At 48.7% G+C, this 48,589-nt stretch carries 30 protein-coding genes (1 of these 30 only partly in view); 20 read left to right on the forward strand and 10 right to left on the reverse strand.

The features are described 5' to 3' along the window. From BC792_RS07955 to uvrA, 3 genes are all read right to left on the reverse strand, one after another. Positions 1-524 carry the 5' portion of a rhomboid family intramembrane serine protease gene (locus BC792_RS07955; RefSeq protein WP_148908460.1) on the reverse strand. The gene continues 187 nt to the left of window position 1, outside the view, so 524 of the gene's 711 nt are visible here — the first part of the coding sequence; its start codon is at positions 522-524; the stop codon falls past the left edge of the window. Positions 525-544: 20 nt separating this feature from the next. Further along, complete coding sequence (mutL, locus tag BC792_RS07960) at positions 545-2,422, reverse strand: DNA mismatch repair endonuclease MutL (RefSeq protein WP_148908461.1); 1,878 nt, start codon at positions 2,420-2,422, stop codon at positions 545-547. Between the two features lie 403 nt (positions 2,423-2,825). Beyond that, entirely contained in the window at positions 2,826-5,675 is a 2,850-nt protein-coding gene (gene uvrA / locus BC792_RS07965) for an excinuclease ABC subunit UvrA (RefSeq protein ID WP_148908462.1), read from the reverse strand. Positions 5,676-6,269: 594 nt separating this feature from the next. Between uvrA and tpx the strand changes: the two genes are divergently transcribed. Next, complete coding sequence (gene tpx, locus BC792_RS07970) at positions 6,270-6,767, forward strand: thiol peroxidase (RefSeq protein WP_148908463.1); 498 nt, start codon at positions 6,270-6,272, stop codon at positions 6,765-6,767. Positions 6,768-6,839: 72 nt separating this feature from the next. On the opposite strand, the gene BC792_RS07975 is transcribed toward tpx, so the two are convergent. Then, positions 6,840-8,012 (reverse strand): trans-sulfuration enzyme family protein, encoded by a 1,173-nt coding sequence (locus tag BC792_RS07975; RefSeq protein ID WP_148908464.1) that lies wholly within the window; start codon positions 8,010-8,012, stop codon positions 6,840-6,842. A gap of 376 nt (positions 8,013-8,388) precedes the next feature. Here BC792_RS07975 and BC792_RS07980 point away from each other — a divergent pair, with 376 nt between their 5' ends. The 3 genes from BC792_RS07980 (at position 8,389) to BC792_RS07990 (ending at position 11,593) form a co-directional block, all read left to right on the forward strand. Continuing rightward, positions 8,389-9,609, forward strand: coding sequence for an OmpP1/FadL family transporter (locus BC792_RS07980; protein ID WP_148908465.1), 1,221 nt, complete (start codon positions 8,389-8,391; stop codon positions 9,607-9,609). Positions 9,610-9,614: 5 nt separating this feature from the next. Beyond that, positions 9,615-10,913, forward strand: a complete 1,299-nt coding sequence (locus BC792_RS07985) for an SGNH/GDSL hydrolase family protein (RefSeq protein ID WP_148908466.1) — start codon at positions 9,615-9,617, stop codon at positions 10,911-10,913. A gap of 263 nt (positions 10,914-11,176) precedes the next feature. Continuing rightward, positions 11,177-11,593, forward strand: coding sequence for an OsmC family protein (locus tag BC792_RS07990; protein ID WP_148908467.1), 417 nt, complete (start codon positions 11,177-11,179; stop codon positions 11,591-11,593). On the opposite strand, the gene BC792_RS07995 is transcribed toward BC792_RS07990, so the two are convergent. Continuing rightward, the gene (locus BC792_RS07995) at positions 11,590-12,633 is read right to left on the reverse strand and encodes a DUF2157 domain-containing protein (RefSeq protein WP_148908468.1); all 1,044 of its coding nucleotides are present in this window, start codon (positions 12,631-12,633) and stop codon (positions 11,590-11,592) included. The two genes, BC792_RS07990 and BC792_RS07995, sit on opposite strands and share 4 nt — an antisense overlap. A 444-nt stretch (positions 12,634-13,077) precedes the next feature. Between BC792_RS07995 and BC792_RS08000 the strand changes: the two genes are divergently transcribed. The 5 genes from BC792_RS08000 to BC792_RS08020 all read left to right on the forward strand — a co-directional run bounded on the left by BC792_RS08000 (position 13,078) and on the right by BC792_RS08020 (position 22,966). Beyond that, on the forward strand, positions 13,078-14,964 hold the full coding sequence (locus BC792_RS08000) for an alpha-L-fucosidase (RefSeq protein WP_148908469.1): 1,887 nt from the start codon (positions 13,078-13,080) through the stop codon (positions 14,962-14,964). Between the two features lie 2 nt (positions 14,965-14,966). Further along, a complete protein-coding gene (locus tag BC792_RS08005) occupies positions 14,967-17,297 on the forward strand; it encodes a glycoside hydrolase family 95 protein (RefSeq protein WP_148908470.1) in 2,331 nt (776 codons plus the stop codon). 42 nt (positions 17,298-17,339) lie between these two features. Next, positions 17,340-18,527 carry a DUF4369 domain-containing protein gene (locus BC792_RS08010; protein WP_148908471.1) on the forward strand — a complete coding sequence of 396 codons (1,188 nt, stop codon included), beginning with the start codon at positions 17,340-17,342 and terminating at the stop codon, positions 18,525-18,527. A gap of 94 nt (positions 18,528-18,621) precedes the next feature. Next, a complete protein-coding gene (locus BC792_RS08015) occupies positions 18,622-21,321 on the forward strand; it encodes a M14 family metallopeptidase (RefSeq protein WP_148908472.1) in 2,700 nt (899 codons plus the stop codon). Between the two features lie 163 nt (positions 21,322-21,484). After that, positions 21,485-22,966, forward strand: a complete 1,482-nt coding sequence (locus BC792_RS08020) for a hypothetical protein (protein WP_148908473.1) — start codon at positions 21,485-21,487, stop codon at positions 22,964-22,966. Positions 22,967-23,273: 307 nt separating this feature from the next. On the opposite strand, the gene BC792_RS08025 is transcribed toward BC792_RS08020, so the two are convergent. From BC792_RS08025 to BC792_RS08040, 4 genes are all read right to left on the reverse strand, one after another. Continuing rightward, positions 23,274-24,743, reverse strand: coding sequence for a glycine--tRNA ligase (locus tag BC792_RS08025; RefSeq protein WP_148908474.1), 1,470 nt, complete (start codon positions 24,741-24,743; stop codon positions 23,274-23,276). Between the two features lie 77 nt (positions 24,744-24,820). Continuing rightward, positions 24,821-25,291, reverse strand: a complete 471-nt coding sequence (gene bcp, locus BC792_RS08030; RefSeq protein WP_148908475.1) for a thioredoxin-dependent thiol peroxidase — start codon at positions 25,289-25,291, stop codon at positions 24,821-24,823. A gap of 90 nt (positions 25,292-25,381) precedes the next feature. After that, entirely contained in the window at positions 25,382-27,106 is a 1,725-nt protein-coding gene (locus BC792_RS08035) for a M23 family metallopeptidase (RefSeq protein WP_148908476.1), read from the reverse strand. A gap of 42 nt (positions 27,107-27,148) precedes the next feature. Then, on the reverse strand, positions 27,149-27,760 hold the full coding sequence (locus BC792_RS08040; protein WP_148908477.1) for a fumarylacetoacetate hydrolase family protein: 612 nt from the start codon (positions 27,758-27,760) through the stop codon (positions 27,149-27,151). 527 nt (positions 27,761-28,287) lie between these two features. On the opposite strand from BC792_RS08040, the gene BC792_RS08045 reads away from it, so the two are divergent. From BC792_RS08045 to BC792_RS08060, 4 genes are all read left to right on the forward strand, one after another. Then, complete coding sequence (locus tag BC792_RS08045; protein WP_148908478.1) at positions 28,288-28,917, forward strand: DUF6266 family protein; 630 nt, start codon at positions 28,288-28,290, stop codon at positions 28,915-28,917. 81 nt (positions 28,918-28,998) lie between these two features. Next, a complete protein-coding gene (locus BC792_RS08050; protein ID WP_148908479.1) occupies positions 28,999-29,661 on the forward strand; it encodes an HAD family hydrolase in 663 nt (220 codons plus the stop codon). A 49-nt stretch (positions 29,662-29,710) separates the two neighbouring features. After that, complete coding sequence (locus tag BC792_RS08055) at positions 29,711-30,190, forward strand: gluconate 2-dehydrogenase subunit 3 family protein (protein WP_148908480.1); 480 nt, start codon at positions 29,711-29,713, stop codon at positions 30,188-30,190. A gap of 1 nt (position 30,191) precedes the next feature. Further along, positions 30,192-31,907 carry a GMC oxidoreductase gene (locus tag BC792_RS08060; RefSeq protein WP_148908481.1) on the forward strand — a complete coding sequence of 572 codons (1,716 nt, stop codon included), beginning with the start codon at positions 30,192-30,194 and terminating at the stop codon, positions 31,905-31,907. A gap of 150 nt (positions 31,908-32,057) precedes the next feature. Here BC792_RS08060 and BC792_RS08065 read toward each other — a convergent pair whose 3' ends face one another. Then, entirely contained in the window at positions 32,058-34,550 is a 2,493-nt protein-coding gene (locus BC792_RS08065; protein ID WP_148908482.1) for a Kelch repeat-containing protein, read from the reverse strand. Positions 34,551-35,039: 489 nt separating this feature from the next. Between BC792_RS08065 and BC792_RS08070 the strand changes: the two genes are divergently transcribed. The 7 genes from BC792_RS08070 to BC792_RS08100 all read left to right on the forward strand — a co-directional run bounded on the left by BC792_RS08070 (position 35,040) and on the right by BC792_RS08100 (position 48,355). Beyond that, entirely contained in the window at positions 35,040-36,509 is a 1,470-nt protein-coding gene (locus tag BC792_RS08070; RefSeq protein ID WP_148908483.1) for a glycoside hydrolase family 76 protein, read from the forward strand. 57 nt (positions 36,510-36,566) lie between these two features. Beyond that, positions 36,567-38,378, forward strand: coding sequence for an MSCRAMM family protein (locus BC792_RS08075; RefSeq protein WP_148908484.1), 1,812 nt, complete (start codon positions 36,567-36,569; stop codon positions 38,376-38,378). A gap of 98 nt (positions 38,379-38,476) precedes the next feature. Continuing rightward, the gene (locus BC792_RS08080) at positions 38,477-39,922 is read left to right on the forward strand and encodes a glycoside hydrolase family 76 protein (protein ID WP_148908485.1); all 1,446 of its coding nucleotides are present in this window, start codon (positions 38,477-38,479) and stop codon (positions 39,920-39,922) included. A 111-nt stretch (positions 39,923-40,033) separates the two neighbouring features. Further along, positions 40,034-43,111, forward strand: coding sequence for a SusC/RagA family TonB-linked outer membrane protein (locus BC792_RS08085; RefSeq protein ID WP_211357497.1), 3,078 nt, complete (start codon positions 40,034-40,036; stop codon positions 43,109-43,111). Between the two features lie 115 nt (positions 43,112-43,226). After that, a complete protein-coding gene (locus BC792_RS08090; RefSeq protein WP_148908487.1) occupies positions 43,227-45,284 on the forward strand; it encodes a RagB/SusD family nutrient uptake outer membrane protein in 2,058 nt (685 codons plus the stop codon). Between the two features lie 58 nt (positions 45,285-45,342). Next, a complete protein-coding gene (locus tag BC792_RS08095; RefSeq protein ID WP_148908488.1) occupies positions 45,343-46,158 on the forward strand; it encodes a DUF3823 domain-containing protein in 816 nt (271 codons plus the stop codon). A 19-nt stretch (positions 46,159-46,177) separates the two neighbouring features. Then, complete coding sequence (locus BC792_RS08100) at positions 46,178-48,355, forward strand: hypothetical protein (RefSeq protein ID WP_211357498.1); 2,178 nt, start codon at positions 46,178-46,180, stop codon at positions 48,353-48,355. Positions 48,356-48,589: the final 234 nt, after the last annotated feature.

The following is a 48,589-nucleotide window of genomic DNA, read 5'->3' on the forward strand; positions in this document are numbered from 1 at the left end:
ATGTTCGGAAACAGATAGGCAAACGCCAGCAATAGCCCATAAATAGCTCCCGATGCGCCGACAAGCGGTGTTCCGTAGATGGAAACCAACGTCGAAAACTGTTCCTGTGTAACTTGCAGGTCCGATGATACGCGGTTGTTCAGCATGTCGAAATTCAGGAGGCTGGAGGCCCGCACGGTACCCGCAATCTGGTATACTTCTATTGCCTGAACACCGTACTGTAAGATCAATGCGCCGATACCGCAGATCAGGTAAAAGTTAAGGAACCGTTTGGAGCCCAACATGTGTTCTATGATGGGACCGAACATCACTAAAGAGAACATGTTGAAGAAAATATGGCTAAAACCGCCATGCATAAACATATAAGTGATAATCTGCCAAACTTTAAAAAAAGGAGAGTCAGGGTAATATACCCCAAAGAACCGGGTAGATTGATCAAAAATTGCAGATCCAATAAAGCAGATCACGTTGATGATCAAGAGATTCTTTACCACGGGCGTCAAATTCGAAAAAAGGTTGTTCATATGTTTTTACTATGTCGGTCTTAGTTTTTGTTAAATCGTTCCATCAGTTCCTGCAGCGTAATTGTCACAATGGTGGGCTTCCCATGTATGGAAATATTGGGCGATGCCGTAGCGAAAAGCTTGTCGATCAGCTCCGACATCTCCGTATTGCTTAAGGCTACCCCTGGCTTAATGGCCGCATTTTTTGCTAAACTTCGTGCTAGGTTCTCTCTTTTATTAAGTTGCAATTCGTCCTTATTGTTTTTGAAATCTTCCAACAGCTGTTCCAATATCTTCGTCTCGTCGATTCCGGACGCCAGATCGGCAGGGATACCATCGACCACATAGGTGTTCTTCCCGAAAGGGCGCAACTGAAAGCCTAACAGCTGGATTTCAGGGAGCATGTCTTCCATGAGTGCGAAATCCCCCGGGCTCAGCTCCACGGTTTGCGGAAACAAACTTTGTTGGCTTACTCCCTGGTTGTTTTCGAGCTGATTCATATAGTGTTCGTAGAGAATACGTTCGTGGGCGGCTTGCTGATCAACCAGCATAAACCCCGAATGTATCTGCGACACGATAAACCGTTGGTGCAATTGGAAAAACTGCTTCGGGACATCGTTACCTGCCCCCGCGACACGGCCCTCTCCCCCGGCCGTCGTAGCGGTCTCCTCCGGATGAAGCGGCAGTTGTTCCACGGTGTCGCGCTGGGATATTTGATAGAGCGTATCCCAGTTCTGCGGAATACCGGCCTTCTTCTCGAAACCGGCCGCATACGCGGTAGAACGCGCGCTGGAAGACGGCTTCCCTTCTTCAAAAGGATTGAAATTCGGATTGAACGATATCGTAGGGGCCTGTATTTCCTCTAATGGCTTTGTCGTGATCAGGTTGCTAAAACTGGTTTCCTGATTGAAGTCCAGTGTCGGCGCAATATTGTAACGGCCTAAAGAACGCTTCACGGCCGACCGCAATATAGCGTAAATAGCCTTGTCGTCTTCGTACTTAATCTCTGTCTTCGTCGGATGCACATTGATATCAATCTTTGCCGGATCAATATCAATAAACAGCACGTATAACGGGTAGGTTTCCGACGGAAGTATCTCCTCGTAGGCATTCATCACAGCGTGGTGAAGATAATGGTCGCGGACGAAGCGGTTGTTGACAAAAAAGAATTGTTCGCCCCGTGTTTTCTTGGCGAATTCCGGTTTCCCGATGAATCCTTTGATCGAAATAATCGTCGTTTCTTCTTCTACCGGAACCAGCCGCTGGTTATAATTGTTGCCAAACAGGTGGACAATACGTTGTTTTAGAGTTTCCGACGGCAAATGGAATAGCTCGTTCCCATCGCTATGCAAACTGAAGAAAATTTGAGGGTGGGCCAATGCGACACGTTGAAACTCGTCAATGATGTGACGCATTTCCACGGAATTGCTTTTAAGAAAATTGCGTCGGGCCGGAATATTATAAAAAAGATTTTTAACACAGATCGTTGTACCCGGCGGTAAGGCCTCGGGATGTTGATTAGTAACCTTTGACCCTTCGATTTCCACGATCGTACCAAGCTCATCTTCTACCCTTCGGGTCTTTAACTCCACCTGGGCAATAGCAGCAATGGATGCCATGGCCTCCCCACGGAATCCCATTGTACGTATGGCAAATAAGTCTTCTGCTTTCCGTATCTTAGAAGTGGCGTGCCGCTCAAAGCAAAGCCGTGCGTCCGTCACACTCATGCCGCAACCGTTGTCTATAACCTGTATGAGCGATTTTCCGGCGTCCTTAACGATAAGTTTTATTTTATCTGCTCCCGCGTCGATCGCGTTTTCAATAAGCTCCTTTACTGCAGAAGCCGGTCGCTGAACAACTTCCCCTGCAGCAATCTGGTTTGCTACGGAATCCGGCAGTAACTGTATAATATCTGACATACAAAGGCAAAGTTACAAATTTTCGGGATTAACTTCGCGGCGCCAGCTTTGTTCGGTCGGCTCCGGCCTTCCCCCGGATGCAACATCGCCGACTTCCTTTTTCGCGTGAAAAGAGGGGTACCGGTTTGTGTACCTGAGGATTATAGACAACGGGAAGATGCTTGTTTCCAATTCACGGACACCTGTGTTTCGCTGTTCCGATTATCTTTCCCATCGCAGTCCTTTAAAAAATAGTCAACGACGGGAAAGACGCCTCCTTTAAGGTATCCCTTTAGTAGAACACGGTATTAAGCTTCCGTCAAACTCCCCGAGAGGCGATGAAAAGAGACATCGACGCGTCGGTATCCCTGTCCCGCTGCGCTTTGCCCACCGAGAAGCTTGGCGATGACATGTCTGCGGGCGCTTAAGCCATTTCCAGTTTTAAGAACCGGGCTGTCTCATTGTTTTTCTGTTTAATGAGGTCTTCAGGGACACCCGCAAACATCAGTTGTCCTCCGTGTTTTCCCCCTTCCGGACCCATATCGATTACCCAGTCGGCCGTTTTTACTACATCGAGATTGTGTTCGATGATCAGCACTGTATTTCCACGGTCGACAAGGCGGTTGATGACACCCAACAAAACATTTACATCTTCAAAATGAAGCCCCGTAGTAGGTTCGTCCAGAATATAAAATGTGTTGCCCGTATCTTTTTTTGCCAGCTCTGTGGCCAGTTTCACCCGCTGTGCCTCACCTCCCGACAGGGTAGTCGATGACTGGCCAAGTGTGATGTAACCGAGCCCGACATCCTGAAGCGTTTTGATCTTCCGGTAGATCGAAGGGATATGTTCAAAAAATTCAACGGCCTCATCGATACTCATGTCCAGCACATCCGATATAGACTTGCCACGGTAACGTACCTCTAGCGTTTCCCGGTTATACCGTTTGCCTTGGCACGTCTCACACGGCACCTGAACATCGGGCAGGAAGTTCATTTCAATAATTTTCATACCCGCACCCTGACAGGTCTCGCATCGTCCGCCTTTTACATTAAAAGAAAATCTTCCCGGCTTGTAACCGCGGATTTTGGCTTCGGGCAGCTGAACAAACAAGGTTCGTATATCCGCAAAAACACCGGTATACGTGGACGGGTTGGACCGTGGCGTCCGTCCTATCGGACTTTGGTCGATTTCGATGACCTTGTCAATGTGTTCCAGTCCTTCAATGCTGCTATAAGGCATGGGCGTAGCTTTGGCGCGAAAGAAATGCCTGTTGAGTATAGGGTATAAAGTCCCCGTAATCAAACTGGATTTTCCGGAACCGGAAACGCCGGTTACCAAGATGAGTTTGCCAAGTGGGAAGTCTACGCTGACATTTTTCAGGTTATTGCCGGTCGCGCCTTTCAAAGAGAGCACCTTCCCGTTGCCATTCCGTCGCTCTGTTGGAATAGCGACCTCCCGCTGTCCATTCAGATAGCTTGCTGTCAGCGTGTCAGCATTCATAATCTCCTGAGGGGTGCCCTGCGCGACGACCTTACCGCCATGTATGCCGGCTTCAGGCCCCATGTCGATAACGTAGTCGGCATGTAAAATCATGTCTTTATCGTGCTCAACAACGAGAACGGAGTTGCCGATATCCCGCAGATTCTTCAACGAGTTTATCAGGCGCTCGTTGTCCCGCTGATGCAGTCCGATACTAGGCTCGTCGAGAATATAAAGCACATTGACCAGCTGAGAGCCTATCTGCGTGGCGAGGCGTATACGCTGCGCCTCTCCCCCGGAAAGGGTTTTGGACGAACGGTCCAACGTCAGGTAGCTTAATCCCACGTCCAGCAGGAAGCCGATCCTTGCCCGGATTTCTTTCAAAATTTCCGCAGCAATCGTGTTTTGCCGTTCGTTAAGCCGACTTTCGATATCGGCAAACCAGTCCTGCAAGCTGCTGATGTCCATGCTGGCCAGCTCGTGGATATTCTTTTTATCAATTTTGAAGTGTAATGACTCCTCTTTAAGACGTGCGCCCCGGCAGGAAGGGCAGGTCACCTTGGCACGGAAGTCGTCGAGCACCGGCGCGTCGTCCGAAGTCTTGCCGTTTAGCTCTTCCAGCATCTTGAAAATGCCGGAAAATTGTACCTTATACTCTCTTGCACCGTAGCTGCCGTAAGAAATCGTCAGCGGCATAGGCTCTTCTCCGCCAAATAACAAAATGTCGAGCTGTTCCTCGCTTAGCTTCTCGATAGGCGCCGTAACCGAAAAATCGAGCTTCTTTGCTACGGCCTTCACTACCTGAAAGGTCCACGATTCGCGGGCGGGGCCAAGAGGCAGGATAGCGCCCTTTTGTATGCTTAACTTTTTATCCGGAATGACGATGTCTTTGTCGATTTCGAATATATAGCCCAGACCGTCGCATCTCGGGCAGGCACCATAGGGCGAGTTGAAAGAAAATGTGTTGGGCTGTGGTTCATCATAGGAAATCCCAGATTCTGCATCCATCAGATAACGGCTGAAGAAATGCTCCTGACCTTCGGTATTTGCTATTTTTATGATGCCTTTAGCTGTCTTCATCGCCTGCATCACCGAGGTATACAGCCGTTTCTTGTCGTCTTCACGGGCGTAGAGCCGGTCTACAACAATCTCTATATCGTGGATTTTATAGCGATCGACTTGCATTTTGGGGACGATATCCAAAATTTCGGCGTCGACGCGTACTTTTGTGTACCCTTGCTTGCGGATCTGTTCAAAAAGCTCACGGTAATGCCCCTTCCGTCCCTTCACGACGGGGGCTAAGATATAAATCGGCTGGTCGCTGAACTCCTCGAGGATTTTGTCGACAATCTGGTCATCGGACATGCGTTGCATGGGCTTGCCCGTCACGTAGGAGTATGCGTCGCTGGCGCGGGCATACAGTAGCCGCAGAAAGTCGTATATCTCCGTAATAGTGCCCACCGTTGAACGCGGATTTTTGTTCGTTGTCTTCTGCTCAATGGAAATAACGGGGCTTAATCCCGATATCTTGTCCACATCCGGACGCTCCATACCTCCCAGGAACTGGCGGCTGTATGCCGAAAATGTTTCCATGTAACGGCGCTGGCCTTCCGCATAGATGGTGTCGAAAGCTAAAGACGACTTGCCGCTGCCGCTAAGACCGGTAATCACGACCAGCTCATTGCGCGGAAAGCGGACATCAATGTTCCGCAGGTTATGCACCCGTGCACCAAATACTTCTATATCACTTTGTTCACCTAAATCGACGTGGTTGTGCTGCTTGGAGGAATTCATGCTTTCTTGTTCTGAACTTTGCAAGGTACAAAGGTACAGAATTTTAAATTGAGATAGGAGATAGGAGATTTAAGATATGAGATTTTAGATGTGAGATTATTAGTAGTGGAGACGCAAGATCTTGCGTCTCCACAGCCATCAACCATCAACCATCTGCCATTAGAAGTGGGATCTGAGTAGTTAGTATGGAGAAGTGAGAAATAGGGAATAGACTGCTTTACATCTTCGCGACTCAACGACTTTACGGCTTATAGCCATTTGCCACTTGCCATCGGCCATCAGAAGTGAGTATTGAGTAGTTAGTATGGAGAAGTGAGAAATAGGGAATAGACTGCTTTACATCTTCACGACTTTACGACTCAACGACTTTACGGTTTATAGCCATCCGCCATCTGCTATCAGCCATCTGCCATCCGCCATCAGCCATCCGCCAATAGCTTCACTTCACGACTCAACGACTTTACCGCTAATAGCCATTTGCCATTTGCCATCTGCCATCTGCCATCTGCCATCAGCCATCCGCCATCCGCCATCATTTGTGTTTAGCCCGGATAATTCTTATCTTAATGGGCACATTTAAAAAAGAACAAAATAATGGCTAAAATTACGTTTAAAGGTACATCGGTAAATACGCAAGGTGAATTACCAGCAGTGGGGGCGCCGGCGCCCGATTTCTCGTTGACAGCAGGGGATCTCTCGGAGAAAAGTCTCAGCGATTTCAAAGGAAAGAAGGTGATTTTGAACATCTTCCCGAGCATTGATACCGGTACCTGCGCCGCTTCGGTACGGAAGTTCAACGAAAAAGCGGCGGCACTGGACAATACCGTTGTGTTGTGCATTTCCCGCGATCTTCCTTTTGCACAAGGACGTTTCTGTGCTGCAGAAGGTATAGAAAATGTTGTAACGTTGTCCGAATACAAGGATAGCAATTTTTCAGATGCGTATGGCGTACGGTTTGCAGACGGGCCGCTGACAGGCTTGTTAAGCCGGTCGGTTGTCGTCGTTAATGAAGAGGGGAACGTGGCGTATACGGAGCAGGTTGCGGAAACAACCGAGGAGCCCAACTATGAACAGGCGCTTGCAGCCTTGTAGTTAGGTGTTCGATATTAAGGATCAGGTGGTAGAAGTGAATTAAGCTTACCACCTGATCCCTTTCTCTTACTCCTATTTTGATTCTTCCAGTGCTTGCAATATATCTCCGATAATATCTTCTTTATCCTCAATTCCTACAGAAAGGCGCACGCTGCCCGGCCTGATACCCAAATGTAGCCGTTCCTCTTCACTCAGTTTTGAATGTGTCGTAGATGCGGGATGGGTGGCGATAGTGCGGGCATCGCCCAAGTTGGAGGTATATAAGATCATCCGTAATGCATCTAGAAAGCGATATGCCCTCTCTTTCCCGCCTTTCACCTCGAATGTGACAATGCCGCCTCCGGCCCGCATCTGTTTTTTCGCCAACGCGTACTGCGGATGAGAAGGTAAAAATGGATATTTCACATCTGCAATTTCCGGATGGCCCTCTAAAGCTTCGGCGAGTGCCAAGGCATTGCTACAATGTCTGTCCATCCGTAGACTCAACGTGTCGAGGCTTTTGGATAGTACCCATGCGTTGAAGGGAGACATGGCCGGCCCTGTATGTCGGATAAAAAATAGGAGTTGGTCAATAAGGTGTTGCTTCCCTACAATGACGCCGCCCAGGACGCGACCCTGACCGTCCATATATTTCGTGGCGGAATGTATAGATAGATCGAAACCGTATGTCAGCGGCTTCTGTAGATAGGGAGTGGCGAAACAGTTGTCAATCGCAAAAATGATATCAGGGTACTTCGCTTTCAGACCAGCTAAAAATTCCAGGTCTGCAAGCTCTAGCCCCGGATTGGATGGGGATTCCAGAAATACGATCTTCGTATTCGGCTGGATGGCTTTTTCCCACGCCTCGTTGTCCACCGCATCGACATAGGTGTGCGTTACTCCCCAACGAGGGAAGAGCTGGGTGAAAAGCTGATGTGTCGACCCAAAAATGGCCCGCGACGACACGATATGATCTCCCTGTCGGATAAAACCGGCGAAAGAGGCGAAAACAGCCGCCATGCCTGAAGCGAACGCCAAGCCCGCTTCTGCTTCTTCCAAAATACAGACTTTATTAATAAACTCGGTCGTGTTTGGATTGGCATAGCGGGAATATACCATGCCTTCTTCCTCCTCGGCAAAGATAGCACGGCCCTGCTCTGCACTGTCAAAAATAAAACTGGAAGTTAAATAAAGTGGTACAGAATGCTCTCTGGTTGCTGATCTAGGCGCTTGCTCCCGAATGATTTTAGATTGATCTTTTTCCATGATGAGCAAATTTAAATCTTTTAGTCTACTAGTTTGATATGTTTTTAATATTTTTTGTGTGGATCGGAGGCGGACGAACGGAAAGGCTCCGGTCTTCTGAGCCTCTTCAAAATTTCGTTATTTATTTATGGCAATTTGTTTTACTTACAAAAAAAAGCTATGTTAGCATACTGTTTTGAAAAGCGGATATTGACTATCCGGACGGGGTAAAATTCCTATGAAAAGAGTAGTATAAACCTATGTAAAGGAGACTATGAATCGGTTTTTACAGAAGTATTAAACATAGCATCCGTACTGTTAGCACACGTGTGAATAACCGAGGGAAAGGGCTCATGATGCCATAAAACATGAACAATAATGAATAAATATTAATCAGATGAAAAAAATATTACTCGGACTATTGCTTGCCAGTCCCGGCATATTATGGGCACAAGGGTCTCAGGTAAACACCCAAAGCCAGAAAGCTGTAGGGATGGCGGGAGCCGGATCAGCGCTGTTTATAGACGAAGCATCTATATTTTACAGTCCGGGGGCATTGGCCAAAATGGACCACAATGCCCTGTCTGTTGGCGCCAGTGGCGTGATGTACCGTTCTGCATTCAGAGAACTGAATAGCAACGATGTGCACCATACAAAATTCAAGATCACACCACCCTTTGCTGTGTTTGCCGCCCTTGGGCCAAAAAACTCCTGGTGGAAAGCGGGGATCGGCGTTTATACGCCTTTTGGCGGATCGGTGGATTGGGGAGATCAGTGGCCGGGAAGGTATGAACTGAACCATCTGCAGATGCGGGCTATTTATATTCAACCGACGCTGAGTTTCAAGCTTACCGAAAACTTCGGGATAGGTGGCGGATTTGTATACAATGTCGGCTTTGTTGACCTTTCCCGTTCCATTCCGGCGGCAGGGGCCGACGGGCAACCGGGAAGAGCAGAGCTTTCAGGCGTCGGGACAGGTATGGGATTCAATCTCGGCGTCCACTATCATTTGGAGGACAACGTGGCAATATCCCTCAGCTACCGTTCGAAGGTTGTCACCAAGCTAAAAGACGGCGACGCGGAGTTTACTGTCCCACCCGCGCTGGCAGCCTCATTTCCTAACACGACCTTCAACGCAGAGTTACCTTTGCCTGCTTCCTTTAACTTCGGTATCAGCTTCCCTGCTAGCGATAGGGTTGACATAGCTGCAGATGCTACGTTTATAGGGTACTCTATTTACAAAGAGCTAAATTTCGATTACAAAGACAATACTCCCGCCTTAACAGATACCAGGCAGATTAAAAAATATGAGAACGCGCTGTCGGCGAAGGTCGGGGTTAACTATCAAACCACAGACCGTCTGGCGCTTCGTGCCGGCGCAGGGTACGTCTACACACCCGTCCGTGGACCGTATGTCTCTCCGGAAACACCGGACAATAATCGTCTGATGGGTTCGGTGGGGTTCACGTACGACATCAACGATAAATGGGATATTACCGGGGCCTATGTTTTTCAGCAGTTGATGGAAAGAACTGTGGCAAGTGCCGCGACAGGCCTTACAGGTACATACAAAACAAATATCCACGCGCCAGGTCTATCCTTAACATATAAATGGTAATCACGATGAATAAAGTATTTAACGACATAAAGGTATACATTGGCATCATATCCATTGTATTGGCGTCGTCCTGTAAGCCTGAAATTGAAGGGTTTCAGACGTCTTCCGGACAGGCGGACTTTTCTAAATATGTTGCGGTCGGCAACTCGCTGACGGCCGGATATGCTGATGGGGGGCTTTACCTGGAGGGACAGCAGGTTGCCTATCCCAATCTGCTCGCCGGGCAGCTTAAAAACGTGGGCGGTGGCGAATTCCGAAGTCCATTCTTTTCGGAAGAGCAACGCAACGGCTCGGGGTATCTTCAACTAAAAGCACTTGAAAACGGACAGCCGGTCTTAGAAAACGTGACCTCCAACTTGGCTTACAGAGCGGAAGGAAAGCTAACAAAATACACCGGCGAGATCGAAAATCTGGGCGTTCCGGGGATGCGTCTCGACCTTTCGGCATTCGCAGAGTTCGGCGCATTGAATATGTACTTTGAAAGGTTGTTGCCGGACGCCGAAGTGGGCACGAAAACGTATATGGAGTTTGCTGCCCAAAGAAACCACACGTTCTTTACCTTTTGGCTGGGGAACAACGATGTCCTTGGTTATGCCATGAATGGAGCTGTCGAAGTTCCGGGAGATCCTACGAAAACGTTGACTGCCGTCGGAACGTTTAGCGCGGTTTATAACAATTTTATTAACGCGTTAACAGCGAACCAGCAAAAAGGGGTCGTCGCCACTATACCTGATGTCACGGCAATTCCGTATTTTACTACCGTAACGCGCGCTGCGTTGCTGGCTGCGGTCAACGCCGGCGGAGCCAATGTGTCTGATATATATATACAAACCGGTGCCGGAACCACCCGCGCAGCAACGGATACAGATCTTTTTGTCCTTCCGTTCTCCTCCGCAGGCTTGCTAGGCCGGCCGTCCCAAGGAAATCCTGTGCCTTATGGACTGGCTCCTCAGAATCCGGTAGAAAGTAAGTATGTGCTCGATCCGGCTGAGGTTCAGCTTATTAAAGCGCGGGTAAACGAATTTAACAAGATTATAAAAGAAGTGGCGCAGGCGAAGGGCTTGGCCGTAGCCGACGCGCATGCCTATCTAAATCGGGTAAAAAGCCCAGGTATCGTGTATAACGGGATGAGCATCAATGCCGCCTTTATAACCGGGAATGCATTCTCCCTTGATGGCGTGCATTTAACTCCTATAGGTAACGCACTCATGGCGAATCTCTTCATTGAGGCCATCAACGCGCAATACAAAAGTCGGATACAAAAGGTCGATGTGACGCAATATCGCGGAGTGAAATTCCCTTAAAACGGCCTTTTAGCTATTACATGCGAGGCACTATCTGTATCGGACCAAAAGCATTACGTCTTTTGGAAAGTGGCAGGATGGTGCCTCGTCTGTTAAACACCTGAGCACGGCGCCATGCGCTCGTCGGTGCCGGCCTTTTCGTTTTCTTTTTTAGAAACTGTATCTTTGCCGACGGATAAGCAACGTAATCCATTATACTAACTGTAACAATACAGATGTTTTTTGTGCTTAATGCACTATGGGGAAGAATAAATAATCGACATATGAAAGTTCACCTACAACGTAAAAATGAGGCGGTCCATTTTGAGGCCTCCAGCGAGCTGTCGGCGGTTTCCGTAAATATCGACGGATCGGAAAGCATCGGCGGCGAAGGAAAGGGTGTCCGCCCAATGGAGCTTGTACTCATGGCGCTGGGCTCTTGCAGTGTTTTCGACTTGACAACAATCTTGAAAAAGCAGCGTCAGGAGGTTCTCGATATTCAGGTGGAAGTAGAAGGAAAGCGGCGCGACGAGATACCAAATATCTTTACGCACATTCATATTTCGTTTATACTGACCGGCAATATAGACGAAGAGAAAGCTCAGAAAGCAGCGGAGCTGGCCGTGAAGAAATATTGTTCCGTGCACGATATGCTTGCTGCGGGGGGCGTCGATATTTCCTATAGCCTTAGCTTCCGCTAGTCTGATCCCTTACTCCAGATTCTCTCGGCCCATCTTCCCACGAACCAAAAAGAGACCGCTAAAAGGAGGAAGAAGATGGTCCGGTTGATGTTGTCCCAGAGGTACTCCACAAAACGGGTGTACAGGTTGAGAATAAAAAACACAAATCCGATATCCCGGGACGTATTGTCTTTGGTCTTCATGCCGTATAAGGCTAGACCCAACGAGAGGGCAATAGCCAAAATGCCCCAATAGAGAATATGGTATTGGCGAACCTGCGTCCATGCATCAAAGCTGCTATAGTTTCCAAAAATGGAAAGACACCATAAGGCGATCATCGTGTATAACAGACCTACGACATAGCTCGTTGTCTGAAACGGACGTAAGGGCTTGATACGGTTTTGACCCCATATGGCAAACGCGGTAAGAAGCAACCCAAACAATGTAAAACGTAGAGGATAGTTCATACCCCAGAACTTAAAACCCCAGTTGCTATGCGAGGCCGTCTCGGTGGCAAACCAGATACCCAGAGCGACCAACGTAAATACCCAGATCAGTTTAGAGTTGAGTTTGACGGATAGTATGGCGTAAATAACAATAGAAAGCAGGAAAAGAAGCGTATACTGGCTCGTCGTCCTGTCAAGGACCTGTCCTAAAAAGCCAATGCAGGCCGCCGTTGAGAACGAACCGGCAAGCATAAGTGTCTCGTTCGAAAACGTCTTCTCGGGATATTTTTTCTTGTTGCGGAAGCCGAGAAAGTAAAATCCCACAGCCAGCGCAGCGAAAAATAAGCAGAATACGATGTTAGGCGTCGCATAAAACCTTTCTACAAAGCGGACTAGCGTGTCGTCTGCAAACAGGGATAAAACCGAAAATATAAGCGAAACTAATGCCACCCAGAACGCATAGCGCGCCAAGGTCTTCCATTCGAACTCCTTTTCTCCAATGGTCTGTTTTAGCTCTTTGACTTTCCCTTCATCCAGCAAATTCGCCGCCTGCCACCGGTCTAACGCCCCTTCAACAACTTCCTTCTCCTGTTTTGTTAAGTCTAATTTTTTCAAGTTGATTATGTTTATGTCATCCAAAGTACGAAATATTGACGAAATGGTTTCACCGCCCATAGAAAAGTTAAACATGCGCTCTGTCGAGGGTTGCGCCCAAGAAGAGAGCGCTCCCGCCCACTGCCGAATGTACCATTGCAAATTACGCTATCGTTTGTGTTACATTATGTTTGTGAGATATCTCGGCCGAATTTCTTATTTTCACTGCCATACATGGTTACAATGGCATACGTCTGTTTTCAGACGGCGTTCATACCGAGCGCAATGAGCTCATGAATGCCGCTGAAACATATGTTCTATGAATAACCGGGCTTACGAGCTCTTGAACACTATAAAACAACACAGGTGAAAAATCTGATAGCTTCATCGCCACTAAAAAACAAACCGGGTGTGGCGAGCTTATCTATACATTTGAAATTTAACACGAATAGACAATTTAAACGGATGAAAAAATACACGTCGCTTTTACTTTCTGTTGTCATGCCGTCTATGCTGCTTGCGCAGGAGGCTCCAAAACCTTATGGTGCATTACCTTCTGAGCGCCAGCTGCGCTGGCACGAAATGGAAATGTATTGCCTGATACATTATACGCCGACAACCTTTCAGAACAAAGAATGGGGGTTTGGAGATGCAGATCCTGCAATTTTTAATCCGAAGAAGTTTGACGCCTCCCAGATTGCTGCCGCCGCTGCTGCGGGCGGGTTCAAAGGCCTGATCTCTGTCGCCAAACACCACGACGGGTTCTGCCTCTGGCCTACCACCACCACAACCTATAGTGTGAAGCGATCTCCATGGAAAAACGGCCGCGGCGACATGGTTAAAGAGTTTATGCAAGCAGCCCGCGATAACGGCATGAAGTTCGGCGTTTATCTGTCGGCGTGGGACAGAAATGATACTCGCTATGGAACGGCGGCTTATGCCGACGCATACCGTGCACAACTGACGGAGCTGATGACCAATTACGGAGAGCTTTTTACCTCCTGGCACGATGGGGCCAACGGCGGAGACGGGTATTACGGCGGCAAAAACGAAAAGCGTATCATAGATCGTTCGACCTATTATGCATGGCACGAAAAAACATGGCCTATTGTGCGGGAAAAGCAGCCTATGGCCATGATTTTCTCCGATATAGGCCCTGATATGCGGTGGGTAGGTAACGAAAAAGGATTTGCGGATGAAACAAGCTGGGCAACATTTACACCGAAAGGTGTTGATGGACGCCCTCCCGTACCCGGCGACGCCGATTACAGCGAGTCGAGTTCAGGGACGAGAAACGGTACGCAGTGGATTCCTGCGGAATGCGATGTGCCCCAGCGTCCAGGATGGTTCTATCATGCGGACCAGGATGCCAAGGTCAAGACGCCGGACGAGCTGTTTGAGATATACTTAAAGTCGGTCGGCCGCGGTGCCAACATGAACCTCGGACTGGCGCCCATGCCCGACGGGTATCTGCATGCGAATGATGTGAAATCCTTAACGGCATTTGGCCGTAAACTACGGGAGACGTTTGCCCATAATATGGCTCAGGGTGCATCCGTCCGCGTATCGGATCTGCGCGCCGATTCCCACAGGTTCGCCGGCGACCTCATTCTGGACGACGACCGTTATAGCTATTATGCATCCAACGACAACGTGCTGACACCCGAACTGGAAATCACATTGGCCGAAGAAAAAACGTTCGACCTCATCCGTTTGCGGGAGAATATCAAACTGGGGCAACGTCTGGATAGTGTTCAGATCGAAGTGCTCCGCGGCGATAAATGGCATCATCTGGCCAACGTAACCAGCGTTGGAGCCAATAGGCTGATAAAATTGGAGTCGCCCATAACAACGTCGAGGTTAAGAATCCGGCTATTTGCTCCCGTGGCGCCCACGCTAAGCGATTTCGGACTGTTCAGGGAGCATATTGAACCGTTTACATTCGATAATGCGGAACCGGTCCGTACTGCGTTGAAAAGCCATGAATACAGTATCCAGACGGCTACAGGGCTGTCGAAGAGTCTTGATAAGAACCCCGCAACTATGGAGGAGCTGACAGCATTTTCGCAAGGTGTCGTCTTTGAGCTGAAGCAGCCGGTTGCAGCGCTGGCATACCTTCCGCGCCAGGACGGTAAGACAGAGGGGATCGCCCTGAAATACGAGATAGCCTCGAGTAAAGATGGTCAGGTCTGGAAAACCATTAAAACCGGAGAATTTTCCAACATCGTCGCCAACCCCATCGAACAGATGATCGTCTTCGATCAGCCGGTCAAAGAAAAGTATATTCGCTTTGTCCCAAAAGAAACTGTCGGCAAGACCTTCACTGTCGCTTCCTTTACTTTATTTAATTAACGATGAAAACGAGAATTGCCAGACTGCTGATTTTCCTCTCCTTGCCCTTAGGTGGCCTGACTGCACAAGATCTCACCATGTGGTACGACAAACCTGCTGCCCGCTGGGAAGAGACCTTACCCCTCGGTAATGGCTTAATCGGTATGATGCCCGACGGCAAAGTGCACGACGAATCGATCGTCACCAACGAAATTTCCATGTGGTCAGGGAGCCCGCAGGATCCGAACAATTACAATGCATACCATAGTGTAGGCGAGATACAGCGACTGCTGTTTGCCGGTCACAATGATAAGGCCGAGGCCTTAGTCAACGCCAATTTCATCTGCCGGGGCGAAGGATCAGGGCAGGGCAGAGGCGCGAACGTGCCGTATGGCTGCTATCAGAATTTCGGTCACCTGAACCTCCTTCATACGATAGCGGGAGAGGCGACAGACTATCGCCGGAGTCTTGACTTAACGCAGGCTGCCGCGACAACTTCGTTTACGGCTAATAATGTCCGTTACCTCCGGCAGTATTTTACGTCGTTCGATAAAAATGTAGGCGTGATCAGACTTTCCGCCAATAAAAAAGGAAAGATTAGCTTTGCAACACACTTTTATCGGGATGAACACATTGACGACATGCACGTATCGGATGCGCGGATTACCTGGAGCGGCGCCCTCCCCGACGGGCGGGGCGGCAAAGGGCTACAGTTCGCCGGTCAGGTGAAGATCGTTCCTAAGGGCGGTACCCGTATGGTACATGACAATCAGGTCGTCGTCAAAGGAGCTGACGAGGTGCTGATTTTCTTCGCTGCGTCTACCGATTATTATGGACACGATGCGCAGCTGGCGGTGGAGAACGCCCTCAATAGCGCATCGGACGAAAACTATGATACCCTGTTTAAACGTCATGTTCAACGGTTCGGAGAGTTCTTTAACCGCGTGTCGTTAACGATTCCCGACAAAGAAGACAACAGTCGTATCCCGACGGACCGCCGCATCCGGCGTTTCTTCGAAGATCCTTCCCGCGACAATGCAATGGCCGTGCTGTACTATCAGTTCGGACGTTACCTCAGCATTTCCAGTGCTGCTCCGCAGACGAAGAATGCACTCCCTCCAAATTTGCAGGGACTGTGGGCACATCAAATCCAAACCCCGTGGAATGGGGACTATCACCTCAATATCAATGCCCAGATGAATCATTGGGGAGTGGAAGTAAGCAATCTGCCCGAATACCATAGGCCATTTATTGAAATGATCAAACGTATTGCAAGAGAAGGCGAAAGGACTGCGAAAGCTTATTATAATGCGCCGGGATGGGTGGTGTATATGATGACCAACGTATGGGGATATACGGCACCGGGTGAGCAGGCATCTTGGGGGGCCAGCACAGCGTCGGGATGGCTGTGTAACCACCTCTGGGAGCATTACCAGTTTACAAACGACACAGCCTATCTCGCGGAGATATATCCAATTTTAAAAGGAGCGGCAACCTTCTATCATGCGACGATGGTCAACGATCCCAAAACGGGGTGGAAGGTTACGGCCCCATCGGTATCGCCGGAGAATGCCTTCCGTATGCCAAACGGCAAAACGGCGGCCGTTGTTATGGGCCCCACCATCGATAATCAAATTGTACGCGAGCTTTACGAAGCGGTCATTAAAGCTGATAAAATATTGCAACAGGGAGACCCGTTTGCTGATACGCTGGCCGCAGAGCTAAAGCAGATTCCGCCACCTGTGGTCGTTAGCAGCTCGGGGCGCGTAATGGAATGGCTGGACGACTATGAAGAGGTCGAACCGACACATCGGCACGTTTCTCATTTATACGGTCTTTATCCGGCACATTTCATCTCTCCCATCAGTACGCCAGACTGGGCGGAAGCGGCAAAGAAAACATTGGCTGTACGGGGCGACGAAGGAACAGGTTGGTCCCGTGCATGGAAGGTGCTTTTCTGGGCACGCCTGCACGACGGCGACCACGCGCTGGAAATCTTACGTCAGCTGCTGAAGCCCGCTATCACCGACGCAACAACATACCACGGGGACGGGGCTGGGACATATCCAAACCTGTTCTGTGCACATCCACCATTCCAGATCGACGGCAACTTCGGAGGTTCTGCGGGGATTGCGGAAATGCTGATCCAGTCGCATGACGGCTATATACATCTACTTCCCGCACTGCCGCGGGCGTGGTCAGAAGGCGAAGTGAGAGGGCTGAAAGCACGTGGAAATTATACAGTTGACATCCGCTGGAAGGATGGAAAGGTGGTTGATTACAACGTGTACGGTACAAGCCCCGACAGTGTTACACTGGTAGTTAACGGGGAAAGGATAATAAAAAAGATATAGAAAAAACGTCTATTTTTTCTATTTTAGGAAAAATAACCTACTATGCATAAGTACTTATTACTCCTTTTTACTATTGGTTGGTTACTGACGGGCTGTCGGCAGACGGGGCAACAGTCGGGTACAGCACAAGATACCGTTTACGTTCCCCATTCGATTAAGATTTCACTTTCAGGCACGGCGGCATTGCCTGATCGTACCAAAGTTTATATCAATACGGATGAAAACACCATGCAGCCGTTACTTTCCGGATATGTCAACGGAGGAGCGTTTGTAATCGAAGGAGAGCTGGCTGAGCCTAACTTTTATAATCTCGTTGTCCAGCAAGAGGTGTTTAAAGTGTATTTAGAAAATGGTGCTACCTATGCGTTCACGGGGACGGTCGACAGCGATGGGCGGCTACAGTCGGGGCGGATCACGTCCTCTTCTCCGGTAATGAATGACTATCTCCGCTATGAGAAGCTACTGGAATCAAAAAATGAAGACTTCCGAAGACGTTCCGCTGCTCTGCAACGGGAGATGGACAACCCGAAGACATACCAGGCTGCTGTCGAAAAGTCGCTTCTTCTGGGAGAAGAACGCAGCGGCTATCGGGAAAAGCTCAAGCAGGAATTTCTAGAAGACGGAAAGGTAGGACCTGCCTTTAAGCTCTTTTTGATAAAAGAAGATAACATCCGACGCGAAAATTATAGTTATTACGACGATATGCTAAAGCGTGTGCCGGATAGCTTGAAGGAAATATCTTTATATAGGCAGGTAGCCAGGAAAGTAACAGCTGTCCGCCAATTTTATGAGGACATGCCCGACTTTCCCGCTATCAGTCCGCGTAATCCCGCTGGGGACAGTCTTAAACTCGAAGCTTTCAAAGACAGGGGGACGCTGCTTCTCGTATTTTGGGGAGCTTGGAATGGCGCCTCCAAAGATGATATTATTATGATCAGACGAAAGGCAGATGCGCTATCGCAAATGCATATAACGCCCGTTTATCTGACGTGGGACAAAAACTATGACTCCTGGACAAAGGCTAGCGACGCTCTGCGACTGGGCGAATTTAACTATAGGCTGAACGCTACCGATCAGGATTTTATAGCGACAAACTACGGCGTGAGGACGTTACCACATTATATGCTCGTGAAGGCGGCCGACCGCACTGTCATTGACCACGATTTCAAATTTCCCTTGGACGGTAAATTAGAGCAAGCCCTGAAAGGGTACCTATCCAGGAGCAATTAACCAACTCTGCTTTCATTTCTGCTTAGCTGTGCAGCAAGCCCTTCTAATGGATTTTAAAAGTCGGGAAACAAGTTAAAAAAACAAGCGATAATCAATGAAGAAAAAAATAAAATCTATTCTTGTCGCCTTGCTTCTAAGCCAATTCTATGTAGGCGAGGCGCAGGAGATAACCACGCCAAAAGCACACTTCGGGTTCGATATCGGCGAAGATTATATGCTGGCCAACTATAGGCAGATGGAAGGATATTTCCTGAAGGTTGCCAAAGAATCCGATAGGGTTTTAATTAAGGAGGCGGGAACGACCGAAGAGGGACGTCAGCAATATTTAATGATTATCTCCTCTCCGGACAACCTTAAAAATATTGAAAAATATCGGAGTATCTCTCAACGGCTGGGCCGGGCCGAAGGTCTGGCCGAAGAGCAGGCCAGGGCCCTTTCAGTAGAAGGAAAGCCTATCGTCTGGATAGATGGAGGGATGCACTCGAATGAGATGGTCGGATCACACCAGCTGATTGAGACATTCTATCAACTGGTAAGCCGCCGGGATCCCGAAGTGCAGAATTATCTCGACAAGGTGGTCGTCCTCATGTGGCATGTAAACCCCGACGGTCAGGATCTGCTTGCAGACTGGTATATGCAGTATCCGGAAAAGGAAAAGCGGAATATGTCCATTCCCCGACTGTATCAGAAGTATGTCGGGCATGATAATAACCGCGATTTTTTTATGTTTAACATGAAGGAAGCGTCGAACCTTGCGAAGGTCATGTATGTAGATTGGTTGCCGCAGATAGTTTACAACCATCACCAGACGTCGCCGGATGGGACGGTGGTCGCCGGGCCTCCCTATCGCGATCCGTTTAACCACGTGTTTGACCCGCTGCTCGTCACCGGCATCGACGGCGTGGGGTTTGCCATGATTAACAGGCTCAACGAAGAAGGAAAGCCGGGCTATGTCCGTATGGATCAATCCGGCTTCTCCACATGGTGGAATGGAGGCCTGCGGACAGCGCCCTATTTTCATAATATGATCGGCATACTGACAGAGATTACCGGCAGCCCCACACCGTCAGAAATTCCGCTGGTGGCCGAACGGCAAGTTCCCCGCAACGGCCTGCCGTTTCCGGTAGCCCCCCAAAAGTGGAACTTCCGTAAATCGATAGATTACTCAGTGTCGCTCAATCTCGCCATTCTGGACTACGCCGCACGGAACGGCGATAAACTCCTGTATAACTTTTACAAGATGGGCAAGAATGCGATTGATAAAGGAAACACCGACACGTGGACGAAGTATCCGAAATATATACAACATATCGAAAAGGCGTACGCTGCCGATATTGAGGCGGGAAAGATAAAGGCAATACAAAATAATTCCTATTATCGCGCGAAGATCATTCCGACAGATTATTACGAAGCAGTTTTTACAGACAAATCGTTCCGGGATCCCAGAGGCTACATTCTACCAGCTGACCAGGAAGACTTTGGGACAGCCGTAAAGTTTGTTAACGCCCTGATAAAATCGGGCGTATACGTATATCAGGCCTCGGCCGATTTTAGCGTCAACGGGAAAAACTATCCCAAGGGGTCCATTATTGTCCGAACCAATCAGGCGTTCAGGCCACAGGTACTGGATATGTTCGAGCCACAGGACCACCCTCATGATGTGGAATATCCAGGAGGGCCTCCGGTGCGTCCCTATGATGCTGCGGGCTGGACCCTCGCGCTACAGATGGGTGTGAAGTATGACCGGATTCTTGATGACTTCGACGGGCCATTCCGGAAGCAGGAATATGGCGTGCTCATCGAGCCGCTTCAGCGGGAGGTTCCGCGGTCAAAGGTGGGATATCTGATTAACGGAAAGGCGAACGACGCTTTTATTGCGGTCAACCGATTGCTGCAATCAGGGGTCAACGTATTCCGCGACCTGGATACCAAGGACTTCTTCGTGGAGGCCCGGGAAAGTACAAAGATCGCCGATTTTGGCCGTCAGCTCGGGTTGACCATCAGCGCGGCGGGGAAAAAGCCGGCCCGGCTGCAGGCCCTGCAGCCGCTCAAAATCGGTTTGTTTGATTATTATGGCGGAAGTATGCCTTCCGGCTGGACCAGATGGATATTGGAGCAGTACGGATTTAATTATGAACTGTTCTATCCAAAGGACATCGACGAAGACCGTCTGAAAAAGTACGATATTTTGGTATTCGTCGGTCCCGGCATACCTCCGCATGGCGTGCAACGAACCAGGGGGCAGGTGGAAGAGCATCTAGTGCCTCCGCAGTACCGCCACATGCTAGGGGCCGTGACAGTCGAAAAATCTATTCCCGCTTTGAAACGCTTTGTAGAGCAAGGCGGACGTATTCTAACAGTTGGAGCTTCCTCCGACCTCGTATATCATTTGGGCTTTCCTGTAGAAAATCCCTTAACCGAAGAGGGAAGAGACGGTAAACGGGTAAACATCCCGAGCACGAAATACTATGTTCCCACAAGTATCCTGCGCGCTGAAGTCGATCCCGCAAAGGCAGAGAACTACGGGCTGGATAGCGAACTGAACATCGTTTTCAACAACAGCCCCGTATTTCGGTTTCAGCCGTCAGACAATCTTTACTCCTTGGGGACAATCCCCTCTGATAAGCCTCTTTTAAGCGGCTGGGCACATGGGCAGCATTATTTGAACGGTGTGAGTATCGGCTTGGTAGGCATGTTGGGAAAAGGAAAAGTGATCGCCATCGGCCCCGAGGTTACCAACCGCGGACAAAGCCATGCGACCTTTAAAATGGTGTTCAATCAGTTATATAAATAACGTTGATAACATACCTTCACGTGGAATTAACATTTCGCCGCGATCCGTAGCATACAGTTTTGTATAGCAAAGAACCTTTAGGAAAATATTTTTTCCTAAAGGTTAAATTGTTTGTTTTTTTTTATTATCTTTGGGTAGCCGATTAAAACTTGGTCTGAATAATATGAAAAAACTAACGAACATTGTTCGGTGTAGTGTTTCTTTTTTATTCATCCTATTTTATGCTAGTTCCTGTAAAAAAGATGCCGTATTCCCGGATGATGGTAGAGAAAGCTACACCGTGGGATTCAAATTCAAGGAATTTGAACAGATCTTAACACCTTTACAAACGCGCGCCGCTCAACGTGCTTCAGCGAATACGAGGGCGACAACTGCCTCGACGGAGAATGTCCGGGAAGGATTGATCTATTATTGGTCCTTCAATGCGGAAACATTACTGCCTGACCTTTATCCAACTACGGGCTCGTCGATAACGTATAATGGCGGCAGCCCGCCTATGGGCTTCAGTTCGGGCTGGAGATATGAAGATTACGCGGCGGGAAGCGCCTTGTCCATGACGGGGCTGACAGAACTCATCATCAAAATGCCTCTTAACAATGTACGGGATGTACAAACATTAGCGTTCGACATCAGTTCCTCCGGAACCGGGCCTAAGAGCTTCGCGCTGTGGTGGACACAGGACGGAACAGACTATCGGATTCTTGCCGAAGACAATCAGTTCTCCAATACCAACACGCCGCAGTCAAGAAATGCATTCAGCTATGACCTGTCAGGCCTGTCGCTGGACCTCACGAAGCCCTTATACATAAAATTGATACCTAAAGCCGGATCGAGAGGGACGGCCGGAGATTACCGTGAGACGACGGGCGTCACAAAAGTTGACAACTTTAGATTATATGGTGCTGCGCAGGTGTCGTCAGGTTCGTCGATAAGGCGGTTGCACTATCATATCTTTGATGTGGAGACAAAAACGTGTGTTATGGCCGGAGCAACAGACATCAACGACGACGGCCTGACCGATTTTACGGTGTCGCTGCCGGAAGGCGAATATGTGGCATCGTTTGCAGCCAATATCTCCGATGCGACACTACTTATACCGGGAGAGGTTGCTGCCGACAGCTATTACCTCGCCAACGTATTTGCCAACCACCAAGCAAAAATATATGGCGTGCTGGATACCTTTGCCGTCTCGAAAGACATGCAGCTCGACGTCATCTTGAAGCGCTACTATAGTGAGATTAAGTTTGAGTTTACCGATAGCCGGGATCTATCCCGTGTAGAAAAGCTGGTTGTAAAGCGGCAGCGCGAACCGGTCTTTTATGCACCCTTTAACCCGATGATGGCTAATCCCATACAAGATATGACAGAGATCGTCGTACACCGGCACTTCGATGAGGGAGGGAAAGAGTTTGTGTTTCACCAGTTTTTGGGCGGTCGCGAGGTGGCGCTGCCGATATCCTATCTTGTAGAAGCCTACGATGGGGAAGGGATATTATTACGGTCGTTTACCGTGGACAGCGCTATTCCCAACAACGTTCAGCTCGTCTTTCGGGGCAAGCTGCTCGATGCGGCCCATCTAAACGCTGGATTCCAAGTTCGGTTGAACGAAACATGGGATGGAAGCCAGATTGTAGAATTTGAGTGAGCATGGAAAGGGCGGCTCTTAGAAACTGATGTAGTCGAAATACCGTTGGGCGAATAATCGGAAATGTCATCCTGAGCGGAGTCGAAGGATGCATTTCCACTTTGTTTACCCGTATTGGGAAACCTATATTGCCCATGTCGAAATGCAAGATCAACTTCGTGGGGATGTCGCTGCTAGTGCGAGCAGAAGGATAGGTTGTGCCTTGCCGCCTGTTAGCAGACGCTTCCGCCCGCTTTCAAAATTTTTTGATAAAAAGTAGGGAGCCCTTTTGGGACACCCTACCTATATGGTTATCCTTCAATGGGACTTATATCAGTTTCTCTAAAAGGTTGTTCCAGCTCACGAGGTCGGCAATGATTCTGCCGAGTTCTGCCGCCGGCACACGTTCCTGTTCCATGCTGTCCCGATGACGTATGGTCACGGTATCGTCGTCCAACGTTTGGTAGTCGACGGTAATACAGAAAGGCGTACCTATGGCGTCCTGACGGCGATAGCGTTTTCCGATAGCGTCTTTCTCATCGTACTGCAGGTTGAAGTCCAACTTTAATTTGGCCATTATCTCCCTGGCTTTGTCCGGCAGTCCATCTTTTTTTGTTAAAGGAAGGACAGCGGCTTTGACAGGGGCGATAGCCGGATGGAATTTCAATACAACGCGGGAATCCTGTTTTTCTGGTGTGGACAGATCTTCCTGTACCAGAGAGTTAGCCAATACCGTCAGGAAAAGGCGGTCCAGACCGATGGACGTCTCGATGACGTAAGGAATGTAGTTTTGATTGATTTCCGGGTCAAAATATTGCATCTTCTTCTTCGAATATTCCTGATGCTGCTTCAAGTCGAAGTCTGTACGGGAATGGATGCCTTCCACTTCTTTAAACCCGAATGGAAATTCATATTCGATATCCACGGCGGCGTTTGCATAGTGTGCAAGCTTTGCATGGTCGTGATAACGGTATTTCGCAGGGTCTGCTCCCAATGCCAAGTGCCATTTCAGACGCGTTTCTTTCCATCTTGTATACCACTCAAGTTCCGAACCGGGGCGGACGAAAAATTGCATTTCCATCTGCTCAAATTCGCGCATCCGCATGATAAACTGTCGTGCAATTACTTCGTTGCGGAATGCTTTACCAATCTGCGCAATACCAAAAGGAATCTTCATCCTTCCCGTTTTCTGAACGTTCAGAAAGTTGACAAATATTCCTTGCGCTGTCTCTGGCCGTAGGTACACTTGCTCAGCGCCATCCGCCATGGCTCCCATCTGCGTGGCAAACATGAGGTTAAACTGACGAACCTCCGTCCAGTTTTTGGTGCCTGATATCGGACATACAATGTTATGTTCCTCGATGATGGCCTTTAAACGGGCCAGATCATCCGCATTTAACGCGTCATCCAGCTCTTTTTGCAGCTGCTCAGCTTTATCAGTCTTTCCGTCTTTCGCGTAGCGGTCGATTTTATCCTCGATCAGCTGGTCAGCACGGTACCGCTTTTTGGAATCCTTATTGTCGATCATCGGATCGTTAAACCCGTCAACATGCCCAGATGCCTTCCACGTCGTAGGGTGCATAAATATGGCGGCATCGATGCCCACAATATTCTCGTTCAGTTGCACCATGGATTTCCACCAATAGGTCTTTAGGTTGTTCTTCAATTCGGATCCCAATTGACCGTAATCATATACGGCGCTCAGACCGTCATAGATCTCACTCGAAGGAAATACAAAACCGTATTCCTTGGCATGTGATATAATGTTTTTGAAAAAATCGTCCGTTTGCTTACTCATAAGAGGCAAATATAAAAATTAGATGTTAGATTATTAGACAATAGATTATAGATGTTGTGCGTCTCATGTCTCTCATCTCAGTTCTTGGTCCCCACAAGGTTCCGGATCTGCTGAGACGCATTTTTGTTATCCACTTTCTTGATAATGTGGTCGATAAATCCCTCTTCGTTGATGACAAATGTTGTCCGGGCCGTGCCCATGTATTTCTTGCCATACATGTTCTTTTCAACCCATACGCCGTAGTCGGTTACTATCTTTTTGTCTTCATCTGCCAGTAGATTGAAAGGAAGCTCAAATTTGGCGATGAACTTCTGGTGCGACTGCTCACTGTCTATGCTGACGCCGATCACTTCGAAGCCCTCATCTATCAACGATTGGTAATTGTCCCTAAAATTGCAGGCTTCTGTGGTACAGCCCGGGGTGTTGTCTTTAGGGTAAAAGTAGAGGATCACCTTTCTCCCCTTAAAATCAGACAATCGGATGATTTCGCCATGTTGATTTCTCGCTTCGATTGCCGGGGCTTTATCGCCTATTTGTAGTGTAGTCATTTTTTTAGTTGTCAGTGTTTAATTGTCGGTGATTAGTAGTTGGAAAAGCTAGATGGATATATTAGCTATTCTAGCCTCATTAACTATCCACTACTTTACAAACTTCGCTTCATATACTTTCTCATTATCCTTCCAGTCTGTAACGACCAATTTAAAGGTGTGGTTGCCCTTGGGCAGCGCGGAGTCGAAGCGATGCCATACGTGCCGGTTTTTGGAATCGTATTCCATTAACACCCACTGACCGTCAATATAGCCGTTAAAGGATTGGATGCCCGAAAAGTTGTCGCGTATCGTAAAATCTATTGTACGTTGCGCCGAAACATTTTTGCCGGGGCTCAGATTGCGTGGCGTAATCGTTGGTGCTATCGTATCGACAGCGACATAAAAGCTTCCAAAATTGCGGGTGTTAACGCTTACCCACCCATCTTCAAACTTTCCGCCTTCCGACCCGTTTTCGGCTGATGCTATCAACGCCTTCGGTTGTAAGTGGTCGGGTAGATCCGTTGGTTTAATGCGCAGCGTATATGCGGAGAACAGGGGCGTCAGCGTATTATGGACGCGGTGTATTAAAGAGTAGCCGCCCGATGGTTGCGCGGCTGTGGTGTATTCGAAGTCGAGGTCGCTATATAACACACCGCTTGGGAGCTCCAGCCGTAGGTCGCTCGTTTCGTATTTATTTTCCCGATCGTATTTAAACAGGGCAACACCGTACCGCTTTACAGGTACGGCGGGGGCACCGGATGTGTTTTTGATCTGGAAGTTAAGCTCACTGCAGTTGCCCTGCACGTCTTTAACGACATATTTCACGTCGTATATTTTTTCTTCGGGCAGGCTGATGACCCCGCCGTTGTTCAGTGTTTTAAAAAGCTCAATCGGGTTGCCGGGATCCTTAAAGCTCTTTTGTACTTTCGCCTTTGTCTTTTTCCAGTGTGGATAATCTATATATGAGTGGATCGCCCGGCTGGTGTTGAAATCGAGCTCTTCGAACAGCGCAGTCGTTATAGGCTGTCCGTCGACAAACAATTCAATCGAGTAAACCCCGTTCTGGAAGCCTCCGGCGCGGTGACGGTCGATGGTGTTGATACCGAGACCAAACTTACCGCTGACGGCGATCGGACCGGCGGCGCTGAGGGCATAGCGGCCACTTTGCAGGGCACGTGCAGCTATGGGGCGTCGAGGTGTATGTTCGTTGAACACGCTGTCGTTGAGGTCGTACACGACGATGCCGCTGATCGTGGGGTTGAACCGATCGGGAAAACGCAGCCCGAAAAGCTGCGGATTCAACGGACGTTGCGTTTTTGTGTCCCTTATTTCGAAGTGTAGGTGCGGTCCTGCAGATCCTCCGGTGTTTCCTGCGTTACCAATATATTGCCCCTTCGAGAGGGGGACACGGTTAGGCTCGACCATAATGTCCACATCAAACCGCTGCTGCTTATACTGCTCGGCCCGGACGATCTGGGTAAGGGCGTCGTTGAACACGTCCATGTGGAGGTACACCGAGGTATACCCATTGGGATGATCTATGTAGACCGAGTTTCCACCTCCGCCAATTTGCACCCTGACGCGCGAGACATAACCCTCGGCAGCCGCATGGAGCGGAAGACCGATACGCTGCTGTGTGCGGTAGTCGTCGCCTGCGTGAAAATGGGTAGAGCGCAGCTCGCCAAAGGTGCCGGATGCATCCATGGCGATATTCAGCGGGTTCCTAAAGTAGCCTTGTGGATAAGAACGGGTCGTAATAATATCCGCCTTCTGCGCGTGGACCGTCATCATCATCGCACTCAAGTACGCTAAAAGCAAACCGGATTTTTTCATGATATTTTTCTTTTTCATGCGGGAGCATCAAGAGCATGTAGCCTACTTAATAGCACAGCTAAATAGGTGCCGCTCCCCGATAAAACCATCAAACTTATCGCCTATGGCAATAGGACCTACGCCTACTGGCGTGCCCGTGTAAATTAGGTCGCCTTTCCGTAACGTAATATACTTCGAGATAAAGGCGATGAGTGTGTCAAAATCAAAGATCATGTCCTTTGTGTTCCCCGATTGTACCACATCTCCATTTTTTTGCAGTGAAAAGGCCATGTCTTTCAGGTCGCCCAGTTCTTCTTTAGGAATAAGCGGGCTGACGACTGCAGAATGGTCGAATGACTTGGCCAGCTCCCACGGCAGCCCCTTTTCTTTATGTTGCGCCTGGATATCCCTTGCGGTAAAATCAATTCCCAGACCCACGGCGTCGTAGTACTTGTGCGCAAATTTCTGCGACACGTGCTTCCCCTCGTTGCAGATGCGGAGAACCACTTCTACCTCGTAGTGGATATCGTTGGAGAACTCCGGATAATAAAAATCTTTATTGTCTTTTAGTACGGCCGTATCCGGCTTCATAAAGATAACGGGGGTCGAAGGTACCGGATTGTTGAGTTCTTTGGCGTGATCGATATAGTTTCTACCTACTGCAATTATTTTCATTTATTATATTATCTATAAGTGTTTAATTTTTATCGTATAGATGAGTTCGTTCCACTCGGTTATTCATCATCTGTAATATAATTTTATCGCTGACAGCATCAGCTGCCCCCTCTTCGTCTGGACCTTGTCGTAGTCCGACCTGCACCTGACGGCCTCCAAAATGTCGGATGAACCCATTTTGTCGGTTCATTGCTTTTTGCCTCGCAGGTACACGCGTATCATGCGATAGGTTGGCTGTTGGGAAGCAGATCGCGCCGACGGCGGACGTTTCATCTACGTGTAACAAACTTACTAAATCTACAGGGCCAATCCAAGCGACGCGGAACTGCCGGCAGGCCGAAGCGGAAATGCGACCAGTGTTCTAGAGGGTTACTAAAGATATAATAGAGGGTTGATAGAGGGTTTATAGAGGTAAACCTCAATAAAGACTCTATTTTCTCTCTACTATCTTTCATTATAAGCTCCTTTATGCTTAACTTTAAGTCGACTAAGGGTCGATCATGTACCGATTATAAATTTTCTAAACTATGGCAGTATTAAAAGATGGAGTCCATGGCTCCTTTTCCGGAAAGGTAGGAAATGTGGTGGGTTATGAACTTAATGGACAGGCGATCATCAGAAGCCTGCCCAACAGGAAAAAGCGGAAGCCCACGCCGCTAGCTCTTATAAACCGACAGCGGATGACAGCCGTATCGGGTTTCCTCCGTCCGCTGAAGCCCTTTATCGCATTTGGATACCGGCATTTGGCCCCCCCGGGAAGCCGGGTAGGACCTTTTCAGACGGCGCAGTCGTACACATTTAAACATGCCATCGACTATGGCCCCGGAAATGTTCCTTATGTAAATCCAGAAAAGGTTCTTGTTATGCGGGGTACACTTCAACCTCCTGTGGTGACCGGTGTTAAAAGAGCTGGCAATACGATCAACTTGGAATTTGCAGATAAAATCGGGTATATCGGGCAGAACCTCGTTCTGATTGTATACGACCTGGAAACCTGTGCCGATATGTACAGTGTAACTTTGCGTGCAGGAACTGGAACTTGTGCTGTAGAGCTTCAGCGGGGATGGGAGAACGCAAGGCCGCTACATGTCTATGCTGGCTATCACGATATGTTGATCGATGAGCTTTCCGATTCCGTGTATCTGGGGTGTTTTTAGTGCCACCTTGCAGATGGCCTGGTTTGTAAAAAAATAGGCGATGTTCGTTCTTGTGTCGGCGAATACGCTTACATTTATGGGATGAAAAATATTCAGGCCGTATTATTTGATTTAGACGGAACACTAATAGACTCCGAACATTTTTATTATAGTAACTGGAAGCCCATTCTGGCGCAGTATTTTGGGTTGGAGATCAGTTATGACGACTGGATCGAGTATTTTGCGGGACACACGTTGGTGGACAACGTACGCTTTCTAAGCGAGAAGTGGGGAATTGAAACGACTGATGAATTCATGTGGAAGGAGACCAGAGCAGCGTATGCTAAATCAGATATGACTAACATAGCGCTGATGCCCTACGCAGCCGAAATTTTAGATGAATTGCAGGCTGCGGGAAAGCGGATAGCGTTGGTCACGTCCAGTTTCCGGACCACGGTGGACACGGTCCTGGGACACCACGGGTTGCTGTCCTATTTTGAATTTTTTGTAACGCGCGAAAAAGTCTCCCGTCCGAAGCCGGACCCCGAACCCTATGTTTTGGCTACAACGCTGTTGGGTCTTCCTAAGGAGCAGGTGGTAGCTATCGAGGATACATCAACGGGCTTTACGTCGGCCCAAGGGGCTGGTTTAACATGCATTGCCGTTACAAGGCAGGCTGCGGAGCGACGGAAGCTGGTTGAGGCCCCGATCCTATTGCCGGGCCTTCAGGAGGTGCGGGAACTGCTGTTGCCGTCCCTGCCTTAGCATGTTCCATATAATTTTTTTAACTTAGAGCCCTTAACACCACACATCTATGGATAGAAGATCGGCCATCAAACAGCTGTTTGTCCTGGCGGGAGGGATGATGATTGCAACATCCTGCTCGACAAACACCAATACAGCGTCCATTGCCCTAAACAACGTAAAGTTTACCGCGGGAGATGAGGCATTACTGTCGGACCTCGTAGACGCGATTATTCCCAAGACGGACAGCCCTGGCGCAAAAGAATTAAATATCCATCTTTTTGTGATGAAAATGGTAGATGACTGCCATAGCCCGGAAGATCAGGAGTTGTTCCTGCAGGGGCTGAGCAAGGCGTCTGGACTGTCGGACAAGCCGATGGAAGATCGTGTTGCCTACCTAAGCGCGCTGGATAAGGACGATGTTTTTTTGAATATATTGAAGCAGCGTACGATACAAGGGTATCTCAACTCCGAGTACGTCATGAAGAATAAATTGGTTTACGAACTGGTGCCCGGCCGGTACGATGGCGCGGTAAAAGTGGAAGCATAGTATGGCGAATATAAATATTGACTCACGAAAAGATAGAACGTACGATGCGATTGTCATCGGCTCGGGAATAAGCGGCGGGTGGTCGGCAAAGGAGCTGGCAGAGCGCGGATTAAAAACCTTGGTATTGGAAAGAGGCCGCGACGTGCAGCATGTGAAAGATTATCCGACGACAAACCTGTATCCGTGGGAATTCGAGCACCGGAATGAAATGCCCTATAAGGTCAGGGAGGAGAATCCTATTGTCAGCCGCTGTTACGCATTTCACGAAGACGCGGCGCACTTTTTCGTAAAGGACAAGGAACATCCTTATATACAGGAGAAGCCTTTTGATTGGATCCGCGGATATCAGGTCGGGGGCAAATCCTTGTTGTGGGCCAGACAGACCCAGCGCTGGTCGGACTTCGACTTTGAGGGGCCCCTGCGCGATGGCTTTGCTGTCGATTGGCCGATTCGTTATGCCGATCTGAAACCTTGGTATGATTATGTAGAGCGTTTTGCCGGGATTTCAGGCGACCGCGATGGCTTACCCGAGCTGCCGGATGGCGAATTCCTGCCGGCTTATCCATTAAATGTTGTAGAGAAATACTTTAAGCAGAAAGTAGAAGCCAAATATTCCTCCCGAAAGGTGATAGCAGCCCGGTGCGCGCATATTTCCAAGCCTCAGCCGATTCATATTCAGCAAGGACGGACACAATGTCAGAACCGCACCCTGTGCCAACGGGGTTGTCCTTTTGGAGGTTATTTCAGCTCGAACGCCTCGACACTGCCGTGGGCAGCCAAGACAGGAAATATGACGTTGCGACCCGACGCCGTGGTTCATTCCATCCTTTACGATGGCGATAAAGGACGCGCGATCGGTGTCAAGGTCATTGATCGAAATACGAAGGAGGAAATCGACTTTTATGCTAAACTTATATTTGTCAATGCGGCGGCGATCAATACCAACCTGATTTTACTGAACTCCCGCTCGGACAGGTTTCCGAATGGCCTAGGTAACGATAGCGGAACATTAGGAAAATATGTAGCCTTTCACAATTATAGCGCAAGGATATATGGCGAGTATGAAGGCCTGCTAGACTTTAAAACAGTCGGAAGAAACCCTGCGGGCGGAGGCTATATTCCGCGGTTCCGAAACCTGCATAGGCAAGAGACGGATTTCCTGAGGGGATATGCTGCGGGGTTTAGTGCCTGGCGTTCTTCGCATGCTGACCGATCCGGATTCGGCGATGATCTGAAAAACTCTCTCCTCAATCCGCAGCTCGGTAATTGGGGCGTTGGCTCCCACATGATGGGCGAAACTATCCCGAAGGCATCCAATTATGTCGCTCTGGATGCACAGCAGAAGGACGACTGGGGTATGCCGCTATTGAAAGTTCATATCGACTACGACGATAATGATGAAAAAATGAAAAAAGACTATCTGGATACGTTAGAAGAGATGTTCCAGGAAGCAGGATTCACGAATATCCGCCGGGACGATCGCTGGCAGGCACCAGGATTGGATATTCATGAAATGGGGGGCGTCCGCATGGGGAACGACCCGAAGACGTCTATGCTGAACAAGTGGAATCAGATGCACGCCGTGCCGAACGTCTTTGTAACGGATGGGGCGTCGATGACATCTACTTCGACACAGAATCCTTCTTTAACTTATATGGCTTTCTCGGCGCGTTCAGTCGACTACGCTGTGAAGGAAATGAAAAAAGGAAATATTTAGGATGGCGGTATTGAGATAAACGAGCCGGTAGCGTCCATGGAATCTACCGGCTGTTATGCTGAGCGCAGTTGGACCGTCCGCGACAGCGCGGCAGATACCGCCGTACGACCGGATTCGCACATGGATCTGTGGTGGAGTCCGTGTGCTGCTCTACCGCGAAGCCTGTCGCCATACCTCCTCAAACGAACGATTATATTCTTCACCCATCAAACGACAGTAGTTGTCGCTAAACCGTTTGTAGAAGTCTGTCGGCCGCTGTTCCATATGGCCTCTGGCTAATGCGTAGAGACCGTTTTCCAGGGCAGGCTCGTTCGCCGGATCTACCGCAAGGAGCATCGTAGCTGCGCGAAACAGCCTGATCCAGTTCTTCTGTTCACGGCTCTGGGCCATCGACTCCTGAAAGGCACCGATCAGCATGCTTTCTGTCCTGTTTTTGATCTTATCAAAGATCGGATCATCCATACCCAATAAGAACTCGCCCCGCTCCAGTACGGCTAAGATTTCATCGGAAAGGATATCCATGCCGGCCGCCAGCTGCTCTTTTAGGTATTGATAGTCGCAATAACAGGCCGATCCGACCACCGCACGGTAGTGGCCGTCTTCGTAAATTATCTCTATCCCATCTAACTCGCTAAGCACCTTTCGTAAACTATTGATGGCCACCCCCCGGGAAGCTTTGACTTTGTCTTTGGGTTTATCTGGCCAAAGAAGGTGGCTGAGCAGGTTGGAACTTATACCTGCGGCATCGCTCTGGAATAGTATCAGACAGAACACCTGCTGTAACCGGGTGCTGAACAGGTGGGAAATATCCATGCCCTGTTTGTCCACTACGGTGAAGTCGCCGAAAAGGTAGATACGGTTGATGTGTGGCGCTGTAGCAGGCTGCAGCGCTTCGGTGCCGTCGGGTTCATCGGACAATGGTGATACGGGTAACGTGCGCGTCTTGTAGCGACCGCGGTAGCGTGTATATAACAAACTGCCGACGCAGAGTGCAATGACGGCCGCGACATAAGGCAAGACGGTTCTTCCGCGCTTGGTCGGGAAAGCATGCAGCTGTGCCTCGTTGATAGCTGGAAAGTCGAGACTGTATATGGTGAGTTTGGACCGAACGTCGTCGTCGGACTCTTGTACTAAGGCGATTAGTTTCCCGAGATGGGCGTCGAAATATAGCCTGGCACGTGTACTAATCCGGTCTGAATAAATAGGAATGGAATCGCCGAGCTCTTCGTGCTTGCCGTCCCGGATGGAGAACCGCCGCAACTTAATGTGCGAGTGCGTGAGATGCTCGGGATAGCCAAGCATATATAGCCACGTCGTGTCCGGTATAACTAGCCCCCGTGCGGGTACAAAAAGGTTTTCTTCCCATTGGAGATCCCATAGTTTTTTGGAATGTCCCGTTTCAGGATCTATCGTATACAGGTCATAAAAGTACTGTCGTCCGACAATATGTTGACCGGATTCGTTGCCCATCCCGCCGAAGATGTATAGTTTACCATCTATGCCCGATCGGCCTATGGACGTGAAGTAACGCGGAAGAATCGGATCGCCCCGCAAACCTGTCGGCATCGACCAGCGTTTGCTTTTCAGATCGTAAAACCGAAGATCGTTGCTGTAGACGGTATTTCCGAATCCGCCAAACACGAGCAGTTTACGGTAATCCGGTAAAAAATGGGAGGCGTGGTGGTTCAGTTCCCGATGGGGATAGTCGTCGCTTTCTGCCCGCCAGGTGAAATTCTGAAGATCCAAGCTCGCTACAGTAGGGCCCTCATAAGGCGTAACATAAAAAGTTTCATAAACGTAGAGCCTATCCTCCTGTGGGTCGATGAAGCTATTGCCTAATTTGAATTTCATCGGGCAGGGCGTCTGAAACCGTATGGAGCGTTTCTGCCCAGTCTGCACCTGGTAAATCTGCAGAGAATCGCCGTTAATGTAGTAGATTGACTTCCGTTTCGGGTCGTACTCGGACGCTGCAGGACTCGAAGAATACATGGAAACATGCTTTTGCCAATGGTAGGCGTGATTTAGCAGCCACGTTCCATTTGTCACCTTTCCCATAACCTCGCCGGAAGCATTGTGTAGCTTGTTACCTGCGCTTTCGCGTAGTGGAAAGATGATTTTTTTTTCGAGGTTGCCAATCTGGAAATTGCGGAGTGAAAACGAGGGAACATCAATCATATAATCGCTTCTCCCAAATGTGACACGGGGGGCATAGGGCGACTGCAGGGAGGCTGGGGCCGTCTGCTCCGGCTGGTCGGCGATTTGCAGTGCGACCTGTCCCTTCTGTAGATCAAACATGACGCGTACCGGAAACCAGTGTCTGTCTTTGAGATGCTGAAGCGGAATACGCGCGCTGATGAGACTTGTTTTTCCTTCCTCGTTTAACAGGAACAAGGCATGGTCATCTTCCTCGTTATAGTATAAATTGAAAATCGGACGTTGTTGTTTTTCCTGAATCCTTACAATGTATCCGCCGCTGTCATCGTTGGGGAGCTGGAGGTCGAAGGTGAGGGTGAAATGCCCGCGGAATTGCGTAGCGTTTTTTGGGAAAAAATCGGCCGAAGTCCGCTGCTCAATCGGACGGTTGCCTCCCGTAAACTGAATGCCCTGACCGGAAACGTATTCCGAAGAGATAAGGAATACCATCAAAGTAATAACGGCAAGGAAGGAGCATCTCACTCGGAATCTGTGCATGTTTCGGACGATCAATCTCATTTAGGCTTTTTCCAACGTAACTTTATGACAAAGATAATAAATATAAGACAAAACGATTTAGTGCGGGGTGCACGACCAAATTCCCGCTGGAAAATGGTGTATTCCTCCCGGGCTTCGACAGGCGCTGCCTGACAATGCTACGCTGGGCCTGTCGAAGAGCTAGTACAGGCGCTCGACGGATGGTTCGAGCGGTTCTCCATGACAAAGCAAATCTATGGAACACCTTTACTACGCAAAGGTGAAATCCACCGGAGGAAGACCCACAATATGCGGGGTTAACATTTTTTTTTTAGGTTAAAAGCGGTTTTTTAACCCACGTTTTAATCCCCCTGTTTCTATTTTGTTCCCGAAATCCGCGTCATAACGTATTTCACCAATTAAAAATACTGTGTTATAAATCTGATTAAACAATCTTTTGAAATGAAGATTTTTGCTACTACCATTTATTGTTCGGTGCTGCTGATCGTGGCTGCCACGACTGTACTTTGCGCTGGATGCGCGGCGTATCCGTCGCGGCCGGGGCTTAACGGGACGGGAAATAATCCGCCGAGCCTGGCTGTCCAGAACCTGGAGCGCTCTATAAACCTGATCGATGTAACCATCAGCCATTATTTTGATCCTACCACGTTCGAGATGCGTCGCTTTTACAACCCCTTTACCAACGTTAAGTCGGAGGAGCGTGCTTCTGTTTGGATGTACACCGCGGGGATCGAGGCCGTGAACGCCGTCCTGTCAGGGCTTAAGCAGGCAAAGGAGTCGGGCCATAGTCGTCTTTACGACCTGCATTATGCGCGATATGTAGACTTATTGGACAAACTTTACGCGAATGCCGACTATTACTTAGGTACGTTTGAACTGGTTTCGTTTACACAGACCAGAACCTGGTCGGTGTATGCGGTAGACCGGGTAAAAGAAAAGGGACAGGCAAACGTGAAGGGCGTTTTAAACGTTTATGACGACCAGATGTGGCTGATTAGAGAGCTATTGGACTCTTATAAGCTGACGGGGAAAGCGGAATACCTGAACAAAGCGGAATACCTGACGGCCTATGTCCTTGACGGATGGGATGTGACGCGCGATGAAAATGGAAAGGAGAATGGTGGTATTCCTTGGGGGCCGGGATATACGACCAAGCACGCTTGCAGCAACGGGCCGCTAATCAGTCCGCTGGTGTGGCTCCATGAAATCTATAAAGGAAAGCCTGATGAAATAGAACACCGCTTCGTGGATGAAAAAGACGGCCGGACACGCCGCAGCCGATACGTGACAAAGCAACAATATTATCTGGACTATGCGCGCAGTATCTACGGGTGGCAGCAAAGTATGCTGCTCAATGCCGAAGGCGTGTATGCGGATATGATGGGGGGCTGCGTCCCGAATTGCGACGTTCGCTATGAAGAGGTGAATGGTGTGCGTTACCGGGCGAACACCGCTTTGAGCCGGGCCGTCGGGCAGGCCTATACGTATAATAGCGGAACAATGTTATCGGGCGCAGCAGACCTTTACCGTGCCACAGGCGATGACAAATATCTGGAAGATGGCCGTAGTCTCGCTAGAGCGAGCTTTGCGCAGTTCGCCTCGCTGGGGAGAGATATTCCGGAATACTACAGCTTCGGTACGGACGGTTTCAAGAACTGGTTTAACGGAATCCTTCTACGGGGGTATCATGACGCGGCCGCATTCGGGGAACCGGCAGTCTACCTGAATGCCTTCCAAAAGAATCTAGATTATGGCTTTGCTCACTTCAACCATAACGGCTTCCTTCCTACAAACCTGTTGAAGGGGTGGGCGGAAGACAAGGAAAAGCAGGGCGTCGAAGGCATGTTCATGTTTGCCTACGCGGCACAGTACGCGATTTTAGCCAAGCACGAACTGCCCGGGGGGCTGTAGTCGCTCAACGCCATATAACGAAGAACCTAATTGAAAATGAATGAAATTTAAAATCCAATGAAGAACTTGAAAAATGTATTTTATGTAACGCTTGGGGCGTTGATGTTCATCTTACATTTTGGCTGCGAAAAGAGCCGCGATGTTACGGATATTCAGCGGGGAACTGTGAGGGGAACGGTGACCGATGCCCATGGCGACCCTATCTCCGGCGTGACAGTGACTCTTTCTGGTATTAACGAAGAAGATGAGGTGACGACCAGCGGAAGCGACGGAACATATTCTTTTGACAACGTGACGTATAAGACACACGCGGTAACTTTCGAAAAGGATGGCTGGATGGCTGTCGGCCTGACGGTCACGGCTGCCGATTTTGATGATGATGGGGTAGCTACCATTAGTGTAGATATGATCAGCGCTTCTGCACGGATCGTAGGAACGGTGACCGATGCGCTTCAGGCAGGAGAGCCACTTTCGGGCGTAACCGTGTCCATTGGCATGGTTGGTGGAACCGCCACGACTGACGCAGATGGAACTTTTGTCATTCCTAACCTGATTGAAAATAATTACACGGTCACATTTACGAAGGCTGGATATGTTTCTATCGTGAGAACGGTAGTGCCGGATGATTTTGTCGATGGTGTTGCTACGCTGGATATTCAGATGGGAAGTGAAGAGCTCCTGCCTGGATTAACAGCTATCGACTTGAGGAGTGCCGAAAAGTGGTATTATAATGAGTATCGCGGAGGGCGGAATGCGGATGCCTATCCGCATTGGGATTGGGCATGTAATTACATGAGCACGTTAGACTTTAGAGGTGCATGGCAGGAACAGAACGAAGGAACCACCTTGCAGATCCGAAACAACGGGGAAGACCGAAACAACCCCGCTGATATGGACGTCTTCGATTCTTTCGTCTATGGCAGTAAATTGATTACGGATGATAATAAGATTCTGTCACTAAGGCTTCAAACCCATAATGCAGATGCCTCGGCACCAGCCTATTTCGGTGTACAGGTGATCGATCTGAACGCCCCCCAGCCGAAAGCGGAGAAAGTAGGCGAAACCCGTACCTATGGATCTGGGAGTTACGCAGATTTTGACTTCGACCTAAGCGCTTATGTAGGCAAGGAAGTTATCATAGCCATCGGTATATATAGGCAATCGACTGGCGATTATTGGAAGCAACTTGTTTTGCGAGCAATCCGATTTGCGGATCGAAAAGTGGAGAATTGGGATTGGCTTCCCGGCGCGGAAGTTATCGATGGCTGGAAACTTTCTCACGAAACTGTTAGATCTACCATGCCTCACACGAAAAAATCGTTTACCGGTATCAGTCCAATAAGTGGCAACCGCGACAACTATGTTGATGCTTATCGCTCTTGGAGGAACGTGGATCACGTTGCCGCCCGGTGGATGTTCATGCCGCTGAAAAAGGACCCGGAAGTATTTCCTTCCGAAGGATATATCATCAAGACGCGGAATACGCCAGAGGTGGATACCAAGGTGCCGGAGGCCTATCTCTATGCTAAATTCTCCGTTGCATCAGGAAGCAACAGGCTGACTTTTAGTACCCGTAATTTCGGAAGCAACTTCACCTATTTTAAATTGACTGCAATCAAGAACGATGGAACAGTTACCCATCTTTCGCCCATCTCAAATACTGCGCAGGAAGCATCGCCTGCGAGCGATGGCTGTTGGAGATTCAAGCATGGTGACGGGGGAGCCAACAATCCGGAGGGATACGCTTTATTTACGTACGACCTATCCGCATTCAACGGTTCCGATGTGACGTTAGCACTTGGCGTATACAATGGCGAAGCAAATACCGGAGAGAACAAGTTGGTGATACACCAAATTAGACTGGATTAATCAAATAAGCTTAACAGATACAACCGCGCTGTAAATAGCATTGACACGTAGGGCAATGCTATTTACACGAGCTCTCATTAACCACTAAAAATAAACAGATGAAATTGAAAAAAAGTATGATTATCGTGATGGGGAGCCTTTTATGCTTCTTTGTCAGCGCCTGTGATAAGGCGAAAAACGATGATGAGACAACACCGCCGGAAGAGACCAACCTCGCGACGAGATCACTGACCCGCGCTATGGAGATTACAGATAACGCCCTTGAAGCTTACTTTACGGGAAGTGGGATGACGATGGCGCGATACTATAACCCTTATTCCGAAACCCGATCGAATGAAATAGGTAGCGTGTGGATGTACACGAGTGCGATTGAGGCTGTTACAGCCATTCTTCGAGCCCTTGAAGCCGAAAAGGAACAAGGGGATGCTACCCGCTACGACGCCCATTTTAATCGGTACGAACAAGAACTTATGAAGCTCTACGATGGGGCGGATTATTACCTAGGAACATTCACCCTGACCTCCTACACCGGCACCAATGAGTGGACGGTGTACGGCGTGAATCGGGGCAATTCGAAAGGTGGGGCACAGGTAGAGGGGATTGAAAACGTGTATGATGACCAGATGTGGTTGATCCGGGAGTTTTTAGAAGCCTATAAAGTTACCGGCAACGAACTGTTTTTGGAAAAAGCGGAATATCTCACGGCGTATGTGCTTGACGGGTGGGATTGCACTATTGACGAGAACGGGAACGAGGTTGGTGGTATTTCTTGGGGTCCCGGATATGTTACGAAGCATGCTTGTAGTAATGGGCCCATGATAAGCCCGTTGGTTTGGCTACACGAACTCTACAAAGGTAAAACTGATGAAATCGCGCATCGTTACATTGACGAGACGGACCGGAGAACGAGAAAATCTGTACAAGTGAAGAAAAGCGATTATTATCTCCTATTCGCGAAAAAGATCTATGAGTGGCAAAAAAATTATCTTCTTCGGGGTGACGGGGTGTATGATGACATGATGGGAGGCTGTACGCCGGGATCTCCACAGTTGGAGCAAATCGGAGGGGTTAGCTATCGTCGGGGCATTACATGCCGCGACCGGGTAGGACCGGCCATTACCTATAACAGTGGTACAATGCTGTCGGGAGCAGCCGATTTGTATCGCGTGACAGGAGACGATAGATATCTCGTGGACGGCACAGCACTGGCTAACGCAAGCTTTTCTTACTTCGCCAAAAAAGGAGTAAACGTTGCTGACCATTATACCTTCGACATCAGTGGCTTTAGAAACTGGTTCAACGGGGTGTTGATGCGGGGGTATGTCGACTTTTACCCGCTTCATAAAGATACAGACAGCTACATTGACGCATTTCAGAAAAATCTGGACTATGCGTATGAACATTTTTTCTACAAAGGATTTTTGCCAACAAACTTGTTAGTCGGTTGGAACCGCGATCGAGGTAAAAACAATACGGAGGGGATGTTCACCTTCGCTTTTGCGGCCGAGTATGCGGTTTTGTCAAGATATGAACAAACAAAATAGCTAATCAATAGTGTTAAAAAGAACCAGCATGACCAAGAATTTAATTATTGAAACGAAACTATTTATTTACACGATATTGTTTGGGTTTCTTGTGATTCCCAGCAGATAAATGTGTCTGGGCGCGTAACAAGTTCCAACGGAGAGCCGCTTGGTGGGGTGTCGGTATCTGTACAGGGGGCTTCGCCACAGGTTGCGACCAGTACAGATGTCGAAGGGCGATACACAATTCAGGTTCCGCAAGGCGCAGTATTACATTACTCTTTTGTAGGATTTTTAAGCGTAGAGGAGACAGTAGGCACGCGAAGCCGTATCGACGTGATTTTAGAAGTCGATGAAGCCGCCTTGGAAGAGGTTGTTGTTGTTGGATATGGAACGCAGCGGAAGGTGTCCTTAACGGGAGCAGTGTCGGGAATCAAGGGGTCGGAAATGCAACAAACCCGCAATGAAAATCCACAAAACATGCTTACGGGACGTGTTCCTGGCGTACGGGTTTGGCAGCGCAGTGCTGAGCCCGGGTCGTTCGCCGCTAACTTCGATATCCGTGGCCTCGGCAGCCCCTTGGTGGTTATCGACGGAGTCCCGCGCACAACAGCCGATTTTCAACGGCTTAATCCAAACGACATCGAAGATGTTTCCGTGTTGAAAGATGCGTCAGCTGCAATATATGGGGTGAGAGCTGCTAACGGTGTGATTCTCGTGACGACTAAAAAGGGAAGCCGTACCGGCCATACGAGCATTTCGCTCAACAGCTCCTACACGTTTCAGCGTCCATCCGGGCTACCGGTACTTGCCGACCCATACCAGACAATGACCATCTACAACGAGATGGCCATGAACAATATTAACGGTGGCAATATTATTTACACGGACAGCGATTTCGAAGCGTTTAGATCGGGAGCGCGTCGTGCAACGGATTGGACGAACTTGATTTTTTCCGATTACTCACCACAGACCCAGTCCGATCTAAGTATTACAGGAGGAAGCGAAAAGACGCAATATTACATTGGAATGGGACACCTCTATCAGCAAGGGTTCTTCAAATCAGGCGACCTTAACTATAGTAAAGTGAACCTCCGCTCTAATATCAGCACCGAAATTGCTAACGGTCTAACCGTTGACCTAAACCTTAGCGGGGTTATGGACCAGCGCAATAGCCCTTATTCCAGTTCGGTTGATATCATTAGAAACTATTGGCGTCAGGGGGTGCTTTTTCCGGCATATGCAGATCCCGAGAACACTATGCTCAACTACGACGGGCTAGATCTTGAGGAGAATACCGTGGCGATGATGACGTCGGACATCTCGGGTTACCGTAAACACGGCCAGAAGGTCTTCCAATCTTCCGCGGGCCTTAACTATAATTTTGGAACGCTTAATGATGCTTTGACAGGTTTGTCGGCGAAGGCTATGGTCAGCTACGATTACCGTATGGATGACAACAATATCAACCGGAGAGAGTACTATCAATATGCTTACAATCAGCTGACTGGCTCCTATGATGCAAAACTGTATAATAACAGTTCTCCGAACCAGATACGGAGAGAAATGTTCAATAGACAACAGGTGCTGGGACAATTTATCGTTAATTATAACCGGACATTTAATACGAGACATCGGTTGGATGGATTGGTGGGCTGGGAATCGCAAAAGCACACCGGTGACAATTTTTATGCGCAACGTAACCTAGCGTTCGGGATGGATTACCTGTTTGGTGGTGTAGACGAAGACCAGCGGGGAGGAATGAGCAGTTCCTTAAATGACGTGTATCAAACGGCCAATTCTGCACTGTTTGGAAGGGCTAACTATACGTTTGATGACCGTTATATTGCGGAGGCCCAGTTCCGGTACGACGGTTCGTCCAAATTTGCCAAAGGTCATCAATGGGGCTTCTTTCCGTCAGCGTCCGTAGCTTGGCGTATATCCGAGGAGCCATTTTTCAAGAACTGGGAAAGGATGCAGTTTGTAAACCAGCTTAAGTTGCGTGCAAGTTATGGCGTATTGGGCGATGACGGTGCGCTCGAATACGACTGGGCCACAGGATATACTTATCCTGCTACTTCGGGAAATGCGTCGCAGGGCTACTATAACCAGTACGCTCCTGGATATATGTTTGGCAACCAATTTGTCTATGGCGTTTCTACGCTGGCATTACCTAACCAGATGATAACATGGTTTACCGCTCACACCTTAAACCTCGGTGTCGATTTTGAAGGATGGAACGGCCTGTTGGGCTTTTCGGTCGATTATTTCGAAAGAGAAAGACATGGCCGTTTTGCACGTCTTTCCGCGGAGCTTCCGACCGTCGTTGGAGCCACTGCTCCCCGGGAAAATCTCGATAGCGATAAGCATTTTGGAATGGATGTAGAAATTTCGCATAGGAACAAAATAGGCGATCTATCCTATCGGGTGAAAGCCATTGGAACAATCACACGTCAGAAATATCTTGTTGCATCAGAGAAAGGGCCTTGGGGAAACTCTTACGACCGTTGGCGAAATGATAACCTGAACAACCGTTTTCAAGGAATGCAGTTCGGTTATCAAGGCGTGGGACGCTACGAGACTTGGGAAGATATATGGAGTTACCCGATATACAAAGATCGAGACGTATTGCCTGGGGATTACATATACTTGGACTGGAACGGCGACGGAGAGATCAACCATCTAGATGTACATCCCGTAGCTTTCGACCAAACACCATGGCTTAACTATAGTTTTGTATTTGATGCCAATTACAAAAACTTCGACCTGAGCTTCTTGTTGCAAGGATCTGCGCTTGGCTCAATGGAATACAAAGAGCCCTTGTATGCTATATGGGGAACCAACGGTGGCGGAACCCTCGAGCAGTATACCGATAGATGGCGCCCTGTGGATCCGCAGGCGGATCCCTGGGATCCATCCTTGGAATGGATCAGCGGCCATTATGGCTTTACGGGTAACTATCCGTTTGCCAATTCCACGTTTAATCGCGTGAGTACGGCCTACCTACGTCTTAAAAGTATAGAACTTGGATATACCCTTCCGAAATTTCGTGCGCTGTCGACTATGAGCTTGAGAATTTTTGCTAACGCGTACAATCTCTTGACCTTCACGAACGTGAAATTTGTCGATCCGGAACATCCGGACGACGATCTTGGACGGATGTACCCGTTAAATAAGACATTTACAGCAGGGCTGTCGCTGGGTTTTTAACTAGCGTTTTTTACGAACAATTATTTAGATATGAACCTGCATAAACGGCCAAGTACCAAAGCTAATGAATAATTTATGCAAGCTTCATTACCGTTAAAAAAGTAAACTATTTGAAATGAAAAAGATATATCGACTTACCGTGGTCGTCTTCGTGCTACTCACTTCGTGTGTGGATTTGGATATCCCGCCAGCAAATATCATCGGGGATGAAGACCTGCTGACTACCGAGTCAGGGGTCGAGATTTATTTGTCAAGGATGTACAGTAATATGCCCTTTGAAGATTTCAAGTATATGGCGCAGTGGGGCGTGGAGTTTAACTCCTGGCTAGGGGCGCTGGGTATTGAGGGCACCGGCGAGGCGCTAAACCGTGATGGGATTAGCTCGGCATTTACCGGCGAAAGAACGCCGTATTGGAGTCAGGCCATGACTTTGCTGAGAGATGCCAATTATTTGATTGAGACGCTCCCCCAGTACCAAAGCTCATTTCCCGAACCTATATATAATCATTATCTCGGCGAGGCTTATTTTGTTAGAGCGATGGTGTTCAACGCTATGGCTAGGCGATTTGGAGGCGTGCCGCTCGTGACAAAGGTGCTGCATTATCCTGCTGAACTCTCGACGCTTGAGGTACCTCGCTCCAGCGAGGAAGATACGTGGAATCAGGTCCTCGCCGATTTTGATCAGGCCGTCGAATTGCTGTCGTTGACGAGTCCGAAGAAAGGTTACGCGAATAAATATGTAGCCCTGGCGTATAAATCAGACGCAATGCTTTACGCAGGAAGTGTGGCCAAGTATAACGAGTCAGTGCCGGGACGTCTAACCGGACTCGGCGAAAAGACCGGCGTACGCGTTATCGGCTTCGCGGAAAATGCCTGGCAAGCAGCATCAAAGAAGTATTTTAGAGAAGCGTACCTAGCTGCCCGGGAGATTATAAAGCATGGAAACTATTCCCTCTATAAAAAAAGGTGGGAAGCCAACAATCCAGAAGCGCAATACCAAAACATGGTGGACATGTTCAGCGACTTGGAAAGCCTCGAAAATATTTACGTTAAAGAATATTCTTTCCCGGTCCATACGCACGGATTCGATGCCTATAGTGCGCCTTTCGTGTTTAAAGCACCGTTGGCATCAGGGACCTGTCCTACATTAGACTTTTTGGAACTTTTTGAGGGCTTCGACCGCTATCCAGACGGCACGGTTAAGGTAACAACCGGCAACTCGAACACGCAAGGTGAGTACCTGCTTTACGATACACCTCTCGATTTTTTTAAGAATGCGGAACCCCGCCTACGGGCTTACGTTATTTTTCCGGGAGATCGATTCAAGGGAACGGACATTGAAATCCGGGCTGGCGTTTATACTGGGCCGACCCCTATACAGCCTTTGTTCAATGATTACTCCTATCAGGCTGCTGAAACGAGGTATCAACACTTAAACGCATATAGGGCTAATCCTAAGACACTTTATCTTAGTCCGAGAGAAGGAACAAGTCAGGAAATTGTAGACTATAACGGTCAACAAATGACCGCTGCGGGAGCTAATGGGCCATTCTACGATAATGGAGAGGGAAATTTGACCGGACTTTACATAAGAAAATGGTTGAATTCTGATCCATCTTTCGTAGCGGGAGAAGGACGTTCGGATCAACACTTTGTGCTCATGCGATATGCCGAAGTGCTGCTGAATGCAGCGGAGGCAGCGGTGGAGCTGGCACTAGCAGGCGAGGGATCTCCCGACGAATCGGATCTGATGCAGGTGGCTACCGAGGCTGTGAATGCTATTCGGGAAAGGGCCGGTGCGGCGTTGCTTACTGCCCCGGTTACTCCTACAGAGAGTGGGCGTAATATCGTACGAAAAGAAAGACGGAAAGAGTTGGCGTTCGAACATAAATCGAAGTGGGACATCCGAAGGTGGCGGGTGCAGCATTACGAAGGAAGGAACGGATTTTGGGGCGAAAACAAAAATAGAGACGCGTTCAGTAACAATACTCGTTACCGTTTCCGGGGATTATACCCTTTCTTTTCGACCAGTACCGGGAAATATTTTTTCGATGCGCGGTTCCAATGGGTTAGTTTAAAAACATTCGAATACAATATAATAGACTATTATTTTGCTATTCCTGGAGGAGAAGTGTCGAAAAGTCCTGTCATAGACCAACAACCTAATAGGTAACGCGGAAGCAGTTGGTAAAAGTAAGTTAATAGAATAAAGAAAATATAAAAATAAACAGATGAAAAAGACAAGCATTTTTATATCATTAGCGTCTCTTTTCTTTTTGGCATCCTGCAGCATGTTTGAGCTGGATAATTATCCAGCTCCAGCCGAAACACTGAAAGGTGAAGTAGTTGACATAGCTACAGGAGAGCCGGTGCTGACGGATCAGGGGAGCGAGGGCATTCGGGTACGCCTCATCGAAACCAGCTGGGGAGATAATGTTACGCCTAATCCGGATTTTTTCTGTAGACCTGATGGCACCTTCCAGAATACGAGAGTATTTAAAGGAAGATATAATGTCCAGGTAGACGGGCCATTTATCCCGCTATTACGCGAAGACGAGCGAGGAGTACCATTGGCAGATGAAACAAAAGATATAGACATTGAGGGCGTTACCGAAGTGCGCTTCGAGGTGCAGCCATTTCTTAAAGTGGAGTGGGTGGACGAACCGCGCGTAGTTAACGGTAAGATTCAAGCAAAAGTACGAGTTACGAGAGGAGTTTCGGAAGAGGAGTTCCGAGAGAAGATAGAGCCAATGGGCGGGTACAGCAACAGTTTTCAGAATATAACGGATATCCAATTGTTTGTAAGCTATTCCTCTTCGGTTGGATATCGTGCTCGGGATGAGCGTTGGTCGAGTGAGATTTTGTATACTGGATCATCGTTTAACAGCCTAGTTGGCGAGCCTATTACTATTGAATCAAACGGAACCATTCCTTCTGGACGTATTGTCTTCATCCGCGCCGCAGCCCGCATCAATTACGACACGCCGGCTGGGAGCGGCACCCGACGTTGGAATTACTCAGATGCAAAAGAGGTATTGGTAAGATAACGCAGGCAAACAAGAGGTTATGATAAATAGAACATATATAGGCATTGCGTGTCTGCTCGGAAGCTGCGGACCGGTTATGGCACAGCAGACGACGGACAAAGTGAAGACAACGTTTCAGACATCGCGGGAGTGGCGTCCAACGATCGATAATAGGGCGGATGCGGTCATGATCTATGGCGTAGGCGGAAATCCATCGGACAGACACAGGCGGGTGCCGTTTCCGGAACGGGTGAAATCCTGGAAAGATAGAGGGTACACCATTCATTTTATGACAGGTATTGCCTGGGGCGAGTATCAGGACTACTTTACGGGACAATGGGATGGTAAATGGCATTTGGATGAGGGACAGGTAACCCAAGCTCAAGACACGATCTGGCATGGACATATGGTACCCTATATCGTACCCACAGATAACTTTCTAAATTATCTGAAGGAGAAACATGTGAAACCGGTCATCGACGCCGGAATCGATGCCATATTTATGGAGGAGCCCGAGTTCTGGGCACGTGGGGGGTATAGCGAAGCGTTTAAAAGGGAATGGAAGAAATATTACGGTTTTGACTGGCGCCCGCAACATGAGTCGCCGGAGAACACTTATCTTTCCAACAAGCTGAAATACCAACTCTACTACAAGGCGCTGAACGAAGTGTTTACCTTTGCCAAAGAATACGGGAAGTCTAAAGGTATGGATGTAAAATGTTACGTGCCGACGCATTCGCTCGTCAACTACGCCCAATGGATGATCGTCTCGCCCGAGGCCAGTTTGGCTTCTCTGCCGGTTGTAGATGGTTATATTGCGCAGGTTTGGACGGGCACTTCGCGCGAGCCGAACTATTTTAACGGAAAGGAAAAAGAGCGTGTGTTCGAGACGGCATACCTCGAGTATGGTTCGATGGAATCGATGACGGCCCCTACAGGCCGGAAGATGTTTTTCCTAACGGATCCTATTGAGGATCGTGCTAAAGATTGGGTAGACTATAAGACGAACTACCAGGCTACGTTTGTGGCTCAGCTGTTGTATCCGAAGATTGCTGATTACGAAGTTATGCCCTGGCCGGAACGGATTTACGAGGGATTGTATCGTACGGATCCAAACAGCGACCGGAAAGAACGTATTCCACGCCACTATTCTACACAAATGCAGGTGATGATTAATTCGTTGAATCAGATGCCGTTGAGCGAGAATAAACTTTCTGGTAGCGAGGGCATCTCTGTGCTGATGGCGAATTCGTTGATGTTCCAGCGCTTTCCTACGCACGAAGGGTATGACGATCCGCAGTTGGCAAACTTTTACGGACTTGCTCTTCCTTTTCTCAAGCGCGGTGTACCGGTGAAGACGGTCCACATCGAGAATTTAGGTTATGCGGGGGCGTTGGCGGATACGAAGGTCTTGCTGATGACTTATGCGAATATGAAGCCGCTTGATCCGATAGCGCATGACCAGCTGGCGGCGTGGGTAAAAGCTGGCGGGCAACTTGTCTACAGCGGCACGGACCGCGATCCGTTCCAGACCGTTCAGGAATGGTGGAATACGGGTGCGAACCGATATAAGGCGCCCGCGGACCATCTGTTCGGGAAGATGGGTATTGCCGCAGGAGCTAAGGAAGGGCTTTATGCTTATGGTAAGGGATCGGTACAGATTATCCGTACGGACCCGAAAGAATATGCTATGCGGGCCAACGCCAGCGAAGACCTGATCCGCGCTGTACAGGAACGCTACCGGACCGCGGGAGGATCGTTGGCTTTTAAAAACAGCTTTTACCTGCGGCGGGGGCCATTCGAACTGGTTGCTGTCATGGATGAGAGTGTCAGCGAGGAGCACTTTACCATCAACGGCACGCTAATCGATCTGTTCGATCCTAAACTCCCGGTATATCCGGCACGGACAATTGCTCCCGGCGAGCAGGGATACTTTATGAACGTCGACCTCATTAAGAACAAACATCAGCCGCAGGTATTGGCCGCTGCCTATCGTGTTTATGACGAGGAGATTACAGGGAATAATTATTCCTACGTGGCAAAAAGCCCTATAGAAACGACGGGAATTTCGAGAGTGCTTCTTCCGCGGCAACCGCGACGCGTAAAGGTCAACGGACAGGACATATTTAATCTGCAAAACTGGGATGCTAAATCAGGAACCTACCTCCTAGGGTTTGAAAATAACCCCGACGGAGTTAAGGTCGAATTTGCGTGGTAATAACATAAATACCAACTTGCGAGGCTTTCATTAGGCCTGTGCATGGACCACTGGAGGTTGTCTAAAAAGCCTTTTTTTAAAAAGGAATCCCCGATACGTGAAAGTGTCGGGGATTTTTATTGTTTGTCCTAAAAAATGGTTATTTTTAGGTGTACCCAAACAATATGGCAAACATACTATTCAAAGCATTACCATCCAATAGTCCGAGTCTTTTTCCGGAAGATATTTTTGCAA

It is taken from the genome of Sphingobacterium allocomposti (genome assembly GCF_008124885.1).
GTDB lineage: Bacteria > Bacteroidota > Bacteroidia > Sphingobacteriales > Sphingobacteriaceae > Sphingobacterium > Sphingobacterium allocomposti.

Bases quoted from the DNA above. Each gene is read 5' to 3' on its own strand.
- mutL (WP_148908461.1), bottom strand. From the start codon at position 2,422: ATGTCAGATATTATACAGTTACTGCCGGATTCCGTAGCAAACCAGATT.
- uvrA (WP_148908462.1), bottom strand. From the start codon at position 5,675: ATGAATTCCTCCAAGCAGCACAACCACGTCGATTTAGGTGAACAAAGT.
- tpx (WP_148908463.1), top strand. From the start codon at position 6,270: ATGGCTAAAATTACGTTTAAAGGTACATCGGTAAATACGCAAGGTGAA.
- BC792_RS07975 (WP_148908464.1), bottom strand. From the start codon at position 8,012: ATGGAAAAAGATCAATCTAAAATCATTCGGGAGCAAGCGCCTAGATCA.
- BC792_RS07980 (WP_148908465.1), top strand. From the start codon at position 8,389: ATGAAAAAAATATTACTCGGACTATTGCTTGCCAGTCCCGGCATATTA.
- BC792_RS07985 (WP_148908466.1), top strand. From the start codon at position 9,615: ATGAATAAAGTATTTAACGACATAAAGGTATACATTGGCATCATATCC.
- BC792_RS07990 (WP_148908467.1), top strand. From the start codon at position 11,177: ATGAAAGTTCACCTACAACGTAAAAATGAGGCGGTCCATTTTGAGGCC.
- BC792_RS08000 (WP_148908469.1), top strand. From the start codon at position 13,078: ATGAAAAAATACACGTCGCTTTTACTTTCTGTTGTCATGCCGTCTATG.
- BC792_RS08005 (WP_148908470.1), top strand. From the start codon at position 14,967: ATGAAAACGAGAATTGCCAGACTGCTGATTTTCCTCTCCTTGCCCTTA.
- BC792_RS08010 (WP_148908471.1), top strand. From the start codon at position 17,340: ATGCATAAGTACTTATTACTCCTTTTTACTATTGGTTGGTTACTGACG.
- BC792_RS08015 (WP_148908472.1), top strand. From the start codon at position 18,622: ATGAAGAAAAAAATAAAATCTATTCTTGTCGCCTTGCTTCTAAGCCAA.
- BC792_RS08020 (WP_148908473.1), top strand. From the start codon at position 21,485: ATGAAAAAACTAACGAACATTGTTCGGTGTAGTGTTTCTTTTTTATTC.
- BC792_RS08025 (WP_148908474.1), bottom strand. From the start codon at position 24,743: ATGAGTAAGCAAACGGACGATTTTTTCAAAAACATTATATCACATGCC.
- bcp (WP_148908475.1), bottom strand. From the start codon at position 25,291: ATGACTACACTACAAATAGGCGATAAAGCCCCGGCAATCGAAGCGAGA.
- BC792_RS08035 (WP_148908476.1), bottom strand. From the start codon at position 27,106: ATGAAAAAATCCGGTTTGCTTTTAGCGTACTTGAGTGCGATGATGATG.
- BC792_RS08040 (WP_148908477.1), bottom strand. From the start codon at position 27,760: ATGAAAATAATTGCAGTAGGTAGAAACTATATCGATCACGCCAAAGAA.
- BC792_RS08045 (WP_148908478.1), top strand. From the start codon at position 28,288: ATGGCAGTATTAAAAGATGGAGTCCATGGCTCCTTTTCCGGAAAGGTA.
- BC792_RS08050 (WP_148908479.1), top strand. From the start codon at position 28,999: ATGAAAAATATTCAGGCCGTATTATTTGATTTAGACGGAACACTAATA.
- BC792_RS08055 (WP_148908480.1), top strand. From the start codon at position 29,711: ATGGATAGAAGATCGGCCATCAAACAGCTGTTTGTCCTGGCGGGAGGG.
- BC792_RS08060 (WP_148908481.1), top strand. From the start codon at position 30,192: ATGGCGAATATAAATATTGACTCACGAAAAGATAGAACGTACGATGCG.
- BC792_RS08065 (WP_148908482.1), bottom strand. From the start codon at position 34,550: ATGGTATTCCTTATCTCTTCGGAATACGTTTCCGGTCAGGGCATTCAG.
- BC792_RS08070 (WP_148908483.1), top strand. From the start codon at position 35,040: ATGAAGATTTTTGCTACTACCATTTATTGTTCGGTGCTGCTGATCGTG.
- BC792_RS08075 (WP_148908484.1), top strand. From the start codon at position 36,567: ATGAAGAACTTGAAAAATGTATTTTATGTAACGCTTGGGGCGTTGATG.
- BC792_RS08080 (WP_148908485.1), top strand. From the start codon at position 38,477: ATGAAATTGAAAAAAAGTATGATTATCGTGATGGGGAGCCTTTTATGC.
- BC792_RS08090 (WP_148908487.1), top strand. From the start codon at position 43,227: ATGAAAAAGATATATCGACTTACCGTGGTCGTCTTCGTGCTACTCACT.
- BC792_RS08095 (WP_148908488.1), top strand. From the start codon at position 45,343: ATGAAAAAGACAAGCATTTTTATATCATTAGCGTCTCTTTTCTTTTTG.
- BC792_RS08100 (WP_211357498.1), top strand. From the start codon at position 46,178: ATGATAAATAGAACATATATAGGCATTGCGTGTCTGCTCGGAAGCTGC.